At 36.4% G+C, this 46,486-nt stretch carries 41 protein-coding genes; 30 read left to right on the top strand and 11 right to left on the bottom strand.

Annotated features, from left to right (window positions below; genetic code table 11):
* Positions 1 to 2,261: 2,261 nt before the first annotated feature.
* Positions 2,262 to 8,000, bottom strand: coding sequence for a DUF11 domain-containing protein (locus AWV75_RS17195; RefSeq protein WP_060875532.1), 5,739 nt, complete (start codon positions 7,998 to 8,000; stop codon positions 2,262 to 2,264).
* A 1,168-nt stretch (positions 8,001 to 9,168) separates the two neighbouring features.
* Between AWV75_RS17195 and AWV75_RS17190 the strand changes: the two genes are divergently transcribed.
* The 4 genes from AWV75_RS17190 to AWV75_RS17175 all read left to right on the top strand — a co-directional run bounded on the left by AWV75_RS17190 (position 9,169) and on the right by AWV75_RS17175 (position 12,091).
* Positions 9,169 to 9,930: an enoyl-CoA hydratase/isomerase family protein gene (locus AWV75_RS17190; RefSeq protein ID WP_060875531.1), complete on the top strand. Its 762-nt coding sequence runs from the start codon at positions 9,169 to 9,171 to the stop codon at positions 9,928 to 9,930.
* A 69-nt stretch (positions 9,931 to 9,999) separates the two neighbouring features.
* Positions 10,000 to 10,779 carry a hypothetical protein gene (locus AWV75_RS17185; protein ID WP_060875530.1) on the top strand — a complete coding sequence of 260 codons (780 nt, stop codon included), beginning with the start codon at positions 10,000 to 10,002 and terminating at the stop codon, positions 10,777 to 10,779.
* An 82-nt stretch (positions 10,780 to 10,861) separates the two neighbouring features.
* Positions 10,862 to 11,314 carry a 6-pyruvoyl trahydropterin synthase family protein gene (locus AWV75_RS17180; RefSeq protein WP_060875529.1) on the top strand — a complete coding sequence of 151 codons (453 nt, stop codon included), beginning with the start codon at positions 10,862 to 10,864 and terminating at the stop codon, positions 11,312 to 11,314.
* Positions 11,315 to 11,320: 6 nt separating this feature from the next.
* Positions 11,321 to 12,091: a UDP-2,3-diacylglucosamine diphosphatase gene (locus AWV75_RS17175; RefSeq protein ID WP_060875528.1), complete on the top strand. Its 771-nt coding sequence runs from the start codon at positions 11,321 to 11,323 to the stop codon at positions 12,089 to 12,091.
* Between the two features lie 124 nt (positions 12,092 to 12,215).
* Here the strand turns inward: AWV75_RS17175 and AWV75_RS17170 are convergent, their stop codons facing one another.
* Both AWV75_RS17170 and AWV75_RS17165 read right to left on the bottom strand, forming a co-directional pair.
* Positions 12,216 to 13,526 carry an HTTM domain-containing protein gene (locus AWV75_RS17170; RefSeq protein ID WP_060875527.1) on the bottom strand — a complete coding sequence of 437 codons (1,311 nt, stop codon included), beginning with the start codon at positions 13,524 to 13,526 and terminating at the stop codon, positions 12,216 to 12,218.
* Complete coding sequence (locus AWV75_RS17165) at positions 13,498 to 14,451, bottom strand: bifunctional riboflavin kinase/FAD synthetase (protein ID WP_060875526.1); 954 nt, start codon at positions 14,449 to 14,451, stop codon at positions 13,498 to 13,500. Before AWV75_RS17165 ends, AWV75_RS17170 begins: the two co-directional genes overlap by 29 nt.
* A gap of 143 nt (positions 14,452 to 14,594) precedes the next feature.
* Here AWV75_RS17165 and AWV75_RS17160 point away from each other — a divergent pair, with 143 nt between their 5' ends.
* The gene (locus tag AWV75_RS17160; protein ID WP_060875525.1) at positions 14,595 to 15,407 is read left to right on the top strand and encodes an endonuclease/exonuclease/phosphatase family protein; all 813 of its coding nucleotides are present in this window, start codon (positions 14,595 to 14,597) and stop codon (positions 15,405 to 15,407) included.
* Between the two features lie 61 nt (positions 15,408 to 15,468).
* Here the strand turns inward: AWV75_RS17160 and AWV75_RS17155 are convergent, their stop codons facing one another.
* The 4 genes from AWV75_RS17155 to rimP form a co-directional block, all read right to left on the bottom strand.
* On the bottom strand, positions 15,469 to 16,140 hold the full coding sequence (locus tag AWV75_RS17155; protein ID WP_060875534.1) for a zinc metallopeptidase: 672 nt from the start codon (positions 16,138 to 16,140) through the stop codon (positions 15,469 to 15,471).
* A 129-nt stretch (positions 16,141 to 16,269) separates the two neighbouring features.
* A complete protein-coding gene (gene infB / locus AWV75_RS17150; protein ID WP_060875524.1) occupies positions 16,270 to 19,263 on the bottom strand; it encodes a translation initiation factor IF-2 in 2,994 nt (997 codons plus the stop codon).
* Positions 19,264 to 19,314: 51 nt separating this feature from the next.
* On the bottom strand, positions 19,315 to 20,553 hold the full coding sequence (nusA, locus tag AWV75_RS17145; RefSeq protein ID WP_060875523.1) for a transcription termination factor NusA: 1,239 nt from the start codon (positions 20,551 to 20,553) through the stop codon (positions 19,315 to 19,317).
* An 11-nt stretch (positions 20,554 to 20,564) separates the two neighbouring features.
* The gene (gene rimP / locus AWV75_RS17140) at positions 20,565 to 21,032 is read right to left on the bottom strand and encodes a ribosome assembly cofactor RimP (protein ID WP_060875522.1); all 468 of its coding nucleotides are present in this window, start codon (positions 21,030 to 21,032) and stop codon (positions 20,565 to 20,567) included.
* 179 nt (positions 21,033 to 21,211) lie between these two features.
* Between rimP and AWV75_RS17135 the strand changes: the two genes are divergently transcribed.
* Positions 21,212 to 22,039 (top strand): universal stress protein, encoded by an 828-nt coding sequence (locus AWV75_RS17135; RefSeq protein ID WP_060875521.1) that lies wholly within the window; start codon positions 21,212 to 21,214, stop codon positions 22,037 to 22,039.
* 273 nt (positions 22,040 to 22,312) lie between these two features.
* Here AWV75_RS17135 and AWV75_RS17130 read toward each other — a convergent pair whose 3' ends face one another.
* From AWV75_RS17130 to AWV75_RS17115, 4 genes are all read right to left on the bottom strand, one after another.
* Positions 22,313 to 23,140, bottom strand: a complete 828-nt coding sequence (locus AWV75_RS17130; protein ID WP_060875520.1) for a mechanosensitive ion channel family protein — start codon at positions 23,138 to 23,140, stop codon at positions 22,313 to 22,315.
* Entirely contained in the window at positions 23,121 to 23,351 is a 231-nt protein-coding gene (locus AWV75_RS17125) for a hypothetical protein (RefSeq protein ID WP_060875519.1), read from the bottom strand. Before AWV75_RS17125 ends, AWV75_RS17130 begins: the two co-directional genes overlap by 20 nt.
* Complete coding sequence (locus AWV75_RS17120; RefSeq protein WP_060875518.1) at positions 23,351 to 23,935, bottom strand: RNA polymerase sigma factor; 585 nt, start codon at positions 23,933 to 23,935, stop codon at positions 23,351 to 23,353. Before AWV75_RS17120 ends, AWV75_RS17125 begins: the two co-directional genes overlap by 1 nt.
* A gap of 66 nt (positions 23,936 to 24,001) precedes the next feature.
* Positions 24,002 to 24,595 (bottom strand): riboflavin synthase, encoded by a 594-nt coding sequence (locus tag AWV75_RS17115; protein ID WP_060875517.1) that lies wholly within the window; start codon positions 24,593 to 24,595, stop codon positions 24,002 to 24,004.
* A gap of 57 nt (positions 24,596 to 24,652) precedes the next feature.
* Between AWV75_RS17115 and pdxA the strand changes: the two genes are divergently transcribed.
* From pdxA to AWV75_RS16995, 24 genes are all read left to right on the top strand, one after another.
* Positions 24,653 to 25,723: a 4-hydroxythreonine-4-phosphate dehydrogenase PdxA gene (gene pdxA, locus AWV75_RS17110; protein WP_060875516.1), complete on the top strand. Its 1,071-nt coding sequence runs from the start codon at positions 24,653 to 24,655 to the stop codon at positions 25,721 to 25,723.
* Positions 25,724 to 25,773: 50 nt separating this feature from the next.
* Positions 25,774 to 26,349, top strand: a complete 576-nt coding sequence (locus AWV75_RS17105; protein WP_197429602.1) for a YceD family protein — start codon at positions 25,774 to 25,776, stop codon at positions 26,347 to 26,349.
* Between the two features lie 9 nt (positions 26,350 to 26,358).
* The gene (gene rpmF / locus AWV75_RS17100) at positions 26,359 to 26,556 is read left to right on the top strand and encodes a 50S ribosomal protein L32 (RefSeq protein WP_002989043.1); all 198 of its coding nucleotides are present in this window, start codon (positions 26,359 to 26,361) and stop codon (positions 26,554 to 26,556) included.
* Positions 26,557 to 26,717: 161 nt separating this feature from the next.
* Positions 26,718 to 27,713, top strand: coding sequence for a beta-ketoacyl-ACP synthase III (locus AWV75_RS17095; RefSeq protein ID WP_060875514.1), 996 nt, complete (start codon positions 26,718 to 26,720; stop codon positions 27,711 to 27,713).
* Positions 27,714 to 27,748: 35 nt separating this feature from the next.
* A complete protein-coding gene (accB, locus tag AWV75_RS17090) occupies positions 27,749 to 28,231 on the top strand; it encodes an acetyl-CoA carboxylase biotin carboxyl carrier protein (RefSeq protein WP_002989035.1) in 483 nt (160 codons plus the stop codon).
* Positions 28,232 to 28,298: 67 nt separating this feature from the next.
* Positions 28,299 to 29,651 carry an acetyl-CoA carboxylase biotin carboxylase subunit gene (gene accC, locus AWV75_RS17085; protein WP_060875513.1) on the top strand — a complete coding sequence of 451 codons (1,353 nt, stop codon included), beginning with the start codon at positions 28,299 to 28,301 and terminating at the stop codon, positions 29,649 to 29,651.
* A gap of 188 nt (positions 29,652 to 29,839) precedes the next feature.
* Entirely contained in the window at positions 29,840 to 30,220 is a 381-nt protein-coding gene (locus AWV75_RS17080; protein ID WP_060875512.1) for a hypothetical protein, read from the top strand.
* A gap of 85 nt (positions 30,221 to 30,305) precedes the next feature.
* Positions 30,306 to 31,601, top strand: coding sequence for a hypothetical protein (locus tag AWV75_RS17075; RefSeq protein ID WP_060875511.1), 1,296 nt, complete (start codon positions 30,306 to 30,308; stop codon positions 31,599 to 31,601).
* 145 nt (positions 31,602 to 31,746) lie between these two features.
* The gene (locus AWV75_RS17070; RefSeq protein WP_060875510.1) at positions 31,747 to 31,947 is read left to right on the top strand and encodes a cold-shock protein; all 201 of its coding nucleotides are present in this window, start codon (positions 31,747 to 31,749) and stop codon (positions 31,945 to 31,947) included.
* A gap of 209 nt (positions 31,948 to 32,156) precedes the next feature.
* Positions 32,157 to 32,522, top strand: a complete 366-nt coding sequence (locus AWV75_RS17065) for an NADH-quinone oxidoreductase subunit A (RefSeq protein WP_002989025.1) — start codon at positions 32,157 to 32,159, stop codon at positions 32,520 to 32,522.
* A 12-nt stretch (positions 32,523 to 32,534) separates the two neighbouring features.
* Entirely contained in the window at positions 32,535 to 33,089 is a 555-nt protein-coding gene (locus AWV75_RS17060; protein WP_060875509.1) for an NADH-quinone oxidoreductase subunit B, read from the top strand.
* A gap of 2 nt (positions 33,090 to 33,091) precedes the next feature.
* Entirely contained in the window at positions 33,092 to 33,613 is a 522-nt protein-coding gene (locus AWV75_RS17055) for an NADH-quinone oxidoreductase subunit C (protein ID WP_002989021.1), read from the top strand.
* 22 nt (positions 33,614 to 33,635) lie between these two features.
* Positions 33,636 to 34,871, top strand: a complete 1,236-nt coding sequence (locus AWV75_RS17050; protein WP_060875508.1) for an NADH-quinone oxidoreductase subunit D — start codon at positions 33,636 to 33,638, stop codon at positions 34,869 to 34,871.
* Between the two features lie 3 nt (positions 34,872 to 34,874).
* On the top strand, positions 34,875 to 35,405 hold the full coding sequence (locus AWV75_RS17045; protein WP_002989017.1) for an NADH-quinone oxidoreductase subunit NuoE family protein: 531 nt from the start codon (positions 34,875 to 34,877) through the stop codon (positions 35,403 to 35,405).
* A 4-nt stretch (positions 35,406 to 35,409) separates the two neighbouring features.
* Complete coding sequence (gene nuoF / locus AWV75_RS17040) at positions 35,410 to 36,768, top strand: NADH-quinone oxidoreductase subunit NuoF (protein ID WP_060875507.1); 1,359 nt, start codon at positions 35,410 to 35,412, stop codon at positions 36,766 to 36,768.
* Positions 36,769 to 36,798: 30 nt separating this feature from the next.
* Positions 36,799 to 37,824, top strand: coding sequence for a 2Fe-2S iron-sulfur cluster-binding protein (locus tag AWV75_RS17035; RefSeq protein ID WP_060875506.1), 1,026 nt, complete (start codon positions 36,799 to 36,801; stop codon positions 37,822 to 37,824).
* Positions 37,825 to 37,835: 11 nt separating this feature from the next.
* On the top strand, positions 37,836 to 38,867 hold the full coding sequence (gene nuoH / locus AWV75_RS17030; RefSeq protein WP_002989011.1) for an NADH-quinone oxidoreductase subunit NuoH: 1,032 nt from the start codon (positions 37,836 to 37,838) through the stop codon (positions 38,865 to 38,867).
* A gap of 6 nt (positions 38,868 to 38,873) precedes the next feature.
* Entirely contained in the window at positions 38,874 to 39,422 is a 549-nt protein-coding gene (locus AWV75_RS17025) for a NuoI/complex I 23 kDa subunit family protein (RefSeq protein WP_060875505.1), read from the top strand.
* Between the two features lie 2 nt (positions 39,423 to 39,424).
* Complete coding sequence (locus tag AWV75_RS17020) at positions 39,425 to 39,940, top strand: NADH-quinone oxidoreductase subunit J family protein (protein WP_060875504.1); 516 nt, start codon at positions 39,425 to 39,427, stop codon at positions 39,938 to 39,940.
* A gap of 2 nt (positions 39,941 to 39,942) precedes the next feature.
* A complete protein-coding gene (gene nuoK, locus AWV75_RS17015) occupies positions 39,943 to 40,263 on the top strand; it encodes an NADH-quinone oxidoreductase subunit NuoK (protein WP_002989006.1) in 321 nt (106 codons plus the stop codon).
* Between the two features lie 6 nt (positions 40,264 to 40,269).
* Positions 40,270 to 42,156 carry an NADH-quinone oxidoreductase subunit L gene (gene nuoL / locus AWV75_RS17010; RefSeq protein ID WP_060875503.1) on the top strand — a complete coding sequence of 629 codons (1,887 nt, stop codon included), beginning with the start codon at positions 40,270 to 40,272 and terminating at the stop codon, positions 42,154 to 42,156.
* A gap of 9 nt (positions 42,157 to 42,165) precedes the next feature.
* Positions 42,166 to 43,599: a complex I subunit 4 family protein gene (locus tag AWV75_RS17005; RefSeq protein ID WP_060875502.1), complete on the top strand. Its 1,434-nt coding sequence runs from the start codon at positions 42,166 to 42,168 to the stop codon at positions 43,597 to 43,599.
* A gap of 48 nt (positions 43,600 to 43,647) precedes the next feature.
* The gene (locus tag AWV75_RS17000) at positions 43,648 to 45,027 is read left to right on the top strand and encodes an NADH-quinone oxidoreductase subunit N (protein WP_060875501.1); all 1,380 of its coding nucleotides are present in this window, start codon (positions 43,648 to 43,650) and stop codon (positions 45,025 to 45,027) included.
* Positions 45,028 to 45,233: 206 nt separating this feature from the next.
* Positions 45,234 to 46,430: an IS256 family transposase gene (locus AWV75_RS16995; protein WP_060874578.1), complete on the top strand. Its 1,197-nt coding sequence runs from the start codon at positions 45,234 to 45,236 to the stop codon at positions 46,428 to 46,430.
* Positions 46,431 to 46,486: the final 56 nt, after the last annotated feature.

The raw sequence follows: 46,486 nt of genomic DNA, 5'->3' as shown, positions 1-46,486 counted from the left end.
CACCTGCTGGAACAGCCGTCCAATTTGCTGGATCTGTTTCTCCTCCTGCTTTGATGTACGCTTCTGATAAGTAGTATTGTTTGTTGTTGTACACAACAATTGTTGTATTCGTCTCAGCTGCTTCAACTAAATCCTTGATGTTAATCGTTTTGTACGTATTTGTTGCATCATCCCAATATTGGAATACCCAAATTTTCTGACCTGCATTGGCTGGATCGTCAATCTCTCTGTACACTACATTTCCATCTGAATATTGAGAAATATATTGTATGTATTCTTCTACTGTAGTAAAGGTTCTACTTCCTTCTATTGTGTTAATCGTAAGATTGGTTGGTGATTCTAAAATCTCTTGGATGTTGTTGATCACACCACCTACTACATCTACGTGAATTGCACCTGCTGGAACAGCCGTCCAATTTGCTGGATCTGTTTCTCCTCCTGCTTTGATGTACGCCTCAGATAAGTAGTATTGTTTGTTGTTATAAGTAACAATCGTAGTATTGGTTTCAGCAGCTTCTACTAAACCTTGAATGTCGATGGTTTTGTACGTATTTGTTGCTTCATCCCAATATTGGAATACCCAAATTTTCTGACCTGCATTAGCTGGATCGTCGATTTCTCTGTACACTACATTTCCATCTGAATATTGAGAAATGTATTGTAAGTATTCTTCTACTGTGGTAAACGTTTTATCACCTTCCGTTGTAGTAATGGTAATATTCGTTGGTGATTCTAAGATCTCTTGGATGTTGTTGATCACACCACCTACTACATCTATGTGAATCACACCTGCTGGAACAGCCGTCCAATTTGCTGGATCTGTTTCTCCTCCTGCTTTGATGTACGCTTCTGATAAGTAGTATTGTTTGTTGTTGTACACAACAATTGTTGTATTCGTCTCAGCTGCTTCAACTAAATCCTTGATGTTAATCGTTTTGTACGTATTTGTTGCATCATCCCAATATTGGAATACCCAAATTTTCTGACCTGCATTGGCTGGATCGTCAATCTCTCTGTACACTACATTTCCATCTGAATATTGAGAAATATATTGTATGTATTCTTCTACTGTAGTAAAGGTTCTACTTCCTTCTATTGTGTTAATCGTAAGATTGGTTGGTGATTCTAAAATCTCTTGGATGTTGTTGATCACACCACCTACTACATCTACGTGAATTGCACCTGCTGGAACAGCCGTCCAATTTGCTGGATCTGTTTCTCCTCCTGCTTTGATGTACGCNTTGTTGTTATAAGTAACAATCGTAGTATTGGTTTCAGCAGCTTCTACTAAACCTTGAATGTCGATGGTTTTGTACGTATTTGTTGCTTCATCCCAATATTGGAATACCCAAATCGTTTGACCTGCATTGTCTGGATCTGCAATTTGTGTATAGATTACGTTACCATTTGAAAATTGAGTAATGTATTGCAAATACTCCTCTACTGTAGTAAATGTTCTATCCCCTTCAACGGTAGTAATCGTAATATTCGTTGGTGATTCTAAAATCTCTTGGATATTGTTTACTACGATGTCCTTCACTTTAATTGGCATCGCTCCGGGTGCATTATTTGGAATATTCCCAATTGTATTTGCAGCATCTGCCGCTAACCAATCGATAATTGTTTGCTCTGAAAAGTAAATCATTCCGATTACTTTACCATCCGCATTCAATACCTCTTTCATGAACGTTTTCGTTTCAAAACCATTCACCAAATCCTCAAAATTGATTTCTTGAGTTGTATAGGTTTGTGTTATGGCATCATATGTCACCGTATAAAACTTACCTTCTTTATATACTACTGTCGTATGAGTCTCTGGCGTAGCATCATCATTCGATGGATTAGAAGGCAAAATGTAATTAATTACGGTTTGTATGTTTTTTACATCTGCTTCTAAATTGGTAATATTATCGCCTAAATTTTCAATAACTTGATCAAGCTCTGCTTTTCCAACAATTCTATTCCACTTAGCATCTACCCAATAGTAGAATCCTGTAGGGATAAAAGAACTATCAATATTATATACTAATAAACTCTCTGTTTGTGTTCCTTCAATTGGCTTAAATTCATTCAAAGCCGTTAAAGAAACGCGAGGAATTAAAATACCCTTATCTTTAGCTGTTACGTCTAATTGTGTAGATGAAACAGGAGTTGGTATACCAATACCTACCTGAGCATTCGCAAAATATGAAGCTCCTAATACTGCCGCTAATAATGTGATTTTTTTCATAGTGTTATAGTTTTTAATTCTCTAGTATATCTTATTTAATTTTTTGTGTGACGTTCAGGTTTGACTTTACTGAACAATTTTTCAATGTTAAACGAATAGGTAATCTTCTACCGATAACACAGCCATTTCTGTACGTTTGTACATAAACAACACTATATTTTGGACCTAAACCTGCATTTCCAGGTAATTCATCCTGATATTCAGGTAAATGATATGGTAATTTGAAATTATTCAATCCTTCTGTTGGCAATGGTACACCACCTGTTTCTTCGGTATAGACTTCATAAGTAGAACAATTGTCTTCGGCATTAATGGTTAATATACCACCTCGACATAGGTCTAAATATTCCGCTTCGATATCAATTCCAACATCAACTCGAGGAGCTACTGTTACTTCGTATATCCTAGTTAGGTCTCCGAGTACTCCCACAACACTTCCATAAGAAATCTTAACACGATCAAAAGGTTGGTTAATGTCTTTGATGATCATTTTGTACTTATTGCTATACCCTAATCCAAGTAATTTTAGATCTAGAATCTGAGCCCCATTTGTTCCATCAATCTCTTCTCCTACTTTTTGATCTCCTAAATAGCGTTGGATTGTATAGCCTTTAATTAATTCTAAACTCAAAATAGGATTTCCTGGAACCTCAGTCACGATATGTAATTTATCTCCAGGCATCGCTTGTTGTTTAAAGACTACCGTTAAACTTGCAGCATTCAACACAGCAACACCTCTAGCTATCGTAGCATAAGTTTCAAGATTGCCATCCACTGCATTCCATGGGTTAGAAACAGAAGCGGTTGCACTTGCTGCACCTATACCTAAATCTTGCACTCCATGTAATACATCTAGTACTGCTGGATGTACATTATCTGAAACAGGTTCACAGTATTCAGGCGAAAATGCACTTACATTTTTCGTATGATACACATGGAACACTTTAGATATTTGAGCAACACTCAATAAAGATCCTTGAGAAACGCGAACCCCTTTATATGTTTTAGGCCCATTTTTATCAGAAGGCACGAATGTATATTCAATCACATTATCCGCTGCTAATAAATCTAATAAACCACCTTGAACTGATTTTAACGTTCCGATGGTATTACCATCAGCATCTAATCCTACAACTGATAGACCTCCAGCTAGCATCAATCCACTGTATTGTTTTCCAAGCTTAATGGTGACAGGAGTACCTGCAGCCACTTCTTCATCAAAGTAAATATTTTGCCATACGGTACCGATACCTAAAAGTCCAATACCAGTCGTTAACGTAGAATAAGTTGTTGGATCTCCATCAAGGGTATTACTTGTACCACTAACTCCTCCCGTAATAATAGATCCCCAGCTTGATGAACCTGTTGCGTACACTCGCTCTATCGTTGGTGGACATAAACTAGCATCATATACAGTAATCATTACATTCTCAATAGATTCACATTGATTAGCCCCCGGCCCCTGAGCCACTACAGTTAAGACATAAACACCCGGAGCTTCAAATGTGATTGAGGTACCATCAAATTGTTCCGCCCTATGATTATACCATTTTATAGATTCAGTTCCATTTCCTCCAACAACAGAAGCGGTTGGCAAGGTTACTGTTACTGTATTTTGACCTGTTGGTATAGTCACATTAATACGTTGACTCGTTGAAAATTGAATAACTGGCGTAGGAAGTTGAGTCACAACAAAAGGATCTGACACCACTGAAACTTCGGTTCCTTTGGTATAAACAACCGTATAACTACCTGGGTAATTAGTTTTTAGTGTTTTTTCTTTTCCGTAATTCGGATTCGTCGACCCTGCCATTGTCGCATCAATCGCTTCATCACCAAAATACCATTGGTACGTATCTGCCTCAGCAGGACCTTTATTCGAATCTAAAATAAACTCTGTATCAGGACATACGGCATTTGCGTGATCTGAAGTGATAATTGCTTTAGGCAAAGTCGTAACATAAGACACCTTAATAATTGTTCCAGGATTCTTCGTCAAATCTGCTTCCGTTGGATTGGTATTATCAACAGGAGGATAAGAAGGATAACTGATGATAGAACCATTTTCTTTGGTAAAAGCCACGTTCTTAATCTCTAATATTCCTACTAAATCCGACTGAACATCTACACTAAATACAAATTGTCTTTCACTTCCTGGTGTTAAAGTTCCTGTAAAATCAAATAGTACTTTTTCTCCATCATCTGAAAGTCTTCCCCCTACAGCTGATAAGAAAGTAGTTCCTACAGGCAATTTATCTGATACTGTAAATTGACTTATTGTAGTATTCCCCACGTTTTTAACATGGATCGTATATTGTACTACCTCTCCACCTACTACTGTATCAACAGAAGCATCACCATTTACTTGATAAGATTTCCATGATACTAAGTTTTGATTTGATCCTACTGGTCTACAAAGTCTTTCTACTTTGTATATTTCCACAGGAGGGAATACACCAACATTCACGACATTCTTGATCCCAATTGAGATGCGATCATAAGTTCCATTTGGATGGAAAGGAATATCAACCGCTGTAGCAGAGTTTAATAATCCTAAAACTTCTGTTCCTTCTAATAATCCATTATTCCAATCTAAACGATCAACGAATGTGTCACCCTTGTAAGCAATAATTTCGAAGTTTTCTAGCAAGGCAAGTGTTACACCGCCTGTACCTACTTTCATTCGAATATTCGTAATATCATCTGGTTCCGATAGTGAATTAAAATAGATCCATTGTTTCACACCACCTGCAACACTAATTGTACCTAAACTCATTTGTGAGCCATGGGTAGAATTATCATCAATAGCACGTTCAGGGTATGTAACTCCCGCCCCGCCTAAAACATTCACAGATAAATTTAGTCCGTCATATTCGTAAGAAGTAGCAAAAGGAGCTACACAAGTTGCTTGAGCAGTTTCATAACACATCCCATAAACATTCATGCTGTTGGGTTGTGCTAAAAGGCCTAAGGCACTATTTGTTTTATCAATAATACGAACAGATTTATAAGCACTAGTTGGCGTAATCGCTAAATATCTACGTCCTAGTTTATCAACCACCACTCTAATGGTTCCTTCACTTGAAGAAGCGTTAGTCGTTTGTGTTCCTCTATTTAAAACAACAGTTCCCTGTTCATTTTTCACTTGAACTTCAAAATCATGATTTCCAAATACTAATCCATTTAATATTCCAGTGACTAGGTTCCCTAAACTTCCGCTTATTAACTTTTCTAGAGCCGTATTTTCAAAATCTATACGGACATAAGATGTGGTATTGGCAGGTACCGAAGCGGCATATCCCATTTCAACAAATCCTTCAAATTTATTGCCTAATCCCAATAAAAACCCAGCTCCTGATTGCAACGTTGCATAGGAATCAAAGTCACCATCAAATAAGTTTCCGATATCATTGGCGTTACTCGCGTCCAATAATTCAGTTGCACAAACTGGTGCCGTAAAAGGAGAAACCCCACTTGATTCAGGGCAAGTTGTACTCACGCGTTTCACATCATATAAGCGAATAGCAGGTACAACAGATGCATTCACTAAAGACCCAACTTGTACTTCAACACGGTCGAAGGTTTGCGTTGTATCAAAAGTCAACGTTTGAATTCCCCCTGATTTGAATAAGTTTAATAAATTTAGATTATTAATTAAGCCTTGTTGTAACGTGAATACTTCTTTCTGTTGATCACCTAAGAAAGTGACAACTCTATACTTACCTGCTAAATCCAAAGCTAAAAGTCCTGTAGGATTTAACTGTAAGCGCATTTTAATCTGATCTCCTGTTTGAGAAGGTTTTCCAAAGTAAATAGCTTGTCTTACTGTAGCAGCCACAGCCACTGTACCTGTACTTATTTCTGAAAATTCAGAAGAGTTACCGCTAATTGCATAGTATGGATTCGTTACTCCGGCACCATTCAATGTACCTAAACTCAGGCTCAATCCCGTTTGATCATAAGACGTAAACTGCGGTGCAAAACAAAGATCCGTACCAATTTCACGGCACATATTATATACTTTCAACGCGCGAACTGCACCATTTGCAAGACCTGACACGCTATTGGTAATTTTAATACTTGTATACGGTTGATTAGGAGTAACAGCAAGATAGAATCTTCCGATTTTATCTTGAACAACGGTCATTTTTCCTCCTGTAGTGTTGGCAAAACCATTTTGACTTGTTGTATGGGAAACTGAGTTAGATCCATTGTAAGCATCTACCTCAAAATAGTGATTCCCAATTAAGGTTCCCACTACTCCACCGAGTAAATTACCTAGTGTTCCACCTAACAACTTATGGATAATTTCATCTTCCATATCGATGCGGATATACGAAGTCGTATAGGCTGGTACTGCATTTGGATAAGCCATATGAATCATACCTGAGGCATATTCTCCGGCTAATAACGTTCCCGCTTTTGCATATAAAGTTGCATAGGTTTCGTTATTATTATCCAATACATTCGTAGCGAAGTCAACATTTTGGAAATCCACTAAAGAAGTAACACAACTAGCGGTTTCAAAAGGAACTTGAGTAGGAGTTGGAATAGTAAAGTTTGGATTAATACAAGTAGTTCCGTCATAACGTTCTACATCATAAATACGCAAGCCTCCTTTAGCAACACCAATACTGACTGCTGTATTAAGGCGAATTTCAACTTTATCAAAAGCTTTACCTGGCGCAAAGGTCAGTGTAAAAGGAGTATCCCTTTGTAACAAGCCTAAGATATCCACTCCATTAAGCAATCCTCCTTCCAGAGAACGAACATAAACTTCTTTATTCCCTTGATAAGCTCTTACTTCTAATCCAGAGATAACAGGTATTTCTACAGCTCCAGCATTCTTTGCTAATGTAACATTGAAGGTTGCACTAGCTTTAGCACTATTTGGAAAATAAAAATATTGTGAAATACTACTTCCTACATTAACCGCTACAAGATTTCCTCCTTTTAAAACAGAGTAAGTATTTGCATCATTATCAATTGATTGACCGTATTGGTTGGTACCTATATTAGTGAATAATCCACCAAGTAAGTTGATATTTAATCCCACTGCACCAACTCCTGTTGCCAACGGTTTTCCACATGAAGCCTCTCCTGTATAATAAAAAGCTTCATATACATTCATCTCATAATTTTTGGAACCGAGTAAATTCAAAGCACCAGCTTCACTTCTCAATTTAACTCTAATTCCTTGATAAGGAACTTTAGAATTAATTGCTAACAATAAATCTCCTGACTTCGTTTCTACAAAAGTAGTTGTAAGATTCGTATCCGCAATTGGGGAACTATCTTCAGCATTTGCGTATGCTTCGACAAATATCTTATCTCCTATCAACCCCAAGAGACCTCCTAAGACACCCCCCAAATCAAGGCTTGCGCCTCCAGCAGTAACTTTTGAAACTTTGACATAACTCGTTGTTTCAATAGGAATCTTATGATCAAAATTAGTTTGGACCCATGCCTCTCCATTTATGGTGGCTATAACTGCTACAGTTTTAGCTTTTAAGGTTGCATAGGTAGATTCATTTCCATCCTTAATATTTTGAGCACCTATAACTTCCGCATACCTAGTATCTGTTGTAGGTTGATAGCTTCCTCCTCCTAATAGGCTCTCTTTCGCATTTGTGCCTGATTTTACAGTAGTTGCCAAAACCTTCGTTTGTCCATATCCTTGGACCAATGGTACTAAGAGTACCAGAAAAATTAACACCCTCGTCCAGAGGGAGAAAGTAATTTTCTCTTCCATGTGTTGTCTATTAAACATATTATTATCTGATTTTAGTTTGTAAGGTGTATATGTATAGCACAACAACAATGTGCATGATACGCACATGTGTCATAAATAGAAGATCTACTAAAAAATATAAAGAATGGGTTCCAATACAACATGTAATGGAACAAGAAAATATACGGAAATGCTACACTGTGTAAGTACAGCGTAGACATTCCTTTTGCTACTAATACATTTAAATTTACTCAGCCCAAGTCAACTTAAATCTATTTTTTTTATTTATTTTTTTTCGATCAATCCTGCGTAGTTTTTAAGCATCCCACTTAAAATATCTACAGAAATACACTTTCGTTTCTTCTTATAGTTTCTTTTTCTTTTTTTGCTTTTTTTTTCTGGATTTCCTCTTTTTTCACTCAGCCCAAGTAAATTATTAGAAAACCACTGAAATGTTCTTTATTCTTATAAATACTTATATTTTTTACTCCTTTTCTTAGGTTTTCCTTCGTTTTAGTAGTAAAAGGTATAAATATATCTTCATGATTTTATACGTTATTGTATAAAATCTACACAAAAATAAATAATTACATGCAAATAATAAACTATTTATAGAAAATTATTCACAATACATCAACTTAAAAAAATAACATATTCACATTTATTTTTCAAAATAAAAAAGATAATAGCCTTAAAAAAAGTTAATATTAAAACAAAAAAACACCATAACAGTTAATTAACAACTATTAAATGATTTTAAGTTAATTATTTTGAGGAGAGTCAAAAAATCGCGTTTTTCGAAGTGGCGCTAAAAAGACATCATGCAGTATAAAAAGCATCTTTTTGTCCTTGAAATGAGGATAAAATTAAGCGATAAGACCGCTGCCAATATAATGGATTTTACTTGTAAAAAAAATACGCTTAGCACTTATTTTTACACGTGACAGCTATTTTTATAAAAAATCATTGTCTCACTAAAGAAAAGCATTTTTTTCTCTATTTCATGCAATCAATTTACCCGACTCATTTTCACTTAAAATCATACGTTAAATACGTTAAATTCAGCCTGTTTTCACAAATTCTCGTTATGTGAATTTTTTCTTAACTCAATTCCGTTCTTTTACTTCAGTTTGCAAAACTTGTTGGAGGAGTATAAACATTTTATTGCGTTACTAAGATTCCTTACATTTGACAAAAGACTATTATTATGGAACAAAACGCCAATATAAAAACCGCTATAGCGGATAAAATTGCAACTATTACTTTTTATAGCCCCGCAAGTAATTCATTTCCAAGTTCATTACTAGCAGAATTAACTACAGCGATTACCCAATTAAATAGCAACACGGAAGTTACAACTGTCATTTTACAAAGTGAGGGAACAGGAGCTTTTTGTGCAGGCGCATCTTTTGATGAATTATTAGCGATCCAAGACAAAGCTACTGGAAAAAAATTCTTCTCTGGTTTTGCTCATGTCATCAATGCCATACGCAAAAGTCCAAAAATATTCATCGGCCGTATTCACGGAAAAACTGTTGGTGGCGGAGTAGGATTAGCTGCTTCTTGCGATTATTGTTTCGCTACAACACAAGCAGCAATCAAATTATCTGAACTCGCTATTGGTATCGGTCCATTTGTTATTGAACCTGCGGTATCTAGAAAAATTGGAAAAACGGCTTTCACGTCCATGTCATTAACTGCACATGAGTGGAAAACAGCTACTTGGGCACAACAACAGGGTCTATATGATGAAGTATATGATACGATTGAGCGATTAGACCTTGAATTAAACACGTTTGCTCAACGCGTAAGCGCTTATAATCCTGAAGCCTTAACTGAAATGAAACAGATTTTTTGGGAAGGAACTTCAAATTGGGACGAATTACTAACAGAAAGAGCAGAGATTTCAGGTCGTTTAGTATTATCTGATTTCACGATTAATGCATTAAACGCCTTCAAAAATAAATAATAGCACCCGCTGAATAAACACGATTTCACTTGAAATCGTGTTTTTATTTTACCTATCTTTAAAAGAAAAATGAAAATCAAACGATTGTCATTCCTTCTCCAGTTTTACCTGTTAGTAGGTTCTTGTGTACTATTGGCACAACCTAGTCCACAACATGATACTGAAGCATTTAAACAGCTAACGGTTGCCACAGGACTTACAACATTAGGATTCAACCTCGAAGTAGCTACTCCACTATCTGCTCATTTTGTACTCAAAGGAGGCTTCAATACCTACAGCTATAGCACCCAATCTCATCGTTTTAATTTAGATGATCCTTATGGCGCCTTACGCCGAGCTTTTGGACAGAACGTTGCCTATGAGATGAAAGCTAAAATGAATAATATTCACGGCAATCTCGTGGTGGACTACTATCCATTCAAAGGGGGCATACTCTACCTTAGTGGAGGGTTTTATTTCGGAAAAACAAAACTTACGGCAAATGGAATCATCGTTAACCGCGATGGAAGTCCAGCACAATTACAACCACCCTACGATTGGCCTGAACTAGAATTCAATGGCCAAAAATTGGATATTACCAACGGAAAATTAGATGCGGATTTAACACTAGGTAATACCATCAAACCTTATATCGGCGTTGGTTTAGGCCGAGCTGTACCCAAAAGACGCTTGGGAGTAAAATTTGAACTCGGACTTTTATATGCAGGCGATTATGAATTAAAACAAAACGGGGTAGAGCTTAATTCAACGCTAACGAGAGCCAACAACTTTGGAGAAGTAGACACCTACATTCATTGGTTTAAATATTATCCCATGGTTAAACTTCAACTCCAGTATCGCATACTCTAAAATTCACCGCTCAAACCAAAACCTAACCAAAGAAGGGGCAACCCAACTAGATTTTTCACTACCTTTGTCAAAATTTTTGGTTATGTCTAAAATTAGAATTACAAAACAATTTACGTTCGAAACAGGTCATGCATTATATGGATATGACGGTAAATGTCGCAATGTACACGGACACAGCTATAAACTTGCTGTTACAGTAATTGGTACACCTATCACCGATTCCTCTAATGTAAAATTCGGGATGGTAATTGATTTCAGTGATCTAAAGAAAATAGTAAAAGAAGAAATTGTAGATATTTTTGATCATGCTACAGTCTTCAATAAAAATACACCTCACGTTGAATTAGCACAAGAACTGAAAGATCGTGGGCACCACGTAATTTTAGTTGATTATCAACCAACGAGTGAAAATATGGTGATTGATTTTGCAAATAAAATCAAAAATCGTCTACCTGAGAACCTTGCTTTGTATTCTTTGCGTTTACAAGAAACAGATTCATCTTATGCAGAATGGTATCAATCTGATAATCTATAGACTCCTGTGAATTTTACTATTGATACAACAAAAGGGGTTTACTTTGCTTCTGATCAACATTTCGGAGCGCCTACACGTGAAAAAAGCTTACCGCGAGAACAGCTTTTTTTAGCATGGCTCAATGAGAAGGAAGAAGACATGGGGGCACTATTCATCTTGGGCGATCTATTCGACTTCTGGTTTGAATATAAAACGGTTGTACCCAAAGGATTTGTTCGCATACTTGGAAAGCTAGCAACATTAAGAGACAAGGGAATTCCCATCTACTTTTTTGTAGGCAATCACGATTTATGGATGAATGATTACTTCCAAACCGAGTTAGGGATACCTGTTTTTCATGAACCACAAATTTTCACCATCAATGGCAAGCGCTTTTTCATTGGGCATGGTGATGGCTTAGGCCCTGGAGATTTAGGTTACAAACGCATGAAAAAAGTATTTACCAATAGATTTTCTAAATGGTTATTCAATTGGTTACACCCTGATATTGGGGTGCGTTTAGCCCAATACTTATCCGTAAAGAACAAATTAATCTCAGGTGCTGAAGATATGCGTTTCTTAGGAGAAGAGAACGAATGGTTAGTCCTCTATGCCAAGCGCAAATTAGAACAACAACACTATGATTACTTTGTTTTTGGACACCGCCATCTCCCAATGGTCATTGATTTAAATGGTCAATCGAAATACATCAACTTAGGAGATTGGATCAATTACTTTACGTATGGTCATTTTGACGGTGAATTTCACTTAGAAAAATATAAAAAGCCCTCTGAATAGAAGGCTTTTTTGTTATATGTAAAGTTGTAATTTTCGAAGTGTAAAGTTGTGAGATGTATCTATCAAAGGAAAACTTCTATCATTTAGAAATTTCCTCCTTTCTCATCTCCATTCTCTATTCTCTTTAAAAAGGTTTATCCAAAATCCATTCACTATGCCCAAAGTAATTCCAAGGCACGCTCGCTAAATCAACATTCTCATCGATATAACGGCTATACTCCCGTCCGTTAACGGAAACCCAACTATCTGCATAAACTGCAACGTCAACTCCTTTAGCTGCATATTCCTTTTTGATGTATTGTGCCATTTGCCAAATCATATCAGACGTATTCAATCTCGCTTCTTGTTTTGAGCTTAAAACCCCTTCGGTATTATAAAAACTACGTGCTTTCGTCTTCTTGTCTTCAACAATAAAGGTAGTATATCCCCCTCTAGAACGCAGCATCATGCGCCAGCTTAAACGATGTGCCTCATCTGTCCATAAGATATCCCCTTCAATAAAATGCTGTCTTAAAGGCAAAGCAAATTGAATAAACATAAACACAGCCAAAAACCCTAATACAGGTTTGCTCAACTGAGGCGTAGTAAAATTTTCCTTTTGCTCTAAAACAGGCTTCTTTTTCAAGAAGATACGTCGAATCTGATCCGATGGATAAAAGAACAACGCAAACGTCAGCGCGAAATAAGGAAAAATTCCAATATGTAGAGTGGCAGAATTAAACAAGTGAAAAATCAAAGAAGCGATTAAAGCCAAGGTACGTGTGCGTTTCCACAATAAAGCTGGAACGATGAGTCCATCAAATAGAATTCCCAAGTAGGCAATAATCAAATAGAATTCTTTTTGTGTAAATATTGTTTTGAAAAAATCGGGAATATTAGCCGATTGATACATAATTTCAGTAAAGGTTCCATCCAACCAATCTGGATAGAACTTCGCAATTGTGCCGTACACATACAATACGCTCACTTGAAAGATAAAAATCCAATTAAAATAAAGCGGCATGGCAAGTTCTTCCTTGACACGATTGGCTTTTACATCTAACGATTTATACGAGGCAGCAGGTAAGAAACACATATAAACACAAATAATCATCAAGAGATAATAATGATTATTATACGATGTTTTTTGTAAAAAATAGGTTCCTGCCCAAAGGATGGTTAGCAAAGGCATAGACCATTTATAGCGATAACCTAGCATTACAGCTAAGGAGACAAGTCCCATCACAAAAAAGTATACATACATTTGCGGTCCTACTAAGACTTGCAAAAAATCCATATAAATATGGGAGAAAGTAAACTTTACGTCTACCATATTGGATTTTACCCACCCTGTAGCAATGGCGCCAAAAGATTCACAGGCAAATAAAAATCCGAAAAAAATTCTAAATATAATTAAAGGGGCATTATCAACGGGTTGTAGTGCTTTTTTCCACATAGCGGTCAAAATAAGCTCTAGTCGCTAGTTCATCTTGCTTTAGACAAGCGATAAGCTCTTCGAGCGAGTTAAATTTTTGTTCATCTCTAATGCGATCCAAGATACGAACTTTTAACGTTTTATTATACAAATCTCCCGACCAATCTAGAAAGTTTACTTCTATTGTATGTGGATGATTCACAAAGGTTGGATTGATCCCGATGCTCATCATACCTTTTACTCGTTCCCCATCTATATCAGACTCCACCACATAGATTCCATTTTGTGGAATCATTTTATAAGATTCTGAAATTTCAAAATTAGCCGTTGGAAAGCCCAAGGTACGGCCTAATTTCTTACCGTGAATTACCTGACCTGAAAAATGATAAGTATGACCGAGAAATTCATTTGCTAGCGCTATATTTCCCTCTTCTAATGCTGTTCTAATCTTTGTGGAACTAATCGAAACATGGTCGATTTCCTGTGCCGAAATCTCCTCTACTTCAAATCCATAAAACGCACCAAAGCGTTTTAAATCGTGAATATCTGCGGTTCTATTTTTTCCAAAACGGTGATCATATCCAATAATAATCTTGGAAATATTAAAGGTATCAACCAATACTTGTTTGACAAATTCTTCCGCTGTAAGATTTGCAAAATCCAAGTCGAATTTTTGCACCACAAGATTATCTAAACCTAAATTTGCCAATAGTTCTTGTTTTTCTTCTAGCGTATTGAGTAAGCGAATACCGTGATCCTGCTTCAATACCATACGCGGATGTGGAAAGAAGGTTAGCACCAAACTCTCAGCATCCAATTCTTTGGCAGCATCTACTAGTTTCTTAATAATCATCTGATGTCCAATATGAACACCATCAAAGGTTCCTAGTGTTGCAACAACTTTTTTGTCGGTTTTAAATTCGCCAATGGAAGAAAATATTTTCACGATGATAACTTTAGTCTTTTAAGGGGATTTTACTTAGTTTTGCCCCGTTTTTCTAAATAAAAATTCAAGCAGTAAAAATACTTCATTTTTTACAAATCACATGAATTATTACACAATAATACGCCTAATCTAAAGTAATTAACATGCCTCGTTTATTTAAAATCACCTTGGTTTTCCTTTTGGTGCTTGCCCCACTTCTGTTATTCTCCCAAGTTAAAATCATGACGTGGAACCTAAAAAATATCGGAAGTAGTAAAACAGAAGACAACATCAGCTATATTGCTCAAATTATGAAACAGGCTGATGTAGTTGCAATCCAGGAAGTCGTAACAAATCCCAGTGGTGCACAAACCATTTTAGCTCTACAGGAAGAGCTCAATAGAAAAAGTGGTGCGAAATGGGATTATGTACTCAGTGATCCTACTGTAAGTTCTCCTTATCGATCAGAACGCTACGCCTATTTGTGGAAAACAAAACAGCTTAAGCTGCAAAAAAAAGCTTTTTTAGAGCCAACCTATCAAATGGAAATTGAACGCGAACCTTATATGGCTACCTTTCAACATAAAGATTTCCAATTCACCTTAGTCAGCCTACATGCGCTACCTAAAAAACACCAGCCCGAACAGGAAATCAAATACTTGAAATTCTTACCTGCTCTTTATGAGAATAAAAATCTTATTTTCTTAGGGGATTTCAATACCCCAGAATCGAATTCTGTTTTTAACCCGCTCAAAAAACAGGGATATACTCCTGCGTTTACCAATCAGAAAACATCTTTGCGTCAAAAATGCATTAAGGGAGACTGCCTAGCTAGTGAATATGACAATATTTTTCTACAGCAAGAACTTTTTACTGTCAAAGCGGCTAAAGCTATTTTATTTTTTGAAGATTTTGAAACAATAAAAGAAGCAAATAAGATTTCTGATCATATTCCATTACTGATTGAGATTGAATAAAAAAAGGATTTCAATGATTGAAATCCTTTTCTAAACAATTAAAATATAATAAAAACATCTATTACCTTCTATTCATGTAAATCATTACATAATATAGTAATGTACCTAAAGAGGATAGTGCAGCTACTACATACGTTCTCGCTGCCCATTTTAATGCATCTTTAGAACCTACTAATTCCTGAGGAGTCACAATATGCTGTGCCTCTAACCATTTCAATGCACGATTACTCGCGTCGTATTCAACTGGTAGCGTCACAAAAGAAAATATTGTAGTCAAAGCGAAAAGCACGATTCCCAATAACAATAATTGAGGAAACGTCTTCAGCATTAACACCCCACCGATTAATACAAACGGCATAAAGCGAGACGACACTTCTAAAATGGGAACCATTCTCGAGCGCATCGTTAGCCAAGAGTAAGCCTGCGCATGTTGAACAGCGTGTCCTACTTCGTGGGCTGCTACAGCTGCCGCTGCCGCATTGCGTTGATTGTATACGGCTTCACTTAGATTAACCGTTTTATCCACTGGATTATAGTGATCAGTTAATCTACCAGGTGTAGAAATTACGCGTACATCGCGAATACCGTGGTCAAAAAGCATTTTTTGTGCAATTTCAGCACCACTCATCCCATTCTGTAAATGAACCTCAGAATACTTCTTAAATTTAGCTTGTAAACGATTACCTACCCACCAACTGGCAAGCATCATAGCAATCATAAAAACCCATATCATCATAGATATAACAATTAATGTTCCTAATTACTATAGCAAATGACGCGCCAAATAAAAAAACAGTCATTTTGTCATAAAAAAAGAGAGACTCTTGCGAATCTCTCTTTTATATTTTGATTAGAAATCAGCTTATTTAAGCTTTTTCTTAACTTCCACTTCTTGGAATGCTTCAATCGTATCGTATTCCTTGATATCGTTGTAGTTTTTAATTTGAATACCACAATCATATCCTTTAGATACTTCTTTAACATCGTCTTTGAAACGTTTAAGCGCAGTAAGTTCTCCAGTATAGATTACTACACCTTCGCGGATTAAGCGGATCTTAGAGTTACGGAAAATTTTACCATCAATAACCATACATCCTGCAATTGTACCCACTTTAGAAATTTTGAATAACTCTCTAATTTCAGCAGTACCTGTTACTTCTTCTTTCAACTCTGGAGATAACATACCTTCCATTGCGTCTTTTAAGTCGTCAATTGCATCATAGATAATAGAGTAATTTCTGATATCGATTTCCTCTTTATCTGCTAATACTTTAGCCGAAGCCATTGGACGAACGTTGAATCCGATGATAATTGCATCCGATGCAGAAGCTAACAATACGTCAGATTCTGTAATGGCACCCACTCCTTTGTGAATGATATTGATTTGAATTTCTTCTGTTGACAATTTCGAGAATGAATCCGAAAGTGCTTCAACAGATCCGTCCACGTCTCCTTTTAAGATAATGTTCAATTCTTTGAAATCTCCTAAAGCAATACGACGTCCAATCTCAGCAAGTGTGATGTGTCTTTGTGCACGAACAGATTGCTCACGTAATAATTGTGTACGTTTTGCAGCAATTTGTTTCGCTTCTTTTTCTTCTTCGAATACGTTGAATTTATCTCCAGCTCCTGGTGCACCGTCTAATCCCAATACAGAAATTGGTCTTGATGGTCCAGCTACTTGTACTGCATTTCCACGCTCATCGTGCATTGCACGAACTTTACCGTGGTTACATCCTGCTAATAGGTAATCTCCTACTCTCAATGTACCTGCTTGTACTAATACTGTAGACACATATCCACGTCCTTTATCTAAGTATGCTTCTACAACAGTACCTGATGCTAATTTGTCTGGGTTTGCTTTTAATTCAAGCATTTCTGCCTCAAGTAAAACTTTCTCCAACAATTCTTTCATTCCGATACCTTGTTTCGCAGAAATATCTTGTGATTGGTATGTACCTCCCCATTCTTCTACCAATAAATTCATAGAAGCTAATTTCTCTTTAATCTTCTCTGGATTTGCCGTTGGCTTATCCACTTTATTGATTGCAAAAATAATAGGTACTCCAGCAGCTTGTGCGTGACTAATCGCCTCTTTTGTTTGTGGCATGATGTCATCATCCGCTGCAATTACGATAATTACAATATCGGTAACTTGAGCTCCACGTGCACGCATTGCGGTAAACGCCTCGTGACCTGGTGTATCTAAGAAGGTAATTTGTTGACCATTCTCTAACGTTACTCCGTACGCTCCAATGTGTTGCGTAATACCTCCTGACTCCCCTGCAATTACGTTCGCTTTACGTACATAATCCAGTAAAGATGTTTTACCGTGATCCACGTGTCCCATTACAGTCACGATTGGTGCACGAGGTTTTAAATCTTCTGGTCTATCTGGAGTTTCTTCAATTGCTTCTTCTAAGTCCGCTGTTGTAAAATCAACTTCATAGCCAAACTCATCTGCAACAATTGTTAACGTTTCAGCATCTAAACGCTGGTTCATGGTAACCATGATTCCCAAAGACATACAAGTTCCAATTACTTTTGTAATAGGCACATCCATCATCGTAGCAACTTCACCTACAGTAACGAATTCTGTTACTTTTAGTACTTTGTTTCCTGCTTCTAATGCTCTTTGTTCCTCATCAGATTTTTTACGGTGAACATCACGTTTATCACGACGGTATTTCGCTGCTTTCGATCTGTTTCCTTTACCTTGTAAACGCTCAAGCGTTTCTTTAATTTGGTTTTTAACTTCTTCTTCCGTTGGCTCAGCTTTTACAACAGGAGCATTTCTACGGTTGTTGTTGTTATTTTTATTGAACTTACCATTGTTTCCACCTGGTTTATTCGCATTATTTCCACCTGGGCGGTTGTTATTCCCTCCGGGTCTATTTGCGTTTCCACCTGGTTTATTGGCAGTTCCACCTGCGTTATTTTGGTTTGCACCAGCGCCTTCTGCATTGGCAGGTTTTGCAATACGTTTTCTTTTATTTCGCCCAGCAGCGTTGCCTTTCTTGTCGTCTTTCTTCTCCTCCTTCTTCTTTTTAGGCTTGTCAAACTGAGACAAATCGATCGTTTGCCCTGTAAAAGTAGTCCCAGAAAGTTTTTGATAATTCGTTTTGATGATTTCATCACCTAACTTCGCTTCAACTTTATCGTCTTCAACTACTTTAGTTTCTTCGTTTGCTATTTTAGCAGACTCCTTATGTTGCTTTTCTTCCACAGGTTTGTCTTTTACTTTTGATTCTTTATTCGCTACTTTCTTCGCTTCAACTTTTTTTGTCGTATTTTTTGCTGAATCAGTTTTTGAATCGACATCAACCTTAGCAACAGGAGTAGCTTCAACTTTCTCCTCTACTTTTTCTTGTGCAACGCTTTCTTTCGCAACTGGTTCTACACTCTTTACAGGCTCAGCTTTCTTTTCTTCTTTCTCAACCACTTTTTCAGATACAGCTGAAGAAGATTCTAAAGTTTTTTTAGGTTCAAGATCAATTTGACCCACAGTTTTGATCGCAACTTGCTCCTCTGCTTTGGCTCTAATAATTTCTTGTTCTTTCTTGATACGAGCTTGTTCTTCTTGTTTTCTCTTTTCTTCTAATTCGCGTTCACGCTCAATTTTAAGCGCTTCCTTTTCTTTTCTTTTCTCTTCACTCACTTCAATAGAAGCTTCCTTCTTCCCTCTATCAGCAGAAAACTGTTTATTCAGAACGTTAAATTCTTCTTGGGAAATCTTTGCATTTGGTGTTGCATCGATTTCATACCCTTTGCCTTTCAAAAAGTCCACGGCTCTATCTAGAGAAATATTTAATTCCCTTAAAACTTTATTTATTCTTATTGCTCTTTCTTCAGACATATTATCTTTTTAGTGTATTATTTGTGTTGTGTTGTTAATAGAAGTGCTGGTTTAATCTTCAAACTCTTCCTTAAGAATACGAAGAACCTCTTGAATGGTTTCTTCTTCTAAGTCTGTACGTTTGATTAATTCCTCTACACTTAAATTCAACACGCTCTTTGCTGTATCTAATCCAATCTTAGCAAACTCTTCAATTACCCACATGTCGATTTCGTCGCTGAATTCTCTTAATTCAACATCATCATCTTCTGGGTTTAATTCGCGCATTACATCGATATCAAATCCTGTTAACATTCCAGCTAACTTAATGTTTTGCCCTCCTTTTCCAATTGCTCTAGAAACTTCTTCCGTATCTAAATATACGTTTGCTTTTTTGGTTTCTTCATCAAATACAACCTTATTTACTTTTGCAGGCGCTAATGCACGTTTAATAAACAAGTCTGTATTGGTTGTGTAATGAATAACGTCGATATTTTCGTTTCCAAGTTCTCTAACGATTCCATGGATACGCGACCCTTTCATTCCAACACAAGCTCCTACAGGATCAATTCTATCATCTGATCCTTCCACTGCAATCTTTGCTTTTTCACCTGGAATTCGAACAACCTTTTTAACCTGGATTTTGTCTTCTCCAATTTCAGGAATTTCTTGTTCTAACAAACGCTCTAGGAATCGATTCGATGTTCTAGACATGATAATTTGAGGTTTTGCTCCTTTCAATTCAACAGCCTCAATAATTCCTTTTACTGTATCTCCTTTTCTGAAAAAGTCAGAAGGAATTTGTTTTTCTTTTGGCAAAACAATTTCATTTCCTTCATCATCCATCAAAATTACAACTTTTGGTCGAATATGATGTACTTCTGCAGCGTAAATCTCTCCGATTACCTCTTTAAACTGCTTATATAGCGTAGCATTGTCATGCTCTGTTACTTTTGAATTCAAATATTGACGTAAAGCTAACACCGCTCTTCTTCCAATATCCTCCAACTTCACCTCTTCCGAAACTTCTTCCCCTACTTCAAAGTCCGACTCAATCTTTCTAGCTTCACTTAATGAAATCTCATATTTATCATCTTCAACCTCACCATCGTTTACCACGACTCTACTTCTAAAAACCTGGAAATCTCCTTTATCAGGGTTAATAATGATATCGAAATTATCGTCATCACCATATTTCTTTTTCAATGCATTTCGGAATACATCTTCTAAGATGGCCATTAACGTAACTCTATCAATGTATTTTAACTCTTGAAATTCTGAGAACGATTCTACTAAACCACTATTCTCCATCTGATATTTTTTTAAAATGAAATTATTATACTAGCTTCTTTTATATTTTCGAATGGTATAACAGCTTCTTTTTCAACTGTAACCTTTCCTTTTCCAACAGCTTTGGCTTCACGTGCTTTCCACTGTAATACGATCGATGCTTCTCCGACTTCCGCGATTGTTGCTTCGTATTTCTCTTGATTTAAAGTAACTAACTTCACTTTTCGACCAATATTCTTCTTATACTGACGCAACAATTTCAACGGTGATGTTGCACCCGCAGAGGCAACTTCTAGAGCGAAATCATGTTCTTCTCTATCTAAGTTGTGCTCTATGGCTCTACTTACATCAATACAGTCTTGCAAATTAACCCCGTTATCTCCATCTAAGGTCACTAAGATCTTATTATCTGGAGAAATTGTCATTTCAATCAAAAACAACTCTTGCTTCTCAGCTAAAGCTGCATCCAACAACTCTTGTACTTTGTTTTTAAATGTCATATGCTATAAAAAGAGGGGACTATTATGTCCCCTCATTATTTAACTTCTTTAATAAATAACGGTGCAAATATACTATTTTTTTTGTACTAATAAAAACTTTTGTGTATTGATAATTATATGCTTAAATTTAGAACACTAAAAAAACATGTTAAACACTTAATCCACTTTTACACTTAATTATGAAAAAAATACTAATACCAACGGATTTTTCACAACAGGCACATAACGCAATTAAAGCAGGTGTAAATTTTGCGAAAAAACACAACGCTGAAATCATTTTACTACACATCCTCGATTTACCACAAGAAGCAAGTGATGGTATTAGTAAAGGAACACCAGCTCCAGAAGTGATGTTCTTCAAAAACGCTGCGGAACAAAAACTACAACAAATTGCTCTTAATCCTTTATTCGAAGGATTAACCGTTTCTACGAGTTTAATTTTAGACCGCACTTCTCAAGGCGTTACAAAATCAGCCATTCACAATGAAGTAGATTTAATCGTTATGGGATCTCACGGAGCAAGTGGAATGAAAGAATATTTTGTTGGATCAAATACACAAAAAGTAGTTCGCACCTCTCCAGTTCCTGTTTTTGTAGTAAAAGGAGAATTTGAAGACAACTGCATCAAAGACATCGTTTTTGCTTCTGATTTCACAAGTGAAATGAAAGATTCTTTCAAAAGCACATTAGCCTTAAACAAAATAGTGGGTGCTAACTTACATTTATTAATGGTTAACACACCAAACAGCTTCAAAGCAACACATGTAGCAGAAGAAACTCTTGAATCATTCTTAGAAGATATTACAGACAAAGAATTTGATTTAAGCATCTACAATGATATCAACGTAGAAAAAGGGATTTTAAATTACTGCCAAAAAATTGACGCTGATTTAATCGCGATTGCTACGCATGGTCGTACAGGACTAGCTCATTTCTTCAACGGAAGTATCAGCGAGGATTTAGTAAACCATTCACCAATCTCAGTATTGACATTCAAAATTGACTAGTTGGAGAAGGGGAGAAGGGAGATGAGTAAAAATATTCAATAAAAAAGGGCAATCTTAAATGCAAGATTGCCCTTTTTTGGTACTCAATGAATATATCTTACCTAGTTCATATTGGTTTTGGTGTTCAATGAATCTACGCTTCGCTCCCATTTATCTCACCTAGTTTATATTGCCTTTGGTGTTCGATGAATCTACACTACGTTCCGATTTTCGCTTCGCTACGATTTCCCTTCTCCAATTTCCCTTCTCCCATCTCCCAAAAAAGGCATTTTTTTATTTTAATATTTCAATATGACTTTCTGAAACCGTCTTAATTGGAATGTAATTCTTTTTCCCATCCACTAGTAAACACAAATAAATATTATCAATAGAAATCACATAGCCTTTTAAACCATTGATACCGATATATTGTCCAACTTCTAAATTTTTTCTCGCATAGAAAGAGTACAATAGTTTTGTTACAACATCCTTTGCACCCAATCCTAATGATAGTGCAACAGTCAATAAGATAGCCCCTATAATAATAGAGATATTACTTGTAATAATAGACGTATCGATTCCCATTTGATTCAATGTCGTAATCACGACGAAAATCAAAATCAAGTAGAACAGAATATTTCCGATCATTCGTGCACCAACGAAATCTACCGCTTTCAGCACTTCTACAATTACCTTCTTAATCCAAGAAGCGAAGTACAATCCACCAATAAAAATCAGCAAAGCCACGAACAGCTTTGGCACAAACATCATCAGATTACCAATTTCGCGCGAAACAATAGCTAAGCCGAAAAGCTCTGCTCCGATCAACACCATTAAAAACACAAGGAAAACCTTGACAAAGAAGAGCAGAATAGCATCAACTTTTACTCTAATCTTGATTTTGCTCAAAAACTCATTGTCATCTAATCCTTCTTGTATTCGGTCTAAACGAATCAGTTTAAACATCTTTTTAAGGACATAGGAAAAAAGCTTGAGCATGAGCCAACAAAGCAGCACATAACCTGCAATGAGCAGAAAACCAAAAACACCTTTAACAAGTGAATTCATCACATCGTTAATCATCTCACTTGGATATTCAAAACTATATAATTTCTCCATCATGATCTTCTTTTTTAATTCTTTCTATTATTTTCTTTTCTTTCTCTTTATCAACATCTCCTATAAATGATTCAACCACTTTGGGCACTTGAACCGTATAAAGTTCGGACACGTCTAAAGAAAGTTTAATAAAATTCAAATTGTCAATCACCCGATCTTTCAGATAGTCCGGCAATTTCTCGTCTTGCAGTATTTTCTTAAAAGGATTCTCCATTATGACAACGAATTATATAATTCTACAATCTTCTTTTTAGCCCTGTGTAATCTCATTTTAACAGCACTTTCTCCTAGTTCAAGTAGTTGTGCTATTTCTCGTATCGACTTATCATCTTGATACTTCATTAATAAAACGATTTTATCCTCAGGATCAATTAAGCTCAGTGCTTCTTGAAGTTTTTCAACTGTTAATGAAAAAATCTCTTCATCGGTCACTTCCTCGTCTGCAGTAGAAACATACATTGCTTCTTCCTGTAATTCCACATTATCTCTTTGCCGCTTTAAAATAGACTTCGAATAATTAACGCAATGATTATACGTAAATGAATAAAGCCAAGTTGAAAATTTCGACTCCCCCCTAAATGACTTTAAATTAAGGTATAATTTCACGAAAACATCTTGCGTCAAATCCTCTGCAGCATCCCGGGACTCAGCGAATCCCAAACATTTTTGATAGACTTTCTGTCCATACCGGTCATAAAGAATACCAAATAAACTTGTATTTCCATTGTGAATGATGAATTGCACCAACTCCTCATCCGTCATCGAAACAAAGTTTTGACTTTGCACATCCATTTTCATATAACTGTTTTACAATTCAAATGTAATAGATAGGAACAAATACATCGAATTTTTAACAAAAAGTCCTTAAATACTCCTAATGTGCAGTAATTTCTCCACATACTTTCCGATAACATCAAATTCCAAGTTAACCTCTTGTCCTATTTCATAATGTTTGAAAATAGTATGCTCTTTTGTATACGGAATAATGGCAACACTGAATGTATTAATTCCAGAATCCACCACAGTCAAGCTCGTTCCATCAATGGTAATTGACCCTTTAGAAATGGTCGTATGCTTTACGCTTTTGTCAAACTCAAATCCGTAATAAGTACTCCCATTGGCATCTTCAATAGACACACAACGTCCAACAGTATCTACGTGTCCTTGCACAATATGCCCATCTAAGCGTGCATTCGCCAACATTCCGCGTTCAACATTAATTTCTTGTCCGATTTTCCACTGTCCGATTGTAGTAACATCAATGGTTTCTTTAATAGCCGTCACAGTAAAGGTTTCGTTTTCAATCGCCACAACTGTTAAACATATTCCATTGTGTAAAACACTCTGATCAATCTTCAGTTCATCAGCAAATGAACACGACACAGTTAGGTGTATATTTTCTTTTTCTCGTGCAATATTTTTAACGATTGCAATTTCTTCAACAATTCCTGTAAACATTACTCCATTTATTTTATTAAATTTGTTTTCAAAATTACTAATAATTTATACGAAACTATGAGCCATAAAGAAGAAAATGTTAGGGTAGGTATATCAATAGGCGATTTAAACGGTATTGGACCCGAAGTTATCCTTAAATGTTTCGAAGACAACAGAATGCTTGAGCTCTGTACGCCCGTTATTTTCGGTAGTTCAAAGCCCTTATCTTATATTAAAAAGAACATCAATAGCAATGTGAATTTTCAAGGCATTGATAGTTTAGATCAAGTTATCACAGGTAAGCTTAATGTATTAAACCTATGGAAAGAGAACGTTAACATCAACTTTGGTGAGAACGATCCGATTGTAGGCGGTTACGCCATCAAATCATTTGTTGCAGCTACAGAAGCATTAAAAAATGATGAAATTGATATTTTAATCACTGCACCGATTAACAAATACAACACCCAATCGGAAGAATTCAAACACCCAGGGCACACGAATTACCTAAACGAACAGTTAGAAGGTAATGCCTTGATGCTTTTGGTTAGCGACGATTTAAAAGTGGGATTATTAACCGATCACCTTCCTTTAAAAGACGTTGCACAGGCGATTACACCACAGCGCATCGAAGAAAAAGTAAAAACAATTCGCGAGGCACTGATGAACGATTTCAATATCTTCAATCCACGTATTGCTGTTTTAGGACTTAATCCGCATGCAGGAGACGAAGGCGTTATTGGAACGGAAGAGCAAGAAATCATCAAACCAACGATAACTAAACTAGCAGAAGAAGGCATACTCGTATCAGGTCCATTTCCAGCAGATGGCTTTTTTGGATCACAACTTTACAACAGCTTTGACGCAGTCATTGCGTGTTATCACGACCAGGGCTTAGCACCTTTCAAAGCGCTTTCCTTCAGCAAAGGGGTAAATTATACCGCAGGTCTAACTAAAATTAGAACTTCGCCTGATCATGGAACCGCTTATGATATAGCAGGTAAAAACCTAGCTGACCCTACTTCTTTTCGCGAGGCCTTGTACTTAGCCCTTGATGTTTTCAGAAACCGAAGCCGAAACATTGAAGCTAAGAGCAACCCACTCATGCCCCAAGAAAAAGAAAATAATACAAAAAAATTTGATAATTAGCTTGTAATAATAATAATTTTTTATCTTTGCACGCTCAAATCATGTATTTGATGAATACTGAAAAAACATATTCGATATCCTTCATAGGATTGAAAAATGGAGAACATACTTTTGAATATCAAATAGATAGTGATTTTTTTAAAAATTACGACTATGATGATTTCAACCGTATAGAAGCAAATATTAGCGTTCTTTTAAATAAAAAAGCTACCCTTTTAGAGGTAAACTTTAAGGCAAAAGGAGTTGTAAACGTTCCTTGTGATGTCACAAATGAAGATTTTGATCTTCCTATTGAGAATGAATTCAATCTAGTTGTAAAATTTGGAGAAGAATTCAATGACGATCACGATGAAATACTCATCCTCCCAATGAATGAATACGAGATTAAGCTCTCCCAATACATCTACGAACTAGTTGTGTTATCCATTCCTGTCAAACGAGTGAGCCCAGAAGCAGCAGAAAACGAAGACTTCGATGAAGAAGAATTTGATTTTTTATTTGGAGACGACGAATACGAAGACAATGAAATGGAAGAATCACAAGAAGAAGAAACGACAAGTGATTCAGACAAGGCAGATATAGACCCTAGATGGGAAAAATTAAAAAAACTATTAACGGATAAATAATATAGTAAAATGGCACATCCTAAGAGAAAGACCTCGAAAACAAGAAGAGATAAAAGAAGAACACACTACAAAGCTGTAGCTCCAACTATCGCTACTTGTCCTGTTACTGGTGAAGCTCACTTATTCCACAGAGCTTACTGGCACGAAGGAAAACTTTACTACAGAGGACAAGTTGTAATAGACAAAACAACAGCAGTAGAAGCATAAGCTTTTCAAAAACACAATAAACTCTCACAATGTGTGAGAGTTTTTTTTTGCCGAAATTTACCAAGAGAGCGAGTTTTAAGACTTAAAAAGGCTCCAGTTCGTTTTTTTTTCGTAATTTTCGCTTCTTTTTGGAATGTTTTTATAAAGTAAAGCAACACCATATGACAAAAATACATGCAGCCATTACTGCTGTTGGTTGTTATTTGCCCGAGACAAAGTTAACCAACGCGGATTTAGAGAAAATGGTTGAAACTAACGACGAGTGGATAACCTCTCGAACAGGAATTAAAGAACGTCGCATTCTTAAAGAACCTGGACAAGGCTCTTCGTATATGGCTATCAAAGCTGCGGAGAATCTAATTAAAAAATCAGGAGTAGATCCGAAAGAAATAGACTTAGTCCTATTATCAACCGCTACTCCAGACATGCCTGTAGCTATCACAGGAGTATATGTAGCTTCACAAATTGGTGCTACGAATGCTTTTGCTTTCGATTTACAAGCGGCTTGTTCAAGCTTCTTATATGGAATGTCTGTTGCTTCTGCTTATATCGAATCTGGTAAATACAAAAAAGTACTGTTAATCGGATCGGATAAAATGTCCTCTATTATCGATTATACGGATCGTGCAACTTGCATTATTTTTGGAGATGCTGCCGGAGCAGTTTTATTTGAACCCAATACGGATGGTTACGGAATTATAGATGAATATCTACGAAGTGACGGAATCGGAAGAGAATACTTAAAAATTGACGCTGGTGGTTCTATTTTACCAGCAAGTGCTGAAACAGTTGCCAATAAACAACACTATGTTTTCCAAGACGGAAAAACTGTTTTCAAATATGCCGTATCAAACATGGCTGATGTCAGTGAGAAAATCATGCAACGCAACAATTTAACACACAGTGATGTAAATTGGTTGGCTGCACATCAAGCAAACAAACGCATTATCGATGCTACTGCTCACCGCATGGGAGTGGACGATTCTAAAGTTCTAATGAACATCGAGCGATACGGAAATACAACCTCTGCTACTTTACCCTTATTATTATGTGATTATGAAAACCAATTAAAGAAAGGTGATAATATTATCTTTGCTACCTTTGGTGGAGGATTCACATGGGGATCAATATATTTAAAGTGGGCTTACAATAGTTAATTAATTTAGGAAAAACAACTAACCAATACATTAGTATGGACATTAAAGAAATTCAAAACCTAATCAAATTCGTAGCGAAATCAGGAGCTACAGAAGTAAAATTAGAAATGGATGATTTTAAAATCACCATCAAGACGACAGAAACAGGAAGCACTGAAACAACGTATATCCAACAAGTTCCAGTTGCACCATCAATGCCACAAGCACCTGTAGCTGCAGCACCAGTTGCAACTAGTGAAGCTCCAGCAGCTGCACCACAAGCAGGAGAAGATGCAAAATACATCACTGTAAAATCTCCAATCATCGGAACATTCTACAGAAAACCAGCACCAGACAAAGCTCCTTTCGCAGAAGTAGGAACAGTAATCAAACCTGGAGATGTAGTTTGTGTTATTGAAGCAATGAAGTTATTCAACGAAATCGAATCTGAAGTATCAGGTAAAATCGTGAAAATCTTAGTTGACGATTCGTCACCTGTTGAGTTTGATCAACCTTTATTCTTAGTTGACCCATCTTAAGAAATTAAACAACCCTTTTTTGCTTGCGAAAAAGAAAAGTACAATTTAGAATTTAAAATTTCAGAAGATGTTTAAAAAAATATTAGTAGCTAATAGAGGTGAAATTGCTTTACGCATCATTAGAACGTGTAAAGAAATGGGAATAAAAACTGTAGCTGTTTATTCAACTGCAGATGCAGACAGCCTTCACGTACGTTTCGCTGACGAAGCAGTATGTATTGGACCTGCACCCTCAAACCTATCGTATTTAAAAATTTCCAACATTATCGCTGCAGCTGAAATCACAAATGCTGATGCGATTCACCCTGGATATGGTTTCTTAGCTGAAAATGCAAAGTTTTCTAAAATCTGTCAAGAGCACGGAGTAAAATTTATCGGTGCTTCTCCTGAGATGATTGAAAAAATGGGAGACAAAGCAACAGCTAAAGAAACAATGAAGTTAGCTGGAGTACCAACAGTTCCAGGTTCTGATGGGTTATTAGAGTCATTAGAACACGCAAAGAAAACAGCCAAAGAAATTGGTTACCCTGTCATGATGAAAGCAACTGCTGGAGGTGGTGGTAAAGGGATGCGTGAGATCTTCAAAGAAGAAGAAATCGAGAGAGCGTGGGAAAGTGCTCGTCAAGAAGCTGCTGCTGCTTTTGGAAATGATGGAATGTACATGGAAAAACTAATCGTTGATCCACGTCACATCGAAATCCAAGTAGTAGGAGATTCGTATGGTAAAGCCTGTCACTTATCTGAAAGAGACTGTTCAATCCAAAGACGTCACCAAAAACTTACTGAAGAAACTCCTTCTCCATTCATGACGGATGAATTGAGAGACAAGATGGGATTAGCTGCTGTAAAAGCTGCTGAATTCATCAAATACGAAGGAGCAGGAACGATTGAGTTCTTAGTGGACAAAGATCGCAACTTCTACTTCATGGAAATGAATACGCGTATCCAAGTGGAGCACCCAATTACAGAACAAGTGATTGATTACGATTTAATTCGCGAACAAATCCTAGTTGCTGCTGGTGTGCCAATCTCTGGTAAAAACTATACGCCTAAATTACACTCAATCGAATGTCGTATCAACGCAGAAGATCCATTTAATGACTTCAGACCTTCTCCAGGAAGAATCACAACGTTGCATGCGCCAGGAGGACATGGAGTACGTTTAGATACACACGTGTATTCAGGATACTCTATTCCGCCAAACTACGATTCAATGATTGCAAAGTTGATCACAACTGCTCAAACAAGAGAAGAAGCAATCAACAAAATGAAACGTGCATTGGACGAGTTTGTAATCGAAGGAATTAAAACAACAATTCCTTTCCACAGACAGTTGATGGATGATCCAAATTATAGAGCAGGTAATTATACCACTGCTTTCATGGAATCATTTCACATGAAACCATTAGAAGAAGAATAATATTTTTATTTATCCATAGAAAAGGCCACCTGCTAGCAGGTGGCCTTTTTTTATATTAACAATAGAAATAATTTTGATTATTTAATAAATAATTCACATATTATTAAGTTAATTAAATGCTAATTAAAAAACATGCGCTTTAATAATCAGTAACTTAACTAAAGTATAACTATAAAAATTTATCAATTATGAAGAATTTAGCACTTATCTTACTCGTTCTTTGTGCGTCCTTTTCAACTAAAGGATGGGCACAAACGCAAAGTTATAGTATGGATGGCTATCCAACTACAACATCAACTTATGGCAAAGACGGAAACGGAAAAATGGTTGTAATATCAACGGTCTCATGTGATGGAACACGTAATGTTGATTGTTTTAATTTAACTTGCTCTTGTGATCTACCTTTAAGCAAGTCAAAAGAATCTTTTGATATGTTGTTAGAACAAGAAGCAACTTTATCTTATTACAAAGAAGGTACAAAAATTATCGAATCTGGTCTACTTAAACGATTTAAGGGAGACTTCTTTAATCACACCTCCTCTTTTGTCATTGAAATGACAAAAAGATAATACGTTTGTCAAGCTAAAAAAGACCTCTTCAAAAATAAGAGAGGTCTTTTTTATCAAGTATAGAATCTTTTAACTTCCAAGTACCATGAAAAAGTTATTCTTGTACACTATAGCCTTTTTAAGTTTTTTTTCTACCCTAGCTCAGGATTATCAAGCGATAGATCTTTATTTAAAAGAAAAAATAGATATACAAACTCACACAGAACAAGGAGAATTTGAGAGCCTTAATATTCTATTAACCACCAATGATTGCGACAATTGTATCCCCATGCTCTACAATTATATCAAGGATGTAAAGGAAAAAAAACCATACACAGTAAATATTATAACTGACAATAAAGCTTATGCTAAAAAAACATTAGGTAATGCAGTCAATTTTAAATACAACTTATATTATGACAAAGAAGTTTTTTCAAAGTTTCTAAAAGGTCGTTCTGGTATCTACTATATAGACACCAATTCAACAATTTACGATGATGACAAAGACATCAGAGTAAAGCTCAAAAATGCAGAAGATAGACAAGAATTTTTCATGAGTCTCAACAACAATCCAAAGATTCAACTATTAGCACAAGATTCATTAATGAGTAATCCTCCATTTATAACTTCTACCGTTTTACCCAACAATCAACTTCTTATTTTTGACAACAAGATGGACGTTGCTCTTGTTTTAAATATTATAGACAATACGGACTCCCTAGTAGTAACTAAAAAGAGTTATTTCACTCCCACTATAAAAAACAGTATAAAACTTTTTAACCTTCCGGGTTTAGGAGATAACGGATTATCATTTGAAGAAAGTCAAAAAACTTCTCAATACTTTCTAAAAAACATGATAAAGCTATATTCAATTACCTATTCGAATCAACGATACTACGCAACTTTTAGTGTTACAAGAGCATATAAGAAGGATAACAACATCCGCTTCTTTTCTACGTACTTCGTAGGAACGACAAAGGCAACAAAAATAAATCCTGAAACTATACTTGATGCCTCTACCTACGATTCTTATTACCAAATTGATGATTTACCTTATGAAGGAAAGAATTATAGAATTATTACTGACACTAGAACCAAACCTCAAATTGTCACAGATAATGAACTCAAATGGCGTGTTAGAATGCCAGATGACAACAAACGAAAAGTAACTTATTCTGGTTTAGCTACTCTGGAATTAAAAAACCAAATGGTTAACATGACAGGAATAGATACAAAATTTGAAGAATTCATCGATTTAAATGCGCTAATCAAATGGAAAAATAAAACCTACTATCTCTCTAGACACATCACAGATGAAGAAAACAATCAAGGTTACTTATTCCTACAAGAGTTCAACAGTACGTATATAAATGAATACGCTGAGAAAGTAGAAACATTATAAAAACCCCTATATTTTAGCAAATATCAGCTCTTAAAATTAGAAAAAACACAAGCTGGAATATTTTTTAGTAAAAAATTCAAATTCAATTCCTTTAGACTCCAAAAAAACTATATATTTGGTGTTCTAATATTTTTATTTTTTTAAAATGCACACAGGCGTAATTAAATTCTTCAACGAAGACAAAGGATTCGGTTTCATTACTAATGAAGCTACTAAACAAGACATCTTTGTTCACATCACAGGTTTAAGAACAAAGAATGTTGAACAAGGTAACCGCGTTTCTTACGAAGAGGAACAAGGTAAAAAAGGGCTTATTGCCACTAATGTACTAGTGATAGAAGATTAAGAAAATATATATAATTTTCCGTTACAGTAAAGCTATCTAACTCGCGTTAGGTAGCTTTTTTTTATTCCCTTACCCACTATTTATAATTAATCTAAATACATATTGGGCTATATTAAAGAATTAGCACAAGACCAAGAGTTCCAAAGCTTTGTAAAGACGATCTAGGGCTCTATATTTGTATGTTGTATTCTAACATAAAACTTGTACTTATGCAATCAAGTCAACTCGATTTTATACCAATTTTAATGCAAATTGCACTAGCTGCGGGATTTGTATCTATGACGATATGGGTTTCTGGGAAACTAGGACCTAGAAAAAAATCAAAAATCAAGGATAGTACTTGGGAATGTGGACTAGAATCATTGGGAAACGCACGTATTCCTTTTAACGTAAAGTATTTCTTAGTTGCTATTCTCTTTGTTCTATTTGATGTTGAAGTAGTATTCCTTTATCCTTGGGCGATGAACTTTCAAGAATTGGGATGGGAAGGATTGGCCAAAATGGGAATTTTCTTATTCCTTTTGGTAGTTGGACTATTATATGAATTTAAAAAGAAGGGTCTCGAATGGGATTAAAAAACTAGGAAGATGAGCGATAAAAAATATAAAACAGTAGAAGCTCCTGAAGGATATGTAGGAGAAGGTTTTTTTGCCACTAAATTAAGTGAAGTAGTTGGTTTGGCACGTTCTAACTCAATGTGGCCTTTACCTTTTGCCACTTCATGTTGTGGTATTGAATTTATGGCAACCATGGCTGCAACGTATGATATTGCCCGTTTTGGATCAGAGCGTATGAGTTTCTCTCCTAGACAAGCAGATATGTTGATGGTAATGGGAACTATTTCAAAAAAAATGGCCCCTATCCTACGCCAAGTATACGAACAAATGGCTGAGCCTAAATGGGTAATCGCTGTTGGTGCTTGTGCTTCTTCAGGTGGTATTTTTGACACCTATTCTGTATTACAAGGAATTGATAAAGTGATTCCAGTAGACGTATATGTGCCTGGATGCCCTCCTCGACCAGAACAGATTCTTGATGGCGTTATGAGATTGCATGAAATCGTTAAAGCGGAATCAGTATATAGACGTGGTACAAAAGAATACGATGAGTTATTAAAATCGTATAACATAGAAAGTAAATAGATATGGCATTAGATAATCAAACCATTCAAAAAGCTTTAATCGACCAATTTGGTTTGTCGGTTAAGGAATTTCACGAACAACACGACATGCTTATTTTTGAAGTCGCGCCGGATACTCTTCACGCAGTTGTTCAGTTTTTGAAAGAAAATGACCAGATGAATTTCAACTTTCTAACGGATGTTTGTGGGGTTCATTACCCAGATTCAGAAGAAGATCGTCAATTTGCCGTGGTATACCACATGCACAATTGGATGGACAACGTGAGAATTCGCTTCAAAACCTTTTTGAACAGCAAAAATCCAACCGTTGATTCTGTTGTAGATTTATTCAAATCTGCGAATTGGCAAGAAAGAGAAACCTATGATTTCTACGGCATTAAGTTCAAGAATCATCCACAATTGAAACGTATTTTAAATATGGATGAAATGGAATCTTTCCCACTGCGCAAAGAATTTCCATTGGAAGATGAAGGAAGAACAGACAAAGACGATCGATTCTTTGGTAGAACGATTCACAATTGTTAATAACTGATTAAGATTCAAGATTATGTCAGATTTATTATTACCACCGGAACAGAGATACGCGAAGCTGATTGAGGAAAAGTTTCAAGAAGATGGAACAGAGTTACAGATCTTAAACTTAGGTCCTACGCACCCCGCAACGCATGGTATCTTTCAAAATATTATCTTATTAGATGGGGAAAAGGTTCTAGATGGAGAAGGAACTGTGGGTTATATCCACCGTGCCTTTGAAAAAATCGCAGAAAACCGCCCATTCTACCAAATTAACGTATTAACCGATCGTTTGAACTATTGTTCATCACCGATTAACAATACGGCTTGGTGGATGACTGTAGAAAAAGCTTTGGGTATTGATATTCCTAAACGCGTGCAATACATGCGCGTAATTGTAATGGAATTAGCACGTATCGCAGACCACATCATTTGTAGTTCTGTTATGGGTGTAGATACAGGAGCCCTAACTGGATTCTTATATGTATTCCAATACAGAGAAAAAATATACGAAATCTACGAAGAAATCTCAGGTGCTCGTTTAACGACAAACATGGGACGTATTGGTGGATTCGAAAGAGAATGGAGCCCAACGGTATTCAAAAAAATTGAAGAATTTTTAGCTGAATTTCCTGCTATTTGGAGCGAATTTGAAGGTTTATTGACTAGAAATAGAATCTTCATGGATCGTACTGTAGGTGTAGGTGGAATCTCTGCAGAAGACGCTATCAACTTCGGATTTACAGGACCAAACTTACGTGCGGCAGGTGTAGATTACGACGTTCGCGTCGCTACTCCTTACTGCTCATATGAAGATTTTGAGTTTGAAATCCCCGTAGGAACCGCTGGTGATTGCTACGACCGTTTCTGTGTGCGTAACGCAGAAGTTTGGGAAAGTATGAAAATCATTCGTCAAGCGTTGGATAAAATGCCGGAAGGCCCTTACCACGCAGATGTTCCAGAATACTACCTTCCTCCAAAAGAAGATGTATACACCAATATGGAGGCTTTAATTTATCACTTCAAAATTGTGATGGGTGAAGTGCCAGTTCCAGTAACTGAATTGTACCACGCGGTTGAAGGAGGTAATGGTGAACTAGGATTCTACTTGATCACTGATGGTAGTAGAACACCGTATCGCTTGCATTTCAGAAGACCTTGCTTTATCATTTACCAAGCGTACAATGACATCGTAAGAGGAGGTATGCTATCAGATGCGATTATTACCCTATCAAGTTTAAACATCATTGCAGGAGAATTAGACGCTTAAATCATGGAAACGAAGAAATACAAACAAAATATAAATATCACGCCTGAACTTCAACAACGCATTGACGAATTGTTGAGCCACTACCCTGCTGATAAAAAGAAATCAGCACTTTTACCTGTTTTACACGCAGCACAAGATGCACATGACAATTGGTTAAGCGTAGAATTAATGGATAAAGTAGCGGAGATATTGGGCATTTCATCTATCGAAGTATACGAGGTAGTTACCTTCTATACGATGTACAACCAAAAACCAATGGGTACGTATATGTTCGAGTTTTGCTTAACTTCATGCTGTGGCATCCGTGGAGCAGACGATATGATGGAATACGCTTGTGAAAAATTAGGTATTAAACCAGGAGAAACAACACCTGATGGGTTATTTTCTGTAGTGGGTGTTCAGTGCTTAGGCGCTTGTGGATATGCACCCATGATGCAGCTAGGAGACTTTTATAAAGAGCACTTAACGCGAGAAAAGATCGACCAAATCATTGATGATTGTAAAGCAGGAAAAGTAATTCTTCACGACAAATAGTAATATGGCGACAAAAATATTATTAGACAAAATCAATATCCCTGGGATAAAATCATACGAAGTATATCGTCAAAATGGCGGGTATGCATCGGTTGAAAAGGCATTGAAAACAATGGCTCCAGACGATATTACAGAACAGGTAAAAGCATCAGGACTAAGAGGTCGTGGAGGTGCAGGTTTCCCTGTTGGTTTAAAATGGAGTTTCATCGACAAAAAATCAGGTAAACCAAGACACTTGGTATGTAACGCCGATGAATCTGAACCAGGAACATTTAAAGATCGATACTTAATGGAATATATCCCTCACTTGTTAATTGAGGGAATGATTACGGCAAGTTATGCCTTAGGAGCAAACTTATCATACATCTATATCCGTGGTGAATATATGTGGGTATTCAAAACCTTAGAAAGAGCCATCAAAGAAGCATATGCTGCTGGATGGTTAGGGAAGAATATCCTAGGAACTGATTACTCGCTTGATTTACACGTGCACTGTGGTGCTGGAGCGTATATCTGTGGAGAGGAAACAGCCTTAATTGAATCTTTAGAAGGAAAAAGAGGAAATCCTCGAATCAAACCACCTTTCCCTGCGGTAAGCGGTTTATGGGGAAATCCAACGGTAGTAAACAACGTAGAATCAATTGCTAATATTCCATGGATTGTCAACAATTCTGGTGATGATTATGCTAAAATTGGTTTGGGTCGTTCTACAGGAACAAAATTAATTTCTGCTTCAGGACACATCAGAAAACCTGGCGTTTACGAAATTGAAATGGGTATTACTGTAGAGGAATTTATCAATTCTGATGAATATTGTGGTGGAATGATGGACGATCGTCCAATCAAGGCTTTAATCCCTGGAGGATCATCTGTGCCTATCTTACCTGCTCATTTAATATATAAAACAGCTAACGGTGAAGATCGTCTCATGACGTATGAATCTTTATCAGATGGTGGTTTTGAAAGTGGATCGATGTTGGGATCTGGTGGTTTTATTGTATACAATGATACCGCTTGTATCGTAAGAAATACATGGAACTTTGCTCGTTTCTATGCGCATGAAAGCTGTGGACAATGTTCACCTTGTCGCGAAGGAACAGGATGGATGGAGAAAGTATTGCACCGCATTGAAACTGGACATGGAACCATGGAGGATATTGATTTACTATGGAATATCCAAAGCAATATTGAAGGTAACACAATTTGTCCTTTAGGAGATGCTGCTGCTTGGCCAGTTGCTGCTGCTATTAGACATTTTAGAGAGGAGTTTGAATATCACGTTTTATTCCCAGAAAAAGTAAAAGACAGAAATCACTATGTCAATGAACCTTTTGCGAGCGTAAAACACCTGATTAATAAATAATGCTAATTTTTTAGCTAAAAAGCACAATTTATGAAAGTTACTATAGACGGACATGAAATAGAAGTAGAACCAGGAACATCCATTCTACAAGCAGCAAGAATGATTGGTGGGGAATCAGTTCCACCAGCGATGTGCTATTACTCAAAACTAGAAGGAACGGGAGGAAAATGTAGAGCTTGTTTGGTTGAAGTTTCAAAAGGTAGTGAAGCAGATCCACGTCCGATGCCAAAACTAATGGCTTCTTGTAAAACAGGAGTTATGGATGGTATGGAAGTAAAAAGCATCTCTTCACCGCGAGTTTTAGAAGCGAGAAAATCAGTAACCGAATTTCTGTTGATTAATCACCCTTTAGACTGTCCTGTTTGTGATCAAGCTGGAGAATGTGATTTACAAAACTTAGCGTTTCAACACGGTAAAGAACAAAAAAGATATCAAGAAGAAAAGAGAACCTTTGAACCTGAAAACATAGGAGATAACATCCAATTACACATGAATCGTTGTATTCTGTGCTACCGTTGCGTAAAAACAGCAGAGCAATTAACAGATGAACGCGTACACGGCGTTTGTGGTAGAGGGGAACACGCTCAAATCTCTACTTATATTTCAGCGGCCATTGAAAATGAATTCTCAGGAAACATGATTGACGTATGTCCTGTAGGAGCATTAACAGATAAAACCTTCCGTTTTAAATCTCGTGTTTGGTTTAACAAACCTTACAATGCTCACCGCAACTGCCCTACTTGTTCTGGAAAAGTAACCCTGTGGATGTTTGGAGAAGAAATTCAACGAGTAACAGCACGCAAAGACGAATTCCACGAGGTAGAGGAATTTATCTGTAATTCTTGTCGCTTTGACCACAAAGAAACAACGGATTGGGTAATTGAAGGGCCGCGTAAATTCGAAAAATTCTCTGTAATCAATCAAAACAACTACACGAAGAAATTAGATCACGTAGTGATTAAAACAGAAGAACACATATTAGAAGGACGTGAGCAGGATCGCAAAAAGATCAGTATGAAAGCTATCCCTTTTACTAATGAAGAATCTAAAGAATAAAACGGTATAAAATGGATAAAGCAATTATTATTGATAAAGCAGTTATTATTGTAGTTGTATTCGCAATTACAATGCTTATGGCGATGTATGCTACGTTAGCTGAACGAAAAATTGCAGCGTGGATACAAGATCGTTTAGGTCCAAACCGTGCAGGTAAAGGAGGGGTTTTACAACCGCTAGCCGATGGTTTAAAACTATTTGCTAAAGAAGAGTATGAACCTACTACACCTAACCGATTCTTATTCAAATTTGGTCCTTTCCTAGCCATGACCTTGGCACTTATGACAAGTGCTGTATTGCCTTGGGGTGACAAATTTGTTCTTTTTGGAAGAGAAATTATTTTACAAGCCGCAGATCTTAACGTAGGAATCTTATACGTTCTTGCCGTATTATCTGTTGGTGTTTACGGTATTATGATTGGTGCTTGGGCATCTAATAATAAATATTCTTTGATGAGTGGTATTCGTGCTGCTTCTCAAATGATTTCGTACGAAATTGCAATGGGACTTTCACTTATCTCTTTGTTGTTACTGACACAAAGTATGAGTATGAGAGAAATCGCGTTGCAACAAAGTGGAATGAACTGGAATGTATTTTATCAACCGCTAGGTTTCTTAATCTTCTTAATTTGTTCATTCGCTGAAACAAATAGAGCCCCTTTCGACTTAGCTGAATGTGAACAAGAGTTAATCGGTGGATTCCACACAGAATATTCTTCGATGAAAATGGGATTCTTCTTATTCGCAGAATACGCAAACTTATTTATTTCTTCTGCAATCATCGCAGTGTTATACTTTGGAGCATATAACTATCCAGGTATGTCATGGGCTGTTGAAAATTGGGGAGTAAACATTGCAAATGTCTTGGGAATTGTTGCTCTTTTTATAAAAATCTGTTTCTTCATCTTTGTATACATGTGGGTACGTTGGACTTTACCGCGTTTCCGTTATGACCAATTGATGAACTTAGGATGGAAATCATTAATCCCATTGGCATTATTGAACTTAATCGTTACAGCAGTTGTAATCTTACTATTAAACTAATTAAACATGTCATCAACTAATACATATTCTTTATCAGGAAGAAAGAAGATGGTTTCTAACAAGAAACTAACTTGGAGTGAGCGCATCTATTTGGTTGCGATTATTAAAGGAATGATGGTTACCTTAAAACACATGTTTAAGAAAAAGGTGACAATCTCTTATCCTGAACAAACCCGTCCATTTAGCCCAGTTTACCGTGGTAGACACACGCTAATGCGCGACGACGAAGGAAGAGAGCGCTGTACTGCTTGTGGTTTATGTGCGCTATCTTGTCCTGCAGAAGCCATCACGATGAAAGCAGCAGAACGCAAACCAGAAGAAAAACACTTATACCGCGAGGAAAAGTATGCTGAAATCTATGAGATCAACATGCTTCGTTGTATCTTCTGTGGTTTATGTGAAGAATCTTGTCCTAAACAAGCCATTTACTTGACTAAATCAGGAGAGATTACCAAAGCAGATATCACGCGTGAAAACTTTATCTACGGAAAAGATAAATTGGTTATGCCTTTAGAGGCAGCTATTGCTAATACGAACAAACAGAATCAAGCGTAATTATGATAGAAATTTTATTTTACATCCTTTCGACGATTACACTCGGAAGTGCAGCGTTAACGTTGTTGAGTAAAAACCCTATTCACAGCGCTTTGTGGTTGGTTGTTAGTTTCTTCTCAATAGCAGGTCATTACATCCTATTAAACTCACAATTCTTAGGAATGATCCATATTATGGTATACTCAGGGGCCATCATGATTTTAATGTTATTTACCATCATGTTAATGAACTTAAATATCAGCCACGAAGTATCAAAACCTTTAGTATCTAAAGTAGTAGCAACGATAGCCTTCTGTTTAGTCGGTTTATTGTTGTTATCAATCACTTTAAGAGGAAATCAAGCGTACGAATTGCAATATGCTACCCACGGACAAGACTTCCAGTCAGTTCACGTATTAGGAAAAGTATTATTGAATGAATACGTAGTTCCATTTGAAATGATTGCAGTATTATTATTACTAGCAATGATTGGAGCTGTATTGATTTCTAAAAAAGATAAATCTGAAAAAGCAGCATAATTATGGAAAATGTAATTGAAATCATCGGTATTGACAAATACATCTACTTATCGATTCTATTATTCTGCATCGGAGTATTTGGAATATTATATAGACGAAACGCAATTGTGATGTTTATGTGTATTGAGATTATGTTGAACTCAGCCAATATGCTATTGGTTGCTTTTTCAACTTATCACCAAGATGCACAAGGACAAGTTTTTGTTTTCTTTACTATGGCAGTGGCCGCAGCAGAAGTTGCTGTAGGATTAGCTATCCTCGTATCGATTTACAGAAATATCGGCGCAATTGATATTGATAAATTAAAGAACTTAAAAGGATAATTCCTTATGGATACAAACGTAATTTTACTTTTATTATTAGTCCCATTAATTGGGTCTTTGGTCAATGTTTTCTTCGGAAAAAAATTAGGTAATGGTTCAGGAATTATCGCAACTGTAGCAGTTTTAATTTCTTTTATCATTTCACTATTGGCATTCATCCAAGTGAACAGTACCAAACAACCCATCGAAATTGAACTATTCGAATGGATGGCCTTAGCGAACTTCAATGTTACTTTTGGCTTTTTACTGGATCAACTTTCGTTGTTGTGGTTGTTATTTGTTACTGGAATCGGAACCTTGATTCACTGGTATTCGACCAACTACATGAAAAATGACGAAAACTATGCTAAGTTTTTCGCTTATTTAAATCTATTCATCTTCTTCATGATTGTGTTAGTTACAGGAAGTAACTTACTAATCACATTCATCGGATGGGAAGGTGTAGGATTGTGTTCTTACTTATTAATCGGATTTTGGCATAAAAACCAATCGTATAACGACGCAGCTAAAAAAGCATTCATCATGAACCGCATCGGGGATTTAGGCTTTTTAGTTGGGGTATTTATCTTGGCTTTCTTATTCCAATCATTGGATTATATGACCATCAAAGAAGCTCTAATGCACGGAACAAACCACCAGATCAACATGTGGATTGGATGGGCCGCATTAGCTCTATTCATTGGTGCAGTAGGAAAAAGTGCTCAAATTCCATTGTATACGTGGTTACCTGATGCGATGGCAGGACCAACGCCTGTTTCTGCGTTAATTCACGCAGCAACCATGGTTACTGCAGGTATCTTCTTAATCACTAGATTAAACTTTGTATTTGACTTAGCTCCACATATCCAAAATATCATTGCCATCGTAGGGGCTGTAACTTCATTGTTTGCTGCTACTATTGGTTTGGTACAAACCGATATCAAAAAAGTATTGGCTTATTCAACAGTATCTCAATTGGGATTAATGTTCATGGCTGTAGGTTTTGGTGCTTACGAAATCGCGGTGTTCCACGTGGTAACACACGCCTTCTTCAAAGCTTGTTTATTCTTAGGATCAGGATCGGTTATCCATGCTATGGGTGGAGAACAAGACATGAGAAATATGGGTGGTTTAAAGAAATTTATGCCCGCAACTTATGCAACTTTCCTTTTAGCTACAATCGCTATTTCAGGATTCCCTCCATTCTCAGGATTCTTCTCTAAAGACGAAATCTTATTAACCGCTTTCAGTCATAATCCTGTTTTATACGTAATCGGATCTATCGCGTCTATCATGACGGCCTTCTATATGTTCAGATTGTTATACCTGACTTTCTTCAAAAATTTCAGAGGAACACAAGAACAAAAGAATCATTTGCATGAAAGTCCGACTGCCATTACTGTTCCTTTATGGATCTTAGGTATTTTATCTGTGGTAGGTGGAGTAATTAGCTTACCTGGAAATAGTTGGTTAAACAGCTATTTAGAACCCATTATTGTGAACAGTGCGAACGCACATCCACACGTATTAGGAACTACAGAATACATCCTAATGGCTATCGCTGTTATTGGAGCTTGTATTGGTCTATTTATTGCCTACAGCAAATACATCAAAAAAGGTGAACTTCCTCCTGCAGATGAACAAATGACAGGATTCCACAAAGTATTATACAACAAATACTATATCGACGAAATTTACATGAAAGTAATTGTAAAACCAATTTACGCGCTTGCAGTATTCTTTAGAGATGTAGTAGAAGTAGTATTGTCTGAAGCCATTTATGGCTTAGGAAAAATAGCAGATGGATTATCATTACAAGGAAAAAAAGCACAAAACGGAAACATCGGATTGTACTTATTTGCTTTTGTATTTGGAATCTGTTTGATGTTGTATTATTTATTCATTGCAAGATAATTTAGAGAGATGAACGTAACTATATTATTATTCACGTTATTAGTTGGAGCATTTGCTACGTTTTTAGCAAATAAAACACTTGCCCCTAAAATTGCTTTGCTATTTGGGTTAGTCGCATTTGTAGAAACAATTGCCATCATTTGCCAACACAATTCAGGAGTAAATGCCGGTTTTACGACGCAATGGATTATGAATCCTAATATTCACATTGCCTTAAAAGCGGATGGATTAGCTTTAGCCCTTGTTTTATTAACAACCATGCTAACACCGCTAATCATTTTATCCTCTTTTGGAAATCACATTGAAAAATCAAATCTATTCTACGGATTAGTAATGTTTATGTCATTTGCTATGACTGGAACATTCTTAGCTGCAGACGGATTTTTATACTATATTTTCTGGGAATTATCTTTAATTCCAATCTACTTCATTGCTTTACTATGGGGGAATGATACTTTCGAAGCACGTAAAAAAGCGATTTTTAAATTCTTTATTTACACTTTCGCAGGATCTCTATTCATGTTGGTTGGGTTCATTTACCTGTACCAAAAAGCAGGTAGTTTCTTATTAGCAGATCTATACAACGTAAGCTTAACAAGTCAAGAGCAATACTGGATTTTCCTAGCGTTCTTCTTAGCTTATGCGATTAAAATTCCGATTTTCCCTTTCCATACTTGGCAGGCATCAACCTACGAAAAAGCACCTACTGTTGGAACCATGCTTTTATCTGGGATTATGTTGAAAATGGGATTATACTCAATCATCCGTTGGCAGTTACCGATCACTTCATCAGCAGCGAAAGAGTTGATGCCAACAATTTTAGTATTGTGTATCATCGGCGTGGTATATGGATCAATCGTAGCGTTAAAACAAGTGAACATCAAGCGTTTCTTCGCGTATTCTTCTTTAGCTCACGTTGGTTTAATTGCAGCAGGTGCTTATACCCTAACCTTGGATGGTTTACTAGGAGCGGTTTATCAAATGCTAGCCCACGGTTTTGTCATCGTTGGTTTATTCTACGTAGCTGAAATTATGTACAATAGATTCGAAACAAGAGCCATTAATGAAATGGGAGGAATTCGCCAACAAGCACCACAATTCGCTTCTCTATTCATGATCTTGTTGTTTGCATCGATTGGTTTACCTGGAACATTCAGTTTCATTGGTGAATTCAGCTTACTATACGGTCTATCGCAAATCAATATCTGGTATGCAATCATTGGAGGTACAAGTATCATTTTCGGTGCGTTCTATATGTTGCGCATGTTTCAAAGATCGATGCTAGGTGAAACGAATACCAAAGTATTTAAAGAAGTGTCCGTAAACGAAAAAATTGTATTAGGAGTATTAGTAATCACTGTAATTTTCTTAGGAATTTACCCTAAGCCAATTACCGATTTAATTACACCTAGTTTGGTTGAAATCGTATCCTATATTAAATAACAATTGAGATTCAGCTTATTCTGAAGCCATAATTCCAAAATATAAAAGATGAATACATTAATAGCAGTTGGAGTATTAGCGGTTATCGTTCTACTAGCAGAGATCATTAATTTGAGAAAATTAATCATCCCGCTAACGATTGTAGGACTACTGGGAATTCTGGGTTACACGCTTTGTACGATTGATGTGGTGGAAGCCCATTACAACAATATGATTGTGACTACTAAGTTTTCTAGTGCCTTTACTTCTTTATTTATTGCATTAACTATTTTGTTAGTTGCTTTGAGTAAAGACTTTTATCAAACGCAATTTTCTAAAATATCAGACTATATTTCTTTAAAGTTATTCTTGCTGATGGGAGCAATTTCCATGGTGAGTTTTGGAAATATGGCGATGTTTTTCGTGGGATTAGAAATTCTTTCTATTACCCTATACATTCTTTGTGGATCAGATCGTACTAACATCAAGAGTAACGAATCGGCCATGAAATATTTCTTATTAGGATCTTTTGCTTCTGGAGTAGTTCTATTCGGAATTGCTTTGATTTACGGAGCAACAGGATCTTTTGATTTGGCTCAAATCACACAATTAACAACTAGTAATCCAATGCCTGTGTGGTATGCATTAGGAGTGACGATGGTTATTATCGGTATGCTTTTCAAAATCGCAGCTGTACCTTTCCACTTCTGGGCACCAGACGTATACCAAGGAGCACCAAACTTAACGACGGCTATGATGAGTACGTTGGTAAAAGTGACTGCAGTGGCAACCTTGTACAAAGTATCGATTAACTTGTTACACCAAATGCCTTCGCACTACACCACCGCTATTGTTGTCATTGCAATTTTGACGATGACTGTGGGTAACATCATGGCCCTACGCCAAGATAATATGAAGCGTTTATTAGCATACTCTGGTATTTCACATGCTGGTTTTATGATGATGGCTTTAACAGCATTAGGAAGTGCAACACCAAACCTATTCTACTACGCTACCTCATACGCTTTCGCGGGTATTGCAGCATTTACGGTATTGACTATTGTAACCAAAGGAAAAGATAACGAACATATCAATAACTTCAAAGGATTAGGCAAATCTAACCCCCTTTTAGCCGTTATCTTATCAGTTGCATTATTATCTATGGGTGGTATTCCAATCTTCGCTGGTTTCTTCGGAAAATTCTTCTTATTCACAGAAGCAGTGAAAAACGGATTCATCACGTTAGTCATCTTTGGGGTGATTAACTCCTTCATCAGTATTTACTACTACTTAAAAATTATCATCTTGATGTTTACCAAACAAGAAGAGGAAGTAGAAACAACAACCATCCAAGTGCCTTTATCTTACAAAATCGTAGGTTTAATCGCTGTTGCTGCTGTTGTAGTATTTGGTTTATACCCATCCTTAGTGTTGGGATTATTCAACTAAGAACAAATAAATAACAATTCAATAAATTACCGAAGACCAAGTATTCCTCTGGATACTTGGTCTTTTTTTGTTGACAGTTTACGGTTGACGGTTTACAATTTACGGTTGACAGTTCACGACACTGTACCAAAAACTGTGTAAGTATAAAATTCTGCTTGGGTTAAAACCGCGCAGAATTTTTTTATATATTTAATATTTAAATAGTTATGGAAACAAAAGACCTATTTCCGGATGAGTTTTTCAAACAGTTTAAAACTGGAGATGAACTTCAAAACTTCCTAAAAGACTTACAAAAGCGAGGAATTGAAAAAATGTTAGAAGGCGAGTTAGATGCTCATCTAGATTACGATAAGCATGATTTACGAAAGGAAGAAAATACGCGTAATGGTTACTCTACCAAAAAGATAAAAACGAGTTACGGAGAAGAAGAAATAAAGGTTCCTAGGGATCGTGATGCTAGTTTTAACCCTATGATTATCCCCAAACGAAAAAGCATGGTGGAGGGCTTGGAAAACGTTATTGTTTCCCTTTACGCCAAAGGGATGTCTGTTTCTGATATCGAAGAACAAATACGAGAAGTATATAATTTCGATGTCTCTAAATCCACAATATCTCGTATAACCGATGCTGTTACTGCAGATATTATCGCTTGGCAAAATCGCCCATTAGAACCAGTTTATTTAATTGTTTGGATGGATGGAATTGTATTTAAAGTTCGAGAAGATTCAAAAGTGATTAATAAAACTATTTATATCGCAGTAGGATTAAAACGTGATGGGCGTAAAGAAGTTTTAGGTTTGTGGTTAGGTAAAAATGAGTCATCTTCCTTTTGGATGGGTGTTTTAACGGATATAAAAGCCCGTGGAACTGAGGATATTTTAATTACAGCAACTGACAATTTAAACGGTTTTACTGATACTATTCGCACTGTTTTTCCTGAATCTAAAACGCAGATATGCGTTGTACATCAAATACGAAATGCTTGTAAATACGTTGTTTGGAAAGATAAAAGACCTTTTACTGCTGATATGAAACATATTTATAATGCTCCAAATAAACAAGCTGCGCAAGCTGCTTTTAATGACTTTGCTGTTAAATGGGAACATAAATATTCCTATGCAATACAAAGTTGGAGAAACAATTGGGAAGATCTTACAGTATTCTTTGAATTCCCTATAGAGATTAGAAAAATCATCTATACCACCAATTTAATTGAGAATTTAAACGGTAAAATAAGGAAGTATACCAAGAATAAATTATCCTTTCCTACAGACGAAGCTGTGATGAAATCCGTATATTTGGCTGTAAGAGAAGCAACTAAAAGATGGTCAATGCCAGTAAAAAGCTGGGGAATTATACTTGATCAATTCTTAATCCTATATCAAGAAAGGGTTAGACTTTAATTCAAAACCTAACCCAAGCTTTATTTTTGAACTTACACACTTTAAGAGATAGTGCC

The sequence above is a fragment of the Myroides odoratus genome (genome assembly GCF_001549985.1).
GTDB lineage: Bacteria > Bacteroidota > Bacteroidia > Flavobacteriales > Flavobacteriaceae > Flavobacterium > Flavobacterium odoratum_A.
The sequence above is the reverse complement of the archived record's forward strand: the minus strand, read 5'-3'. Positions and strand labels throughout refer to the sequence as shown.

What these genes read in the sequence shown, in the direction of transcription:
- AWV75_RS17170 (WP_060875527.1), bottom strand. Translation starts at nt 13,526, where the DNA reads ATGTGGAAAAAAGCACTACAACCCGTTGATAATGCCCCTTTAATTATA.
- rpmF (WP_002989043.1), top strand. Translation starts at nt 26,359, where the DNA reads ATGGCACATCCTAAGAGAAAGACCTCGAAAACAAGAAGAGATAAAAGA.
- AWV75_RS17185 (WP_060875530.1), top strand. Translation starts at nt 10,000, where the DNA reads ATGAAAATCAAACGATTGTCATTCCTTCTCCAGTTTTACCTGTTAGTA.
- AWV75_RS17080 (WP_060875512.1), top strand. Translation starts at nt 29,840, where the DNA reads ATGAAGAATTTAGCACTTATCTTACTCGTTCTTTGTGCGTCCTTTTCA.
- AWV75_RS17065 (WP_002989025.1), top strand. Translation starts at nt 32,157, where the DNA reads ATGCAATCAAGTCAACTCGATTTTATACCAATTTTAATGCAAATTGCA.
- AWV75_RS17160 (WP_060875525.1), top strand. Translation starts at nt 14,595, where the DNA reads ATGCCTCGTTTATTTAAAATCACCTTGGTTTTCCTTTTGGTGCTTGCC.
- nuoL (WP_060875503.1), top strand. Translation starts at nt 40,270, where the DNA reads ATGGATACAAACGTAATTTTACTTTTATTATTAGTCCCATTAATTGGG.
- AWV75_RS17075 (WP_060875511.1), top strand. Translation starts at nt 30,306, where the DNA reads ATGAAAAAGTTATTCTTGTACACTATAGCCTTTTTAAGTTTTTTTTCT.
- pdxA (WP_060875516.1), top strand. Translation starts at nt 24,653, where the DNA reads ATGAGCCATAAAGAAGAAAATGTTAGGGTAGGTATATCAATAGGCGAT.
- AWV75_RS17155 (WP_060875534.1), bottom strand. Translation starts at nt 16,140, where the DNA reads ATGATATGGGTTTTTATGATTGCTATGATGCTTGCCAGTTGGTGGGTA.
- AWV75_RS17190 (WP_060875531.1), top strand. Translation starts at nt 9,169, where the DNA reads ATGGAACAAAACGCCAATATAAAAACCGCTATAGCGGATAAAATTGCA.
- nusA (WP_060875523.1), bottom strand. Translation starts at nt 20,553, where the DNA reads ATGGAGAATAGTGGTTTAGTAGAATCGTTCTCAGAATTTCAAGAGTTA.
- nuoF (WP_060875507.1), top strand. Translation starts at nt 35,410, where the DNA reads ATGGCGACAAAAATATTATTAGACAAAATCAATATCCCTGGGATAAAA.
- AWV75_RS17105 (WP_197429602.1), top strand. Translation starts at nt 25,774, where the DNA reads ATGAATACTGAAAAAACATATTCGATATCCTTCATAGGATTGAAAAAT.
- AWV75_RS17095 (WP_060875514.1), top strand. Translation starts at nt 26,718, where the DNA reads ATGACAAAAATACATGCAGCCATTACTGCTGTTGGTTGTTATTTGCCC.
- AWV75_RS17020 (WP_060875504.1), top strand. Translation starts at nt 39,425, where the DNA reads ATGATAGAAATTTTATTTTACATCCTTTCGACGATTACACTCGGAAGT.
- AWV75_RS17180 (WP_060875529.1), top strand. Translation starts at nt 10,862, where the DNA reads ATGTCTAAAATTAGAATTACAAAACAATTTACGTTCGAAACAGGTCAT.
- AWV75_RS17060 (WP_060875509.1), top strand. Translation starts at nt 32,535, where the DNA reads ATGAGCGATAAAAAATATAAAACAGTAGAAGCTCCTGAAGGATATGTA.
- accB (WP_002989035.1), top strand. Translation starts at nt 27,749, where the DNA reads ATGGACATTAAAGAAATTCAAAACCTAATCAAATTCGTAGCGAAATCA.
- AWV75_RS17055 (WP_002989021.1), top strand. Translation starts at nt 33,092, where the DNA reads ATGGCATTAGATAATCAAACCATTCAAAAAGCTTTAATCGACCAATTT.
- nuoK (WP_002989006.1), top strand. Translation starts at nt 39,943, where the DNA reads ATGGAAAATGTAATTGAAATCATCGGTATTGACAAATACATCTACTTA.
- AWV75_RS17000 (WP_060875501.1), top strand. Translation starts at nt 43,648, where the DNA reads ATGAATACATTAATAGCAGTTGGAGTATTAGCGGTTATCGTTCTACTA.
- infB (WP_060875524.1), bottom strand. Translation starts at nt 19,263, where the DNA reads ATGTCTGAAGAAAGAGCAATAAGAATAAATAAAGTTTTAAGGGAATTA.
- accC (WP_060875513.1), top strand. Translation starts at nt 28,299, where the DNA reads ATGTTTAAAAAAATATTAGTAGCTAATAGAGGTGAAATTGCTTTACGC.
- AWV75_RS17005 (WP_060875502.1), top strand. Translation starts at nt 42,166, where the DNA reads ATGAACGTAACTATATTATTATTCACGTTATTAGTTGGAGCATTTGCT.
- AWV75_RS17050 (WP_060875508.1), top strand. Translation starts at nt 33,636, where the DNA reads ATGTCAGATTTATTATTACCACCGGAACAGAGATACGCGAAGCTGATT.
- AWV75_RS17025 (WP_060875505.1), top strand. Translation starts at nt 38,874, where the DNA reads ATGTCATCAACTAATACATATTCTTTATCAGGAAGAAAGAAGATGGTT.
- rimP (WP_060875522.1), bottom strand. Translation starts at nt 21,032, where the DNA reads ATGACATTTAAAAACAAAGTACAAGAGTTGTTGGATGCAGCTTTAGCT.
- AWV75_RS17035 (WP_060875506.1), top strand. Translation starts at nt 36,799, where the DNA reads ATGAAAGTTACTATAGACGGACATGAAATAGAAGTAGAACCAGGAACA.
- AWV75_RS17045 (WP_002989017.1), top strand. Translation starts at nt 34,875, where the DNA reads ATGGAAACGAAGAAATACAAACAAAATATAAATATCACGCCTGAACTT.
- AWV75_RS17195 (WP_060875532.1), bottom strand. Translation starts at nt 8,000, where the DNA reads ATGTTTAATAGACAACACATGGAAGAGAAAATTACTTTCTCCCTCTGG.
- AWV75_RS16995 (WP_060874578.1), top strand. Translation starts at nt 45,234, where the DNA reads ATGGAAACAAAAGACCTATTTCCGGATGAGTTTTTCAAACAGTTTAAA.
- AWV75_RS17120 (WP_060875518.1), bottom strand. Translation starts at nt 23,935, where the DNA reads ATGAAAATGGATGTGCAAAGTCAAAACTTTGTTTCGATGACGGATGAG.
- AWV75_RS17130 (WP_060875520.1), bottom strand. Translation starts at nt 23,140, where the DNA reads ATGATGGAGAAATTATATAGTTTTGAATATCCAAGTGAGATGATTAAC.
- AWV75_RS17135 (WP_060875521.1), top strand. Translation starts at nt 21,212, where the DNA reads ATGAAAAAAATACTAATACCAACGGATTTTTCACAACAGGCACATAAC.
- nuoH (WP_002989011.1), top strand. Translation starts at nt 37,836, where the DNA reads ATGGATAAAGCAATTATTATTGATAAAGCAGTTATTATTGTAGTTGTA.
- AWV75_RS17125 (WP_060875519.1), bottom strand. Translation starts at nt 23,351, where the DNA reads ATGGAGAATCCTTTTAAGAAAATACTGCAAGACGAGAAATTGCCGGAC.
- AWV75_RS17070 (WP_060875510.1), top strand. Translation starts at nt 31,747, where the DNA reads ATGCACACAGGCGTAATTAAATTCTTCAACGAAGACAAAGGATTCGGT.
- AWV75_RS17115 (WP_060875517.1), bottom strand. Translation starts at nt 24,595, where the DNA reads ATGTTTACAGGAATTGTTGAAGAAATTGCAATCGTTAAAAATATTGCA.